51 protein-coding genes and 1 pseudogene (1 of these 52 cut by a window edge) are annotated in these 57671 nt (G+C 42.3%); 13 read left to right on the forward strand and 39 right to left on the reverse strand.

The genetic code is table 11. The annotated features are described in order from the left end of the window. From M5U24_RS09955 to M5U24_RS09975, 5 genes are all read right to left on the reverse strand, one after another. A partial coding sequence (locus M5U24_RS09955) for a DNA methyltransferase (RefSeq protein ID WP_298202309.1) occupies positions 1–1109 on the reverse strand: 1109 nt, incomplete at its 3' end. Between the two features lie 104 nt (positions 1110–1213). Continuing rightward, complete coding sequence (gene hisA, locus M5U24_RS09960) at positions 1214–1945, reverse strand: 1-(5-phosphoribosyl)-5-[(5-phosphoribosylamino)methylideneamino]imidazole-4-carboxamide isomerase (protein ID WP_099325737.1); 732 nt, start codon at positions 1943–1945, stop codon at positions 1214–1216. 131 nt (positions 1946–2076) lie between these two features. Then, positions 2077–2700, reverse strand: a complete 624-nt coding sequence (gene hisH, locus M5U24_RS09965) for an imidazole glycerol phosphate synthase subunit HisH (RefSeq protein WP_099325736.1) — start codon at positions 2698–2700, stop codon at positions 2077–2079. A 10-nt stretch (positions 2701–2710) separates the two neighbouring features. Next, the gene (locus tag M5U24_RS09970; protein WP_099325735.1) at positions 2711–3358 is read right to left on the reverse strand and encodes an OmpA family protein; all 648 of its coding nucleotides are present in this window, start codon (positions 3356–3358) and stop codon (positions 2711–2713) included. Between the two features lie 279 nt (positions 3359–3637). Further along, on the reverse strand, positions 3638–4462 hold the full coding sequence (locus M5U24_RS09975; protein ID WP_099325734.1) for an A24 family peptidase: 825 nt from the start codon (positions 4460–4462) through the stop codon (positions 3638–3640). Positions 4463–4948: 486 nt separating this feature from the next. Here M5U24_RS09975 and M5U24_RS09980 point away from each other — a divergent pair, with 486 nt between their 5' ends. Then, entirely contained in the window at positions 4949–5485 is a 537-nt protein-coding gene (locus tag M5U24_RS09980; protein ID WP_261341104.1) for an IS4 family transposase, read from the forward strand. Between the two features lie 1009 nt (positions 5486–6494). On the opposite strand, the gene M5U24_RS09985 is transcribed toward M5U24_RS09980, so the two are convergent. The 6 genes from M5U24_RS09985 to M5U24_RS10010 all read right to left on the reverse strand — a co-directional run bounded on the left by M5U24_RS09985 (position 6495) and on the right by M5U24_RS10010 (position 13825). Beyond that, on the reverse strand, positions 6495–8699 hold the full coding sequence (locus M5U24_RS09985) for a thioredoxin domain-containing protein (protein ID WP_205713327.1): 2205 nt from the start codon (positions 8697–8699) through the stop codon (positions 6495–6497). A gap of 158 nt (positions 8700–8857) precedes the next feature. Beyond that, the gene (locus M5U24_RS09990) at positions 8858–9127 is read right to left on the reverse strand and encodes a type II toxin-antitoxin system RelE/ParE family toxin (protein WP_099325731.1); all 270 of its coding nucleotides are present in this window, start codon (positions 9125–9127) and stop codon (positions 8858–8860) included. After that, positions 9100–9321, reverse strand: a complete 222-nt coding sequence (locus M5U24_RS09995) for a hypothetical protein (protein ID WP_099325730.1) — start codon at positions 9319–9321, stop codon at positions 9100–9102. Before M5U24_RS09995 ends, M5U24_RS09990 begins: the two co-directional genes overlap by 28 nt. 588 nt (positions 9322–9909) lie before the next feature. Continuing rightward, the gene (locus tag M5U24_RS10000; RefSeq protein ID WP_157820598.1) at positions 9910–10266 is read right to left on the reverse strand and encodes a TolC family protein; all 357 of its coding nucleotides are present in this window, start codon (positions 10264–10266) and stop codon (positions 9910–9912) included. 332 nt (positions 10267–10598) lie between these two features. Next, positions 10599–12377, reverse strand: coding sequence for a methyltransferase domain-containing protein (locus tag M5U24_RS10005; RefSeq protein WP_197705200.1), 1779 nt, complete (start codon positions 12375–12377; stop codon positions 10599–10601). 146 nt (positions 12378–12523) lie between these two features. Next, complete coding sequence (locus M5U24_RS10010; protein WP_197705199.1) at positions 12524–13825, reverse strand: integron integrase; 1302 nt, start codon at positions 13823–13825, stop codon at positions 12524–12526. A gap of 410 nt (positions 13826–14235) precedes the next feature. Here M5U24_RS10010 and M5U24_RS10015 point away from each other — a divergent pair, with 410 nt between their 5' ends. Then, positions 14236–14838 (forward strand): cation transporter, encoded by a 603-nt coding sequence (locus tag M5U24_RS10015; protein WP_099325727.1) that lies wholly within the window; start codon positions 14236–14238, stop codon positions 14836–14838. A 126-nt stretch (positions 14839–14964) separates the two neighbouring features. Here the strand turns inward: M5U24_RS10015 and M5U24_RS10020 are convergent, their stop codons facing one another. The 21 genes and pseudogenes from M5U24_RS10020 to M5U24_RS10120 all read right to left on the reverse strand — a co-directional run bounded on the left by M5U24_RS10020 (position 14965) and on the right by M5U24_RS10120 (position 33363). Continuing rightward, on the reverse strand, positions 14965–15453 hold the full coding sequence (locus tag M5U24_RS10020) for a TlpA disulfide reductase family protein (RefSeq protein WP_099325723.1): 489 nt from the start codon (positions 15451–15453) through the stop codon (positions 14965–14967). Between the two features lie 72 nt (positions 15454–15525). Next, positions 15526–16656 (reverse strand): inorganic phosphate transporter, encoded by a 1131-nt coding sequence (locus tag M5U24_RS10025; protein ID WP_099325722.1) that lies wholly within the window; start codon positions 16654–16656, stop codon positions 15526–15528. Further along, positions 16656–17186 (reverse strand): peroxidase-related enzyme, encoded by a 531-nt coding sequence (locus tag M5U24_RS10030; RefSeq protein ID WP_099325721.1) that lies wholly within the window; start codon positions 17184–17186, stop codon positions 16656–16658. Before M5U24_RS10030 ends, M5U24_RS10025 begins: the two co-directional genes overlap by 1 nt. Before the next feature lie 115 nt (positions 17187–17301). Then, positions 17302–17751: a transposase gene (locus tag M5U24_RS10035; RefSeq protein ID WP_099325720.1), complete on the reverse strand. Its 450-nt coding sequence runs from the start codon at positions 17749–17751 to the stop codon at positions 17302–17304. Next, positions 17748–17927, reverse strand: coding sequence for a hypothetical protein (locus tag M5U24_RS10040; protein WP_169702960.1), 180 nt, complete (start codon positions 17925–17927; stop codon positions 17748–17750). Before M5U24_RS10040 ends, M5U24_RS10035 begins: the two co-directional genes overlap by 4 nt. Then, positions 17911–18054 (reverse strand): hypothetical protein, encoded by a 144-nt coding sequence (locus M5U24_RS10045; RefSeq protein WP_298202465.1) that lies wholly within the window; start codon positions 18052–18054, stop codon positions 17911–17913. Before M5U24_RS10045 ends, M5U24_RS10040 begins: the two co-directional genes overlap by 17 nt. After that, positions 17990–18217 (reverse strand): GDCCVxC domain-containing (seleno)protein, encoded by a 228-nt coding sequence (locus M5U24_RS10050; RefSeq protein ID WP_320414769.1) that lies wholly within the window; start codon positions 18215–18217, stop codon positions 17990–17992. The genes M5U24_RS10045 and M5U24_RS10050 overlap by 65 nt, the downstream gene beginning before the upstream one ends. 1 nt (position 18218) lies before the next feature. Next, positions 18219–18890 carry a flavodoxin family protein gene (locus M5U24_RS10055; protein WP_099325718.1) on the reverse strand — a complete coding sequence of 224 codons (672 nt, stop codon included), beginning with the start codon at positions 18888–18890 and terminating at the stop codon, positions 18219–18221. A 56-nt stretch (positions 18891–18946) separates the two neighbouring features. Then, the gene (locus tag M5U24_RS10060; RefSeq protein WP_099325717.1) at positions 18947–19399 is read right to left on the reverse strand and encodes a DsrE family protein; all 453 of its coding nucleotides are present in this window, start codon (positions 19397–19399) and stop codon (positions 18947–18949) included. A gap of 262 nt (positions 19400–19661) precedes the next feature. Continuing rightward, positions 19662–20996 (reverse strand): hypothetical protein, encoded by a 1335-nt coding sequence (locus M5U24_RS10065; protein ID WP_157820596.1) that lies wholly within the window; start codon positions 20994–20996, stop codon positions 19662–19664. 32 nt (positions 20997–21028) lie between these two features. Then, positions 21029–21190 (reverse strand): hypothetical protein, encoded by a 162-nt coding sequence (locus tag M5U24_RS10070; protein ID WP_157820595.1) that lies wholly within the window; start codon positions 21188–21190, stop codon positions 21029–21031. 439 nt (positions 21191–21629) lie between these two features. After that, complete coding sequence (locus tag M5U24_RS10075; RefSeq protein ID WP_295102382.1) at positions 21630–22736, reverse strand: glucose 1-dehydrogenase; 1107 nt, start codon at positions 22734–22736, stop codon at positions 21630–21632. A 35-nt stretch (positions 22737–22771) separates the two neighbouring features. Then, positions 22772–25423 (reverse strand): hypothetical protein, encoded by a 2652-nt coding sequence (locus M5U24_RS10080; protein WP_298202316.1) that lies wholly within the window; start codon positions 25421–25423, stop codon positions 22772–22774. A gap of 225 nt (positions 25424–25648) precedes the next feature. Beyond that, positions 25649–26203 (reverse strand): carboxymuconolactone decarboxylase family protein, encoded by a 555-nt coding sequence (locus tag M5U24_RS10085; protein ID WP_298202318.1) that lies wholly within the window; start codon positions 26201–26203, stop codon positions 25649–25651. Positions 26204–26263: 60 nt separating this feature from the next. Further along, positions 26264–26545 (reverse strand): annotated as a pseudogene (locus M5U24_RS10090) (class 1 fructose-bisphosphatase); the annotation flags it as partial. 317 nt (positions 26546–26862) lie between these two features. After that, positions 26863–27990, reverse strand: a complete 1128-nt coding sequence (gene tal / locus M5U24_RS10095) for a transaldolase (protein ID WP_099325709.1) — start codon at positions 27988–27990, stop codon at positions 26863–26865. 398 nt (positions 27991–28388) lie between these two features. Continuing rightward, positions 28389–30215 (reverse strand): protein-disulfide reductase DsbD, encoded by a 1827-nt coding sequence (gene dsbD / locus M5U24_RS10100; RefSeq protein ID WP_099325708.1) that lies wholly within the window; start codon positions 30213–30215, stop codon positions 28389–28391. Positions 30216–30247: 32 nt separating this feature from the next. Then, positions 30248–30490: a hypothetical protein gene (locus tag M5U24_RS10105; protein ID WP_157820593.1), complete on the reverse strand. Its 243-nt coding sequence runs from the start codon at positions 30488–30490 to the stop codon at positions 30248–30250. A 123-nt stretch (positions 30491–30613) separates the two neighbouring features. Then, positions 30614–31033 carry a carboxypeptidase-like regulatory domain-containing protein gene (locus M5U24_RS10110; RefSeq protein WP_164995499.1) on the reverse strand — a complete coding sequence of 140 codons (420 nt, stop codon included), beginning with the start codon at positions 31031–31033 and terminating at the stop codon, positions 30614–30616. 237 nt (positions 31034–31270) lie between these two features. Then, positions 31271–32689 carry an FAD-dependent oxidoreductase gene (locus M5U24_RS10115; RefSeq protein ID WP_298202321.1) on the reverse strand — a complete coding sequence of 473 codons (1419 nt, stop codon included), beginning with the start codon at positions 32687–32689 and terminating at the stop codon, positions 31271–31273. After that, positions 32686–33363, reverse strand: coding sequence for a TVP38/TMEM64 family protein (locus M5U24_RS10120; RefSeq protein WP_298202323.1), 678 nt, complete (start codon positions 33361–33363; stop codon positions 32686–32688). Before M5U24_RS10120 ends, M5U24_RS10115 begins: the two co-directional genes overlap by 4 nt. 301 nt (positions 33364–33664) lie before the next feature. On the opposite strand from M5U24_RS10120, the gene M5U24_RS10125 reads away from it, so the two are divergent. Beyond that, positions 33665–34768, forward strand: coding sequence for an IS4-like element ISCku3 family transposase (locus M5U24_RS10125; protein WP_099323887.1), 1104 nt, complete (start codon positions 33665–33667; stop codon positions 34766–34768). A gap of 546 nt (positions 34769–35314) precedes the next feature. Here the strand turns inward: M5U24_RS10125 and M5U24_RS10130 are convergent. The 5 genes from M5U24_RS10130 to M5U24_RS10150 form a co-directional block, all read right to left on the reverse strand. Beyond that, positions 35315–37279 (reverse strand): glycoside hydrolase family 15 protein, encoded by a 1965-nt coding sequence (locus tag M5U24_RS10130; protein ID WP_298202325.1) that lies wholly within the window; start codon positions 37277–37279, stop codon positions 35315–35317. 29 nt (positions 37280–37308) lie between these two features. Continuing rightward, a complete protein-coding gene (locus M5U24_RS10135) occupies positions 37309–38994 on the reverse strand; it encodes a GMC family oxidoreductase (protein ID WP_099325703.1) in 1686 nt (561 codons plus the stop codon). Then, complete coding sequence (locus M5U24_RS10140) at positions 38991–39614, reverse strand: gluconate 2-dehydrogenase subunit 3 family protein (RefSeq protein WP_298202328.1); 624 nt, start codon at positions 39612–39614, stop codon at positions 38991–38993. Before M5U24_RS10140 ends, M5U24_RS10135 begins: the two co-directional genes overlap by 4 nt. A 159-nt stretch (positions 39615–39773) precedes the next feature. After that, the gene (locus tag M5U24_RS10145; protein ID WP_099325701.1) at positions 39774–40133 is read right to left on the reverse strand and encodes a hypothetical protein; all 360 of its coding nucleotides are present in this window, start codon (positions 40131–40133) and stop codon (positions 39774–39776) included. 151 nt (positions 40134–40284) lie between these two features. Beyond that, a complete protein-coding gene (locus M5U24_RS10150) occupies positions 40285–40431 on the reverse strand; it encodes a hypothetical protein (RefSeq protein ID WP_298202330.1) in 147 nt (48 codons plus the stop codon). A 60-nt stretch (positions 40432–40491) separates the two neighbouring features. On the opposite strand from M5U24_RS10150, the gene M5U24_RS10155 reads away from it, so the two are divergent. Continuing rightward, positions 40492–42375: an IS1634 family transposase gene (locus tag M5U24_RS10155; protein ID WP_099324133.1), complete on the forward strand. Its 1884-nt coding sequence runs from the start codon at positions 40492–40494 to the stop codon at positions 42373–42375. Positions 42376–42409: 34 nt separating this feature from the next. Here M5U24_RS10155 and M5U24_RS10160 read toward each other — a convergent pair whose 3' ends face one another. Together M5U24_RS10160 and M5U24_RS10165 are read right to left on the reverse strand one after the other, a co-directional pair. Then, positions 42410–43219 (reverse strand): zf-HC2 domain-containing protein, encoded by an 810-nt coding sequence (locus tag M5U24_RS10160; protein WP_298202332.1) that lies wholly within the window; start codon positions 43217–43219, stop codon positions 42410–42412. A gap of 3 nt (positions 43220–43222) precedes the next feature. Then, complete coding sequence (locus M5U24_RS10165) at positions 43223–43765, reverse strand: sigma-70 family RNA polymerase sigma factor (protein ID WP_298202333.1); 543 nt, start codon at positions 43763–43765, stop codon at positions 43223–43225. Positions 43766–44615: 850 nt separating this feature from the next. Here M5U24_RS10165 and M5U24_RS10170 point away from each other — a divergent pair. The 9 genes from M5U24_RS10170 to M5U24_RS10210 all read left to right on the forward strand — a co-directional run. Next, positions 44616–44753, forward strand: coding sequence for a hypothetical protein (locus tag M5U24_RS10170; RefSeq protein WP_298202335.1), 138 nt, complete (start codon positions 44616–44618; stop codon positions 44751–44753). Positions 44754–44964: 211 nt separating this feature from the next. Beyond that, the gene (locus tag M5U24_RS10175) at positions 44965–46692 is read left to right on the forward strand and encodes a HAMP domain-containing protein (RefSeq protein WP_298202337.1); all 1728 of its coding nucleotides are present in this window, start codon (positions 44965–44967) and stop codon (positions 46690–46692) included. Further along, entirely contained in the window at positions 46689–47558 is an 870-nt protein-coding gene (locus M5U24_RS10180; protein WP_298202339.1) for an ATP-binding protein, read from the forward strand. Before M5U24_RS10175 ends, M5U24_RS10180 begins: the two co-directional genes overlap by 4 nt. Positions 47559–47966: 408 nt before the next feature. Beyond that, positions 47967–48131, forward strand: a complete 165-nt coding sequence (locus tag M5U24_RS10185) for a hypothetical protein (RefSeq protein WP_157820591.1) — start codon at positions 47967–47969, stop codon at positions 48129–48131. Positions 48132–49037: 906 nt separating this feature from the next. After that, positions 49038–49595: a cyclic nucleotide-binding domain-containing protein gene (locus M5U24_RS10190; RefSeq protein WP_295101339.1), complete on the forward strand. Its 558-nt coding sequence runs from the start codon at positions 49038–49040 to the stop codon at positions 49593–49595. Between the two features lie 914 nt (positions 49596–50509). Then, the gene (locus M5U24_RS10195; RefSeq protein ID WP_338140597.1) at positions 50510–52423 is read left to right on the forward strand and encodes a hypothetical protein; all 1914 of its coding nucleotides are present in this window, start codon (positions 50510–50512) and stop codon (positions 52421–52423) included. A gap of 241 nt (positions 52424–52664) precedes the next feature. Further along, positions 52665–53909 carry a hypothetical protein gene (locus tag M5U24_RS10200; RefSeq protein ID WP_298202341.1) on the forward strand — a complete coding sequence of 415 codons (1245 nt, stop codon included), beginning with the start codon at positions 52665–52667 and terminating at the stop codon, positions 53907–53909. A gap of 475 nt (positions 53910–54384) precedes the next feature. Further along, positions 54385–57435, forward strand: coding sequence for a TonB-dependent receptor (locus M5U24_RS10205; protein ID WP_295101329.1), 3051 nt, complete (start codon positions 54385–54387; stop codon positions 57433–57435). A gap of 122 nt (positions 57436–57557) precedes the next feature. After that, a protein-coding gene (locus M5U24_RS10210) for a DUF3450 family protein (protein WP_298202344.1) crosses the window boundary here: on the forward strand, positions 57558–57671 show its beginning. Its footprint extends 729 nt past the window's final position; the window shows 114 of its 843 coding nt (coding positions 1–114); it begins with the start codon at positions 57558–57560; its stop codon lies beyond the right edge, outside the window.

The raw sequence follows: 57671 nt of genomic DNA on the forward strand, positions 1-57671 counted from the left end.
TGGAAAGTTTGTGTTCTCAGCTTGTCAAACTGGGCGATCCGTTTAACGGTATCCCGGGTATATGTTTCCCACCATTTTAAGATGGAGAAAAGCGGTTTACATATTTTGCCGTGTTTCGCACAATAATAAGTAGCTGACACTGGTTCGATAAGAGTCGCAAGGTCCGCATGGGTAGTTGCTCTGCAACTTCGAATTGTCCGGCTTAGAATTACACTGATAATTTTCTTGGTGTCAATGTTTTTGATTTTCTTAATTTCATTGAATACGAATTCAATTTCTTCCCGGATATGCTGAGAATACCATTTGCCAAGAAACGTGTCGGATTTTTCCTGGCGGAGTTTCAGCTCGTATTGTTTAAGAAGTTTGTTGTAAACAGGCAAAAACTCTTTTTCTTTTTCTGCTCCATATTGTACTTCGTCAATCTCGCCTTGTCTTAAACGGTATTTATATTCAGGAATAGGGAAATATTTGTTGTTGTATTCATAAAGTGCTTGTAACAGTTTTTCTTCAAACTCCAAAGTCTGTGAATTAAAAAGGAATTCTTTTAATGCTTTTGTGATGCGGTTAATTTCTGTTTGGACATTAATCAAGTTATATTTGGTCACTTTACAATTTGCAATAAGGGCATTGAATGCTGAAACATCAATGCCGATTGCATGCATTCCAAGTTCGCAACATTGAACCATTGTAGTGCCGCTACCGGAAAAAGGGTCTAGAATAATGTCACCTTTTTTAAAATATATCTCTGTTTTGAAATTGTCGGTGTGGTCGTCAAGAAAATACTCTACAAGTTGAGGAATGAATTTGCCCTTGTAAGGATGAAGCCGGTGAACATGCTTGGTTGTTTCTGCTTCTTTGTATTGGTCAAATGATAAAGCCCAATTTAAGTCGTTACCGAGTTGGTCTTTCCAGGAGACTTCTCGTTTGCCATTGAAAGATTTGTAGTAATTTATTAAGTCCTGTCTGGAAACCTGTACCGTTCCATTGTCTCCAATCTTTTTAATCCTTCCGTATTGTATTAAGTAAGAAATATTTGAAGTCGTTACATTTTTTTTCAGGTAGTTTGTCGCCCATTCACTGGCTTCTTTAATTGTCAAAATGTCTTGCATTTTTGTTTTATCTTATTTTAGCAAACGGTTTGCGGTATTTACCGAACGGTTGGGTTTCGTACTTTAACCCCGGCTTACAGGATGAATTGAAGTTCAGTGGCGTATTATTTATTCAGGCAAATCGAATCGCACAATTGCTTCGCCTCTGAGAATTTAATGTGTCCCGTGTAGAGCGCCTTTCCCACAATCATACCCTCTACTGGCAATTGACAGATGTATTCAATATCTTTGAGCGAGGATATTCCTCCGGAAGCAATTACCGGGGTTTTTATAGAGGATAAAAGTTCCTTCAGGCTTTCAATGTTTGGTCCCTGAAGCATTCCATCTTTTGAAATGTCAGTAAAAATAATCGCGCATGGCGAGAATTTCTCCATCTCTCGTGCGAAATCTATGGCAGTTTTTTCACTGAGAGACGTCCATCCATGCACGGCAACTTTGCCGTTTTTCGCGTCAATGCCAACCGCGACACGCCCGGGAAATAGGGAACAAAGTTCTTCAACCCATGATGGGGAATCGATGGCCTTTGTTCCTATTATTACCCTTTCCACACCGAGGCCTAGCACGGATTTTACTGATTCAGTGGTCCTTAAACCGCCGCCGAATTCGATGGGAATGTTTATGTTGTTGACAATCTGTTCTACGATAGAAAGATTTTTAGGCAGCCCGTCAAATGCCCCGTCAAGGTCAACCACATGCAGATACTGTGCACCCTGATCTTCCCATGATTTCGCCATATCCACGGGGTCATCGGAAAAGACGGTTTCTTCGTCTTTTTTCCCCTGGGTTAATCGCACACATTTCCCGCCTTTTAAGTCGATTGCCGGAAAAATAATCATAGGATAAGGTCAGATGTTTAAAGGTTAAAAAACACAAACAAACCCATACAGGGTTGTGTAGGGGCGAAGCATTTGCCAGCTTGGGTATGAACGCATTTATGACAGTTTATGGTAAATGCTTCACCCCTACACTATAAATTCCCAAAGTTTTCAAGTATGGCAAGGCCGTATTTTTGACTTTTTTCAGGATGAAATTGCGTGGCAAAAATGTTTTTGTGCCATATCATTGAAGTAAATCGCACACCATATTCCGTTTCCGTAGCAACAACATTTTTATCTTCAGGGCATACATAGTACGAGTGCACAAAATACATATACGAGTTACAAGGAACGTTTTTCAGGAGGGGATTATCCTGCCTGACAATATCAATCTGATTCCAGCCCATGTGGGGAATTTTTAATTTTTCATTTGTTTGCCTGCCGGAAAAATCAAATCGAATTACCTTGCCCGGGATAATGTCCAGCCCCATGTGCTCACCATCTTCACAACTTCGTGAAAACAACAACTGAAGACCGAGGCATATGCCCAGAAATGGTTTCCCGCGCCGGACAAAGTCAATGATGGGTTCTATTAATCCTCTCTTCTGTAATCCGATCATGGCATCCTTGAAGGCGCCTACCCCTGGCAGCACCAGCTTGTCAGTATGTTTGATATCGTTTGGATTGTCGCTTACCTTGACTTCAAAACCAAACCGTTCGAACCCTTTCTCTACGCTGCGAAGGTTCCCCATCCCATAATCGACAACGGTAATCATGCAGTGCGTTTCAGCCACCCCCGCTAATAATAACAAACTCTACACGGCGGTTTTGCGCCTTGCCTGCCTTTGTTTTATTGTCCGAAATGGGCTGAAATTGCCCAAACCCGGCAACATATACCCTTGTGGGAGAAATGCCGCATTCATCTACCAAATAATGCAAAACAGAGTTTGCCCTTGCGGTTGAAAGTTCCCAGTTTGAAGGGTATTTATCTTTTTGCTTTTGAATAGGATCACTATCCGTATGCCCTTCTATCCTTACCATTTCATTTGAAATATCGGTTTTCAATATTCCGGCTATTTTTTTCAAAGTCGCCTTTGACTGTTCACGTAATTTCGTTTGTCCAGGATCAAAGAGTATTGAGTCTGGCAATACAATAGAAACAGAGCCGTCCTTTATTTTTGTGATTGCTCCTGTGCCTGCCAGCTTTGACTCAAGATCCCGTCTCGAATTTTCAAGCCTGTTGAGTTCGCTTTCGTACCTGCTTGCCGTCGCCGAAAGGTTCGCGTTTTCCTGCTGCAGACTGGCAAGGCTCTGGCTCAACTGCTGATTTTCAACGCGTAATTGCTTAAGCTCGCCACACCCTGTTCCCACCGCAAACATTCCGAACATTCCCAAAAGACAAATACCCCGCATCAATCCAACCTTTTTTAACATATTCTTTTTTTCCTTTCACGAGCAATGCCACTAGAAATTAAGGGATACAGAAAACCGCAAAGCAGTTTCTCATTATAAAAATACATTCTTTTTGGTAACACTGTAGTTTTTTGAAAAATTCCAATAATAGTGATGTTTGCCGTATAGTGTAGGGGCGAAGCATTTGCTATAAATTGTCATAAATAAGTTCATACCCAAACTGGCAAATGCTTAACCCCTACTTTTCAAAAATCAGATTTGTTTGACTATAGGTGCTTTGACAGGATAAATACCGCATTTTTAGGCAGGAAAACCATTTAAAAAAACACGGAATACCAGTATATATAAATTGATTTGCCCTATAAAATAATCCTGAAAACAGATGCATACCAAAGCAGCTATCGATAAAAACGGCCCGTAAGGGATCAAATGGCTTTTTTTAAACACAAATACGGGGATTGCCATCAGAAGTCCGAAAAATGGCGCAACAAAAAATACCGCCACCGCCAGCTTCCAGCCGACAACAGCGCCAATCATACCCATAAGTTTTACATCGCCAAAACCCATGGCATCTTTTTTAAAAAGAAGTTTTCCCATCACACCGCATAGGAAAATGAGTCCGCCTCCGGTAAAAATACCGATGAGCGAGGCAATAAACGAGTCTAGCCGGTGTATGTCAATAAAGGTAAATCTTCTCAATGTATTCTGTGCATGATGCAGATCCGGACATACAATACTTAAAACAACAAAGACCGGAATACCGATAAAGGTGATTTCGTTGGGAATTATGCGTAATTCAAGATCAACAAAGGCAGATATTATCAGCGCACAACAAAGAGCCAGATATCCAAAAAGCACACAGAAAGATTCACTTCGGCATACAATAAAAATATAATACAGTTGTAAAAAAGCACAACCTGTCAGCAATTCTACGAGCGGATAACGTATTGATAACCTGTTTCCGCATGCCCGGCAACGCCCAAGCAGAAACATATAACTAATAACAGGAATATTATCAAACCAATTGATAGACACCTTGCAGTGCGGGCAAAATGAGCGGGGATGTATCAAGGATTTATTCTTCGGGATTCGATAGATACAGACATTGAGAAAACTCCCTACCACTAATCCCGCAACAAAAAATACAAGGTAGAACCACGGATGAGAAACATCCGGTATATTTTTCTGGATAGTAATACTTCCTTTTTATTAAACGGTAGCCCTTCAAAATACGTAAAGAAAATGTTCACAACTGTATATCATAACATGTTGGTGAATGCAAGTTAAAAGCATTCTACGCCACGGCAACGCCAAAGTCATAATAAACGAATATAAATTAGGTTGGGTTATAAAAGACAAAAACCCAACAACATTCACTTTTACCCACCCCTTACCCCTTATGTTTATACACATCTTTTTCGTTTCCTTAGAGTCATTGTGGCGAGGGAGAAGATATATTAAGAAATTTAGCTGGGTACAGAAACACTGAATAATTATAATTATCTTTTTGAGTAAATACAAACTGCATTACAAGGAGATGATGGATGAATAAAGGAATACCAGAGCGATTATGCGGAAGGTCGTTTACCCACGACGCCCTTCAGTGAAGAGATCAATCCTCCCGGAGGAGAAGAGCCGATCGCCTGGTTGCTGCTCACCAGCCTCCCCGCAGACACCTTCAGGCAAGCGTGTCTCGTGGTGGAATGTTACCTTTGCCGATGGCAGATAGAGATATATTTTAAAGTATTAAAGAGCGGTTGCAAGATAGAAGAGCGCCAATTGGAGACAGCGGAGCGTATCAAGCCGTGTATTGCTCTTTATATGATAGTAGCATGGCGGGTATTGTTTGTTACCATGTTTGGAAGGGAATGCCCGGATTTGCCGTGTACAGCACTTTTAGAGGATGATGAATGGAAACCCGTGTATATGATTGCCAAAAATGAAGCTCCACCCGAAACCCCGCCATCGCCCGGAGACTTTACCGTAATGGTATCAAGTCTGGGAGGATACTTAAATCGCAAATGCGATGGCTCACCAGGCCAAAAAACCATGTGGGTTGGCCTGCAACGAATGGTAGACTTCACATTGGCCTGGAAAGCCTTTGGGCCTGTGCAACCGAAAACACGGAATGGAAAAAGATGTGTATAAACATAAGCCCTTACCCCTTCCATGAGGGGAATTTGATAAGTACTAAACAGAATACGTAGCGCGGGAGGTTTATCCCCCGCACAAGCCTACCACAAGGGATCAGCGCTACATTTTCAAAAAACTAAGATATGCCGGAGCATCCTTGCTCCTGATGCATTAATACGGTATATCGTTATTGTAGGAATTTTTCAAAAAGCTAAAGTGTTACACAAATTCGCATTTCGAAATGCCCAAAGGCTGCGCGATGCATTACAGGAATTGGAGGGACACTTCCCATATTTTTGACATGCACTTTAAGGTGTGATATTTTCCTCTGTATGCCAAAAAAATAGCGAGAGTATGCGCTGTGAATTATCCGCACCATATCACTCAACGTGGAAACAATCAGGGAGACGTCTTTTTTGACGATGAAGACAAGGCGTTTTATCTAAAAACTCTCAGTGTCTATAGCAAAAAACGGGGGTTGGATATTTGGGCATACTGTTGGGAGCATTCCTGATTTTTTGTAACAGTTTAGATTTTTGAAAAACAAAAATGCTCGTTCTCAAGCTCCGGCTTGGGAACGTAATTGTGTTGGAAGCTCTAGCTTCCATTTAGCCGGCAAGCGAAGCTTCATGTATTATTCGATTCAAAAGAGGTTCCCAAATATCTTGGGTAACATACTGAAAAGCCTCCAAGCTGACATAATGGGTTCATTCCCTTTTCCATTCGAAGCTGGAGCTTCCAACACAATTACGTTCCCAAGCCGGAGCTTGGGAACGAGCGGTTTTTTTCATAGGACTAAAGTATTACAATTCTTTGTAAAAAAACAAAATGTGTGAAGATATACAAAAAATCGGGAATGCACCCCATACTGTCTTATGACAGACCACGTCCATATACTTGTGACGCCTGAACAAGAAGAATCCCTTGCCAGAAGGATAGGCGGGACAAATCCGGTATACACATAATACATAAACCGCAAATATAAAAGAAGCGGCGGGCTATAATGAAATACGGGAAGTGTTCCCTATTCTTTGAGCAGTTTAAGCATTTCTTTCGTATCTGTCACAGGCATCTTACATGTGTAATCACGGCAGATATAAGCGGTAGCTTTGCCGTCTATGCCTGATTGATGCTCTGTGAATTTGGCGATTCTGGTGATCTCCGGGGTTTCTTCATCTGTCGGTCTTAAGAGTACGATCTTATTGGGTATAAAATGTCTTCTGAGAGTATTAAGCATGTCCCTGGTGTCCACTGCGCGCGGGTTGCCTGCTATGATAATCTCATAAGCAGGGCCTATTCCGAAACTAAGCCCTATCATCATCTGTGTGTAACCGGCAGGCATTTTTTTCACCTCCGTGGAAAAGGCGAGCATTGTTTTATTTGCCTTCTCTTCAAGCTCAGGGTCTGCGGTGATTCTCGCAAGCCTGAATAAGTTCAGGGCCGCTACTGAATTCCCGGATGGTATGGCGCCGTCGTAGACTTCTTTCTGCCGAACGATAAGGTCCTCTGCATCATCCGCAGTAAAATAAAAACCACCGTTTTGATTATCCCAGAAATGTTTTATCATGTCACTGTTCAGGTCCAGCGCTGTCCGGAGATAATTTACATTGAAGTTTGTTTCATAGAGTTCAAGTAGTCCCCATATAAAGAAGGCGTAATCATCTGCAAAGGCCGGTATGCCTGCCTGGCCGCCACGGTAACGGTGCAGCAATCTTCCATCCTGCCTGCGCATGTCCGAAAGAATAAAGTCTGCCGCACGTTTTGCCGCAGCCAAATATTCCGGCGCATCAAATGCCTGCGCCCCTTTTGCCAGGGCAGCTATCATTAGCCCGTTCCAGTCTGTCAATATTTTATCATCCTTGTGCGGACGAATTCTTTTACTGCGCACAGCAAACAATTTCCTTCTGGCAGTTTCGACACGTTCTTTGAGTTCATCCAATGATGTCTTATTCTCTAAGGCTATTTCTGCAAGGCTTTTTTTCAGATGCAGGATGTTGTCTCCCGTATTCCTGCCGGCTATTTCATCTTTGAAATTACCTGCCTTTTCGATGTTAAATACATTGATAATCAGGTTTGCATCATCTTCTTTGAGGGCATGGCGAATCTCCTCTTCTGTCCAGACATAAAACTTCCCCTCCTTACCCTCGCTGTCAGCATCCTCGGCAGAGCAGAATCCTCCTTTCGGGTCTGTCATGTCACGCATAACGTATGCAAATATCTCTTTTGCGGTCTCACCGAATTCTTTCCTCCCCGTTGCCAGATATGCCTCTGTATATGCCATTGCCAGCATTGCCTGATCATAAAGCATTTTTTCAAAATGGGGGACGAGCCATTCGGGGTCAGTAGAATATCGATGAAAACCATATCCGATGTGGTCGTATATGCCGCCTTTCCGCATGGAATGGAGGGTTTTGACCACCATCCTAAGGGCATTCCCTTCGCCCGTACTCTTCCAGTAGCGCAGTAAGAAGAGAAGGTTTTGGGGGCTAGGGAATTTTGGCGAAGTGCTGAAACCGCCATGCTGCTCACTAAAGCGCCTGGCGAGCAGCTCATATGCAGCCTTTAAGGTAGAGGCGTCAAGCCTTGCCTCTGAAGGGTCATGAGAAAACTGGCCAAGACTGGCCGTAATCAGATTGGCTGATTTTTGAATATCAGCGTGTTGTATGTTCCATAATTCTTTGATACGGGGTACCAGGTCCAGCATGCCTATCCGTCCATAGCTTTTCTTCGGGATATATGTGCCGGCATAAAAGGGTTTTTTGTCAGGCGTCATGACAATAGTAAGCGGCCAGCCGCCACTGCCCGTCATCATCTGGCAGACACGCATATAAATATTGTCTATGTCAGGCCGCTCTTCTCTATCTACCTTAATACAGATAAATACCTCATTCATTAACCTGGCAACCTCCGGATCTTCGAATGATTCGTGCGCCATTACGTGGCACCAGTGACAGGTTGAATAACCAATGGAAAGGAAGATGGGTTTGTTTTCCTTCCTGGCTTTTTCAAAGGCCTCAGGCCCCCAGGCATACCAGTCTACGGGGTTGTCTGCATGCTGCAGTAAATACGGACTCTTTTCATGGATAAGCCTGTTGTGTTTCTTTCCGGCATCGTTGAGCGCGGAGCTATGTTTCATTTCCTTTGTCTCAGCATCGGAAGATACATTTCTTAAATTCACCGCAGATATGGTTGTGAATATGGCGAGAAATATAAATAAAGTTTTTTTCATATGCGCGGCCTTTACTCTCATATGTTTCAGAATTGCTGCCAATACAAGTGTCTGGATTGCAAAGACTTTCAGGTGCGTGTTTTAAGTGAGGTATGCCGGCGCCAGGGTCTGTTTCCCACACTTACAAAAAGTGTGTATTGCGCCTTGTTATAATCAATTTATTTATACGTATCCTTGCCTTTTACTTTTATGCGGTAAATAACGATTATCTTTGCTTTATCATCTATCGTATAAAGAATCCTATAGTTTCCGGCACGAATGCGATAACCTTCTTTTTGTGTAATTTTTTTACATGAGACAGGTCTTGGATTAACCGAAAGAGAACTAATGGCTTTGTCAATTCTGTGTCTCTGTGGCGGAGGAATGTTCTCAGCTTCCTTCTTAGCCCTCTTTTCAAGAATTATCTGATAACCTTGTGGTTTAGCCATTTTTTCCGGAATTCCTCGTACGGTGTAAAGTCGGTGGCGTTCAATTCCGCTTTTAATAGGTCTCTGGAGTCTTCGACATCTTCAATAAACTCTATAATAGATTGATATTCATGAAGATCAAAAACAACAGCAATTTTTTTACCTTTCTTATCGAGAACATACCGGGGTTTAAATTTGGCTAATTTTTTTATCATTTTGTTATATCTCCTTAAACATGGAAAAATTAGTAACTATTCAGAGTAAACGATACACGGCTCGTTCCCAAACTCCAGTTTGGGAATGCATTTGTTCGAGAAACTCCGGTTTCTCGCCTGTTTGCTGATAGATAGGGAATAAAATCACAGGGTTAAGACAGTTTGTAATTCGTCAAGTCTGACACGCACTGGAAACAAAGTTTCCAGTGCAATTGTGTTCCCAAACTGTGGTTTGGTAACGAGTTGCGCTCTGATCTCCGGTAGTTTAATAAATTACGCTGAATAGTTACAAAAATTATCTTTAATGCAGAGTCGGCTTTGCTTCGTTCATCCTTGCACAAGGGTAATTTTTTTAAAAAGCTTTGTCAATAAAAACCTGAATGTCAATTTTTGTGATCATATTCAGGGGACGCCATACTTAATTATTGATGAGATATTTATTGTAGGGACATGGTATTGAATGGTGGATTCGCTATCGCTTAATGCACCCTACCTTTGAATTTTTTTACAAAAAATCGGGAAAGCATCCGTTCGGATTGCAAAGACTTTCAAGTGAGGTATGCCGGCGCCAGGGTCTGTTTCCCACACTTACAAAAAGTGTGTATTGCGCCTTGTTATAATCGATAATTGCCGGGATACGATCCCTTCTTGCTTGTATAAAGGCGTCTTCGGCCTGTAGTATACCTCAAGGGGCAATCCCATACCATGTTTCAGCCGGTTTTCATTCAGCCTGAGAGATTTCTCCGCATCCATAACACCTTGTTTTGCAATCGTTATTTGTTCCTGCCTGATATGTACCTGTGTATGGACAACGATTATATCTTGTATGATATCCTGCTGTACCTTTGCCAATGGTATTTCAGATGACCGGTATCTGACGTCAGCCTTTTCCCTGCGTCCCTTGAAAAAAAGCCCGCCGGAACCTATTGTCCATAAATATATCAAGAGTCTTGTAGGCGTTCATAATCGTTGTTTGCAATGCATCTTCAGCATCATTCACGTTCCGTATTATGTGTTTGCCGTATTTGTACAGTAAATCCTTATGGGGATTTAACAGTTCAAGAAAGCACTGCTTAGTTTTGTTTGCATTAGTCATTTGGTCTTAGTCATTGGTCAACTGCCGACTGTAGATTGCCGATTGCAAAGCTATATTTTCCCAAGCCCTGATTTTATTGCAAAAAAATAAAAAGAACTTGTTAGGTTAAATGGCAGTTGACGATTCGGCAGAATACGAGAAAGGATATGTTACATGCTACACCATTCTTTTTAATTTTATCTTAACAGCATTTTGGCCCGCATGCTGTCTTTACATCTTTGCTTTGCATACCACCGGACAGTATAAACATCCCTTCATATGGAGGGTTTGAGAGTTTCCATGCCGTATCAATGCAAATTTCTATTGGCGTTCCTACCGGATATGTATGGCCGTCATCATCTGAGACATTACTGAATGGCCCTTTATAGATTGCATATTGGCCGGTGTACACGCACTCCTTTGATTTCTTAAATTTGTGTCCCCGCGCAGTTATAGAATAAAACGTAAAGCCGTCCACTTCTTTATAGAGATAACGATTTACTATTTCCAGTCCGTAGAAACCAATCTTCCTTGTTATATTAAAAAACTCTGCTTCTGTAATTGCCCCGGAAATGCACTCGCCCCACAATTTTTTATCCTGTTTCATAGACACAGGAACTTCCCTGTCGGAAACTATATCAGATATCACAAATCTGCCGCCCGCCTTTAGTACCCTGAATATCTCCTGAAAGACCTTCTCCTTTTGTGCTGACAAATTAATGACACAATTGGATGTTACCAAATCGACACATTCATCCGTAACCGGTATTTCTTCCAGAAACCCCTTCATAAAACGGACGTTATTATAACCAAGGTTCCGCGCAACAATCTCTCTTGTGGCATTGGCGTTTCTCAGCATTTCGTCTGTCATGTCTACCCCGATAATTTGTCCCTGTTCTCCGGCCATTTTTGCCGCAATAAAACAGTCTATTCCACCGCCGGATCCCAAATCCAACACGTTCTCCCCAGATTTGATGTTGGCTTGTGTCACTGGACTACCACATCCATATGAGATATTCAGCGCCTCCAGGGGAATGTGTGATATATCCGCCGCATTATAACTGGTGGGACAGCATAGTTCCTTTTGGGGCTGAATGGCGGCCGCCGCATAAAATTCATTAACCGATTTCCTGACCGCATCCTTAGCATCATCCGCTTCATTTTTACAGGTTAATCCCGTTGTTCTGCAGGTATAACAAGCGGGCGATTCCATCGTATATGGATTGAGGGATTCCTGCAAAGTCCGTCCCATCCATGCTTTGGGATCGTCAATAAGTATTGGACAGACAAAGACCCCTTTACTGGTCACGATACGGCTGGTAGTACATTGGAGATTGTCCATCGGGTAATTATCAAAGCACTGATCGGTAACCCGTTCGCCCTCATCGTAAGGTCTGACAAATTCGGCGCATCGTCCCAGGAGAACCAAAGGTAGTTTTTTGAGTCTTAACTGTGGGATATTCAAAGAACGTTCAAGCAACTGAAGTTCTTCTGCCGTTTCTTTCGTAAACTTTCCATATTTCGACCAATCGGCTACCGTAATAATCGGATTAAAACCAGCATGTGTCAGGGATTGAATACCCCTGATTGCCATCTTAAATGCTCCCTCTCCACGAATCTGGTCATTTTCTTCCTCTATAAAACTTTCCAGGCTTACCCTGAATGCTAATTTATGTTTGGATGTGCGAGATACCTGGGCTAGCGTTTGTGAAATATCCTCTGTTATTAAGGTGCCATTTGAAAGGACTGTGGTCTGACCGTATTTTAGTGACTCTTGTAAAATATCTACTATATGAGGATGTAAAAAAGGCTCGCCTCCGGTAAAGTAAAATTCTTTTACACCCAGCATTGCAGCCTCTTTCAAGTACCACTGTATTGTATCAATGGTTATCATCTCATGCGTTGTATTTTTGGGGCCGCAGGAGATAAAGCAATGGGCGCACTGTAGGTTACAATGAGTGCCTGTTACCTGAAACCACAACGTTTCGAGCTGTTTTAAATAAACCTTTGGCGTATTAATGGTTCTAACCTCCTAAAATTAAGTATGGTGTCCCCGGAATCTCCGATTTCCTATTGCAGCATAGTCGATTTACATAATACAGAGGTTGCACCCGTTTATCAATTTTGTTATAGCTTTTTTTTCCCATAGAGATTATCCAGCGGGCTTTTCGGCGCATTCGACATATCCCGCATTACATGCGTATAAATCATCGTAGTCTCGAGATTCTTATGCCCAAGTAAGTCCTGAACCTCCCGGATATTAACCCCGTTCATTAAAAGATGGGTCGCAAAACTGTGCCGTAAGGTATGAACAGACGCATTTTTGACAATCCCTGCTTTTTTAACTGCCCCTTTTACCATATTCTGAATCGCCTTATCACTTAAATGATGCCGCCTGATTTTCCCGCTTCTCAGATCAACGGAAAGCCTTTCGGAAGGAAAAACATACTGCCATCCCCAGTCTTTCGGCGCGTTGGGATATTTCCTATCTAACGCGTTCGGCAAATATACCTCACCGTATCCTTTTTCCACATCCTCATTATGCAGTACTTTGACCTTATCCAGATGCAATTTCAGCTCCGGTTTAACAAATTCAGGAAGCATGGTTGACCTGTCCTTATCGCCCTTGCCGCTGCGTACAAAAATCATATTCGAATCAAAATCAATATCCTTAACCCTCAATCTGGCCAGTTCCATAAGCCTGAGCCCGGAACCGTATATCAACTGAATAATAAGAAGATTCCTTCCTTTTACCTGTTTAAATAATTCCTGCACATCTTCCACCGCCAAAACCACCGGCAATTTTGTCCCACGTTTCGCCCTGACAGTATCTCCTAAATCACCCAATTCAACATTCAACACATTTTTAAATAAGAACAACAACGCGCTGAATGCCTGATTCTGAGTTGAAGACGACACTCTTTGCTTCAATGCCAGATAACTTAAATAATTACGGACATCATTTGAATCCAATGTATCTATTTCAAATTTGATTCCCTTCGAATCTAAAATAAAGGTATGAAATTTTTTTGCCCATTCAATATAAGTTTGCTCCGTGCTGTATGAATAATGTTTTAAACGTATTAATTCTCGTAATTTATCAATAACAGCATTAAAGTCGGGAAATTTACTATGGTTATTCTTCTGGTAGTTTGGATCCATTAACGATTTGTCGCCTTCAAGAAAATTATTAACATATAAATGTAATGCTGTCTTGGCCTGCTCTATTTGCCAGTCTCTTATTTCTTCATCATTGGATAGAGATTCCAAAAACTTCTCAATCTTGATATCAACGGTAAAAGCCTCATTTTTGTTTGAAAACGACAGAAACTTACTCACCCACAAGGCGTAAAACTGGACATTTTTTTCAGGAACAAGTTTATTGAAAATTAAATATTTTTGATATTCAGGTAGTATATTATTCAACATAAAATCCTTAAATGGACAAATATTCCATAAAATACAAAGTTCTTATTTTGTGGAATTATACAGACTATACGAAGTCGTATCAACGTTTTTCCTAATATAGTCGAATAAATCTGTTTTTCGAAAAACATTCTGGGTAGGGGCGAAGCATTTGCCTGCATATAAGAGAGAGACGTAAAATGCTGTACATACGCCAACCCCGCTATGTTGAAGGAGTTATACTGTACGCAGGCAAATGCTTCGCCCCCATTTTTCAAAAAGCCAAATTACCGCTAAGTTTATAAAACCAGATTTGTTTGACTATATTCCCTTGACCGACATCAAATATCCGGCTATAATCCCGCAAAGTTACTGTAAGCTTTTGGTAATCTGGAATTTCGTATATTAATAGTTAGGCCTCAAGAAAACATTATATGAACGCTAAAAATTCTCTCCTCCGTCGAGCAGTATTTGTCGTAGCCCTCCTTAATTTCGGCTACTTTTTTGTTGAGTTTTCTGTCGCACATTCAATAGGCTCGGTTTCACTTTTTGCAGACTCCATCGATTTTCTTGAAGATACAGCAGTTAATATTCTAATCTTTATGGCGCTAGGCTGGAGCTTGCATCGGCGATCAATGGTCGGCATGGCGCTTGCGGCAATTCTTCTAATTCCAGGGCTTTTCACGCTTTGGACAGCTTGGGGGAAATTTCTCATTCCATTGCCACCAGACGCAACCCTCCTGTCGCTTACTGGAAGTGGTGCTTTGGTTGTTAATATTATTTGTGCATTTGTCCTTGTTCGTTACCGCAAACATAGCGGTAGCCTTACACGCGCTGCTTTTCTCTCTGCGCGTAATGACGCTTTCGCTAATGTTGCCATTATTGGAGCAGGCTTCATAACCTTACTTACCCTAAGTGCATGGCCCGACTTGATCGTAGGGCTAGCAATATTCCTCATTAATCTGGATGCTGCACGCCAAGTTTACACTGCAGCCAGTAAAGAACGAGCAGATGCACTGGAATCAACTAAGGCCTAACAATCACATGCACTCGGACAGCAAAAAGCGCCGCTCGTTCCTCACTCTGCTTTTCGCTGCCGGTGATGTGAGGCGTTCGGTGACGTTTTGCTTGACAAGAGACTTCTAACGGGTGCCCCGTTCTCTTTACTTTTTCAACAACTCCCCCAGTTCGTCTTCGAATTCTTCTTCTGATACGTAACCAACATGTTTGCTGGCTGCTTTGCCGTCTTTTCCGTAGACAATAGTTGTTGGGTAGGCATGTAGATCATACTTCCGGGCAATATCGCCCTCACCAAGATAAATGGGATAATTGATGCCCATCGCTTTCATGAATGGGGGAACAACTTCCGGCCCATTTTCATCAAATGCAACACCAATGATCTCTAAGCCTTTGTCCTTGTATTTCTTGTAAAGACTGATAAAACCGGGTATCTCCTTCCGGCAGGGCGGACACCATGTTGCCCACAGGTCAAGAATCACCACCTTGCCTTTGTTGCTCTCAAGCAAGGTGTTTAATTCAGTAAGTTTTATCGTCTTGACTGCATCTTCTGCATAAGAAATTGCCGGGGCTATAGTCAGGCTCACTGCAAACAAAAAAGCAAAACATCTATATTTAAACATTTTTTTATTCACGCTTCTCTCCATTCTGTTAAAAATTATTACAATGATTCAAGGTTTCAGCCTTGAAAGTTCGCTTCCGAAGAATTAATTGAATAACCAGTTTCCTAATATCCAATACGTGCCGCCGCTAAATACTGCGGCAACAGGCAAGGTTATGAACCATGATAAAAGTATTTCCAGCGCTTTGCGAATGTTGGCACGCCTTGTAATTAACCCTATGCCAAAAAGAGAGCCTACGGATACGTGTGTTGTAGATACCGGCATCCCAAGCTTAGTGGCAAATATTACAAGAATACTGGTGGCAAGGTTTGCTGTAAAGCCCTGACCGTGGTTTAATTTTGTGATTTTATTACTCATGGTTTCAGCCACTTTTCTTGCATTCAAAAGCCCGCCGGCAGCCATTCCAACAGCAACAGCCAGCATGCCCCAGTGTATCGACAAACCTTTAACCAATAATAAGAGCGCCACAATCTTTGGCGTATCATTAAGACCCCGCGCAAAGCTGACAACCCCGGCAGAGAAAAAATGCAAAGCATCCAGCAATTTCTGGCTATTTATACCCAGAAAACGTCCATGGTAAATTTCCTGACAGTTTTCTTCGGTGTCAATTGCAGCACTGATAGTGTTACCGTATTTTACACTCAGAGCGGGAGTGGGCGTACATGATGGAATTGCTTTTCTCTGTTCACCAACACAAAGGCACCATTCCTTAGTTATGCCGGAACGGATACGCATATTCCGAAAAATAATATAAAGACCGCTGCCAAGAGCGGTGGCAATAACAGGACTGAGTAAAAGCGGCATGAAAAAGGCGCTGCCCAGAACGGCAAAATTAACCTGTGAACCCACGGCTACAAAACCAGCGCCGACCAGGGCGCCTGTCAGGCTATGAGTGGTTGAGATTGGAAACCCTGTAATCGTTGCAACCATAACGGTAATGGCAGCGCCAATCGCCACTGCTGTGAGGAATTCAGGAGCAGAGGATATGCTTTGGGGAACCAAGCCTTTACCAGAAAAGGTCTTCACAAGACCGTATGCAAAAAATAGGGAAGCCAGCGAACCTGCAAATGTTGTAATAGTTGCCCACCAGATTGCGTATTTATAATTCGTGGTCTTACTTCCAAAGAGCGTAGCTACCCCTTTAAAGTTGTCATTAGCGCCATTTGAATATGAGAGAAAACAAGTAGCAAGAAAAAGGATTATTAAGATTGCCATCAGAAATCTATCTCCACGTTAAGAGAATCGAGGAATTTATTAAATGCTGTAAAGAGTTCCATTACACCAAGTGCCTCAACAATTTCCGAATCACTAGCGCCCCTCTTCCTTAGCTCTTCAAATTCTTCATCAGTTATCTTATTTGGGTCTTTGTTCGCCTTCCTGACAAAGGTTATGATTTCTCGTTCCTTCTCTGTAAATTTTGATTTCTCAATCTCACTCTCAATTATGTTAATTTCTTTTTCCGTCACACCGATGGATTTGAGGGCAGCCGTGTGAGCAGCCACACAATATGCGCAGCTATTGTCCTTTGAAACCAGAAGGGCAATAGCTTCCTTTGTTTTTCTACTCAAACCCCCTTGCATCATTACCGCCTTTACCTTGTTCCAGTTGGCTTTCAATAAAGGTGGAAAATGCGAGTAGGTCTTAAACAAATTTGGAACCATGCCAAAAGCACCTTCAATTTCTGCAAAAACCTCCTGTACGTCCATCGACGTTTCTTCTTTTTCTCTAGCCAAAATCCGTGCCATTATCCAGCCTCTCTATAAAAAATTTCATAGCAATTTAGTTTTCTGAAAAAACAACTATGTATGAAGGGGATTAGGCAGAGATAAACTATGGTGGATGCGCTTCGCTTCATCCATCCTACTCTAAATCCATTTCCTTTATGGAATCAGGTTCTTGCGAACCCCAATCTATGGTATAGAATCCCCTCTTTACAGCATCATGAAATGACCCATAGCGCCAATCTTTTTCATTCCTCAACAAATGTTCCCAAAATCTCCTTTGCCATACCTTCTTCTCACCTCTTTCGGTCAAGAGGGTATCCATGCCCAAAGAAAAATGCCATTTAACCAATCTCCATCGTGTTGAGAAATCATCATCGTCATGAGGCAACCTCCAGATACAGTGAATATGATCAGGAAGAACAACAATAGCATCGATAAAAAAGGTGTGTTTATTCATCGCATATTGGAACGAACGTCGTAATCTGGTAACGTTATCAGGATGGGTAAGAATTTTTTGTCGATTGTATGTCACAATCGTAAAGAAATACCAGCCTTGTTCACGATAGAGCCGGCGATATTCGCTCATGGATATTCCCTTATTTTTGTTTTGGGTAGGGTGGATAAAGGCGTGCGCCTTTTCACGCCGTATCCACCAGATTTAATATCAGGAACACAGAAAAGCGGGAATTTTCCTGTCATTTCCTGCCTTCCTGAGAAATGGTGGATGCGCTTCGCTTCATCCACCCTACATTTGCCTCTCATTCCTTTCTCCAGGCCCCCACGCGGCATCAAAGGCATCCCTTTGCTCCTCAAAGTCGTTGACATCAACGTAGAGGACTGTGGCCTCTTTTTTGTTGTATTTGTATTGATGGACATTGAACTGTTCCATAAGAACAGAACACGCAACAATGCCCTTTTTTGGGTTTTAATCTTGATTTGCAATTTTCACATTCGTAGAAATATTGACAGGCATCTGTAGGCATTGTTTCCTCTTTTTGATGTCCACAATTTGGACAGGTAATTACCGATTGTAAAATTACATTATGTTCCATTTTATTTTTTCAATCTTTCTCCCAATGCCTTTCCAAGTGCCCTTGCCTTCTCTATGACTTCGGGCTGCTTTTCTAAACATGGTATAATGTCCGGGGTGATTTTGGTATCCTTACCAAAGAATTTCTTTATGCCGCTTACGTTGCAAGTTTCTCCGTATCCACAGGTAAAACATGCCACAGGCCCCTGTGCCTTTACAGCGCCAACAAGTTCAATCTCATTGTATGCAAAAAAGCCTTTAATATCATCTCCTGCAACCTCGCTCATTTTAATATCCTTCCCCGGCATCTTCCAGTTTCCACCACCGCCCACAGAGGCAATTGCACCCAATTTACCGGAGAGTTTCATGCCGCCGTGTCCGTTACTATCGTGTCTAAAGCAGTAAAATCGTTCAAGAAGGGCGTGCGTAAGGGCATTCAGTCTGCCAAAATAATTTGCAGCACCGATAATAATCGCATCTGCCTCCATAACTTTGTGCATGATTGGGAGATAATCATCCTGTACTTTACAGAGGTTGTCTTCCACGCAACCTAAACAGCATATACAACCGTTAATTTTCTTGCCGTGTAAGGATATGAATTCCGTTTCTAAGCCAGTTGCATCCAAAATGGCCATCACCAGGCTCTCTGTTGTTTTACCAGCTCTCGGACTGCCACTGATCCCAAGTACTTTCATTAAAATCTCTCCTTTCTGAATCAGGTTATTGGGACTCTTTTTAATTATTTATTACTTCACAACACAATAAGTTGATAGCCTTTTCCCGCCAATTTTTCAATACTCGGATGGCCATTATATTCCGATAGGAGGGGGCATTGTCGGGTCTGGAGCTCTTCCTTTACCCCAAAAGCATGAGCGCAAAAATCACATACAATCTCATGAATTCCCGCCTTTTTTATAGCATTATACATTGGTAAGAGTTTGCTTTGTGAATCAGGATTTGACACCTCTTCTGCCCACACCGTTCCTGCACCGTCGAAAATCAAAACTACCTCATAGCCCTTCCCTTTTAATTCTGTGGCATATAGTAAAGCATGCGTAGCACGAACCATTCCTTCGTGAGTCTCTTTACCTGCTTGAAGAATGATAGCAAATTTCTTGTTTTGTATATTTGCCTTTAATGCATAATATCCGACAAATATAATAGCTATAGTGAATAATAAGATAATGAAAAGTGTCCTCTTCATGCTAACGCTCCCTTATTTTCAACAAATTGCAACGGACAGGCATCCATAAGTATTATTTCTTCCTTTGTAACACTTTAGATATTTGGAAATTGATGCAGATATTATCGCTCAACATGGGTGGCCGGATAAACTCTGTTTGTCCATGTGGGGTGTAGAGACGCAAGATTTTGCGTCTCTACACTAAACCTATTTGCGCGCGATCACGGACAAGCACAGCTTGTCCGTGCCACCCAAAACTAAACTGCAACATATTTTCAAAAAGTTAAATCTTCAGAAGGTAATGACCGACCAGACTATGGCGTTCGTAAGAAAGCAAATAAACATGGATTACATTCGGATTATTAATATCTCTGTGAAGAACCGGCCCGTCGATAGCCACCTCGTGGTGATTAATCCATGTGTCATTTGAATCCAGAAGTACACTGAAATAAGGGCTCTTATCGGGTGGATTCCGTTCCAGGTCTTGATAGCTTAAGAAGAAAGGCGGAACCCCGATTCCCATGGGCATGTATAACCCCTGTGGGTAATGTTCAACAGGAAGCTGAGGAAGTTGGTTCAGCTTGAATCCGCTGACAAAAAATCTATTCTCTTCGCCAGTTTTGGAATCTTTAAAAACCAGCTCTATTTCCTGTAAGACTTCTTCCGATGCTGGTGATTGAATGTCCCTTAGTATCGCTTTTTTGAACTCTGCAATCCTCCAATACTCATTCTTCCAGGGTTTTTCAACATAGTACCTGCCTGGCGGGGCAAAGGTCGCAAATTCAACCGAACTACCACAAAAATCCTTCCAGGTGATAACGTTCTGCACATTTGTAGTTCTGAGCTTTCTTACCTGTTCACCCGATGCAAAAATACGCTCTTGTGCCAGGAATTCAGCCTGTACCTCTCTCTCATTTAAAACTTTTCTGAGGGCTTTTAAATTGATAGAGGCGCCAGCAGGGTCTACCCAATGTTCCAATCTTCGCCAGTGCTCCCAATACGACAGGCCGGTGATTTCCTCAAATACAGCTTTATAGTGTCCAAGGGGGAACGTAAACCATCCTTGATAATATAAGGCCTTTTCCTCTTTTTCTTTCGTAAACAATAAAATTTCCCAAAGACCGGCATTTAAACAATTCTTAGCAATTGCGGCTGAATGCAAATTGCTTTTTTCAAATCCATCACCACCGGTAATTTCAATGTGTTTTGAATCTGGCTCAAAACTTACCTGCTGCCTGTTCCATTCCCTATCGGTCAGGGCAATAATCTCTAAATCTTTATCCTTTTTTGTCCATTCCGGCAGGCCTGTTACAAAAAGACCTGCGTCAATATCATTAAATACAACTTTTGCCGTATGATCATTTGTTGGTTCCAAAATCAGATCGAAATGGGTTTTATCTTTTTTCACAATTTTCAAATTCCTGTTTGAATACTGCGCATAATGAACACTGCGATTTGCAGGATCTTCGGGATATTCAAATTGAGAATATTCTTTGAGATGAATATCCATATTAACCGAGGTGGCATATTTCCTTTTAAACCAGATACCTCCTCCCGCCAGCACAATAAGGATTAAGACTATGGGCATAAAAATTATTATTGTTTTCTTTATCTTCATTTTTGCTTCCATAACACTCTTGATATAGCGCGTTATTCAGTACCTGGCGCTATAAAATAATTTGCATGGCGCTTTATTTTACGCCACTCCAGGCTTTTTATGATACTCAGAAATTCCTTAGAATTGACAAAACCGGCAATAGTTTTATCTTTGACCACAGTTCCGTCCTTATTAACAAACACGATAGTAGGCAAACCAACAACTCCATACAGGCTGCGCACCACGACGCATAAAAATCAATCATCGCTATCTTACTACTTGCTTTGGCCTGCCTGAGTCCTTCCTCCTCACTCATCACCCAATCGACTTATGAGTGGCTTTGGGCCATATCCACTCCCTGCTTTTTAATAAAGTATCTGTAAAATAATTTTGTTCTTACGCTTTTAATGACAAGCAATAATCATGATTTATTCCAACAAAATAAAAATTTTAGTAACACTTTAGATTTTTGGAAATTGATGCATCTATTATCGCTCAACATGGGTGGCACAGACAAGCTGTGTTTGTCCGTGCCACCCAAAACTAAACCGAAACATAATTTTCAAAAAGCTAAAGTCTTAGAAACAAACGCATATCAAAATTGCGGCCCTATTACTGAAGAGGCATATTATGGGCGATAGCCAGAAAATTAAACTATTGCGTGTCTGCAACTTGAACAAAAACCTTAATCACATTTTTCGCCTTCGTTAGAATGGGGCTAATATCCTGATAGTTTTCAAGACCTCCGATCTGATGGGTTAACAATTTCGACAGCCATCCAGGCCATTGCATTTCAGCCAGAGAAAAGTCTTTAACACCTAATTCAAAATACTCCCGATTTGCATTCACTGTACCAACAACAACCTTATTGCCCAGAACAAATCCCATGTTAATTTTATCAGATGGTATCTCAACTGATCTCCCGCCGCCTGTCACACTGGAAAGAACAAGAACACCATTCTTCCCCAGGATGTTCATCGCTTCAAATACAAGCGGTGAATAGCCCGTCGCTTCGAGAATGAGATCAAAAGGGCCATGATCTCCGAAAGATTCCGTTAAAGTAACATCCTGAAGACTATGATAGCATGCACCTATTTGATTCAAAAGCTGAGAGTTTAAGTAAGGTGGTTTGGTCCGTCCGAAAGCACAAACCTGCAATCCGCGAAGACGCAGCGCCAGAGTTGCCTGCAATCCGATAGTACCGGCACCGAGCACAGCGGCCCGCTTGGGACGCCACACCCTTAACCGTCGCTGGATTTCATACGCCTGAGCTATCCCCTTTTCGATCACACTGGTAGGTTCCAGAAGTACGCCTACCTCTTTTAACCCCGGTGGAACTTTAACGATATATTCCGGTTCATCCACATAATACTCAGTCATATACCCATGTCTCAGATTGATTCCCCGTTCATAATAGACATCGTCTGTAGTCATGTCGTACGTCCCGATTTTATCATATAGGGAAGTTCCAGGACGTCTGACCGTTGCCACAACATAATCACCGGCCTTCAGACCACTCACATGAGAGCCCACATCTTCGACAATGCCAAAAGACTCATGACCAATAATGAGAAAATCATCTCCGGGTGGCGCAGTACCATACTCTGCGGCATTAATTTCTTTATCTGTCCCGTCAACGCCCACTCTCAGCACCTTTACCAGAACACCTCTTCCATCAGGGACATCAGTCACCATTGGTTTGGGTATCTCCCGTATATGCAATGAATCTGGCCGACCCGGTACAACTGCAATGGCTTTCATTGAATCCCTCTGCCTTTCTTTTGATTCCTATAGAATCAAGGTTGTCCGACGTCCCTGGGTTGCAGCAGTTTTGCCACCAAACCGGTCCAGCCGGTTTGATGAGAAGCGCCAGCACCCCTTCCGGTATCGCCGTGAAAATACTCATGAAACAATAGGTAATTTCGAAAATGCGGGTCTTTTTGAATTTTTTCACTGTAGCCGAATACAGGGCGATTCCCATCCTTATTCTGCAAAAATATTCGGGTCAGGCGCCGCGACAGCTCATTGGCAACATCATTGATGGTCATAAAATTTCCTGACCCTGTCGGGCATTCAATCTTGAAATCGTCTCCATAATAGTGATGGAATTTTTGCAGTGACTCGATAATCAAATAATTCATGGGAAACCAAATGGGTCCCCGCCAGTTGGAATTGCCGCCAAACAAACCTGAGTCCGACTCAGCAGGCTGATAAGACACTGAAAATGTATTGTCATTAAAATGTAAGACAAAGGGGTGCTCCAGGTGATAACGGGATAATGCCCGAACCCCGTAATCAGACAAAAACTCACTTTCATCCAACATGCGCTTAAGCAGATGTTTCATCCGGTGTCCCCGCAGCAGCGAAAGCAGCCGCCGCTCGCCAACACCGGGTTCTGTCCAGCGGGAAATCAGACTTGCCAGGTCAGGCCGGTTTTCCAGAAACCAATCGAGCTGTTTTTTAAACTCCGGGACATGTTCAAGAAGGTGTGGCTCAAGGGTCTCAACAGCGAAAAGAGGAATTAATCCCACCATAGCGCGCACTTTCAACGGCATGACCTCACACTTGCTATGATTTGCTTTGGAGCAATGAAGAACATCATAAAAGAATTCATCCTCCTCATTCCACAAATCGATGCCCTTGTTACCAAGGTTTTTCATTGCGCCGGCGATATAGAGGAAGTGTTCGAAGAACTTGATTGCCAGATCCTGATAGATGGGATTATACGTTGACAATTCCAGGGCAATGCGCATGAGATTCAGGCAATACATAGCCATCCAACTCGTTCCATCAGCTTGCTCGATATGTCCACCGGTTGGCAATGCCGCACTTCGGTCAAAGACGCCAATATTGTCCAATCCCAGAAAACCCCCCTGGAACAGGTTATGACCATGCTCATCCTTTCTGTTGACCCACCAGGTAAAGTTGAGCAAAAGTTTATGGAAGACCCGTGACAGGAAATCAATGTCCCCTTTCCCCTTATTTCTTTTTTTATCAATTTTATAGACACGCCACGCTGCCCAGGCATGGACAGGGGGATTCACATCGCTAAAGGCCCATTCGTAGGCCGGCAATTGTCCGTTGGGATGCATGTACCATTCGCGGGTTAGTAGTAAAAGCTGCCCTTTGGCAAATTCCGGATCAACCATCACCAGTGACAGACAATGAAATGCCAGATCCCATGCGGCATACCAGGGGTATTCCCATGTATCAGGCATGGAAATAATGTCTGCGTTGTTAAGATAAACCCATTCATGATTGCGTCCATCCAACCGTTCTCGAGGCGGTGGGGGTTGTCCACTGTCTCCCGTTAACCATCTGCTCACATCAAAATAATAAAATTGTTTTGACCAGAGCATGCCGGCAAATGCCTGACGCTGCACATTCCTTACATCTTCCTCTTTGATTTCTGACTGCAGGTCAGCGTAGAATTCATCCGCTTCCCCAATGCTTTGCTGAAACATCTTGTTAAACTTTTTAAAGGGGCTGGATAAGGCATGTCCCGAGAATCTTAAACAAATACTTATTGCCTTACCTGATGAAATGGTGCGCTGGTAATGTGCCGCTCCTTTGGTGCCTTTTTTTGCAGGATTTATGGCCATCTCATGCCCGTTTACGATATAATCATTAATGCCGTCCTTGAAAAAACCCTCCATAGCTGACGATCCATACAACCGCCGGTAATTCGTCTCATTTTCACAGAACAACAGCTCCGGTGCGCCATCACAATAAAGCCACCTGCTGCCAAGATCTCTGTGTTCTACACGGATGATTTCTTTATTTACAGCAAACAGTTCAGGCTTAAAGTCTGTTAGTCCCCATGACCAGGTGTTTCGAAACCATAGCTGTGGTATAATGGATACGGTCGCATCTTCCGGTCCCCGATTGTGAATAGTAAAACGAACCAGGATATCTTCCGGCGAAACTTTGGCGTACTCGATAAACACGTCAAAGTACCTATTTTCATCAAATATTCCGGTATCAATAAGTTCAAATTCCGGATCATGCCTTCCACGACGTCGATTTTCATTCACCAGCCCTGTATAGGGGAATTCTTTTTGCGGATACTTATACAGCATTTTCATATAAGAATGCACCGGGGTATTATCGAGGTAATAATAATATTCCTTCACATCTTCACCGTGATTCCCTTCGTTCCCTGTCAGACCAAAGAAACGTTCTTTCAGGATTGGATCACGACCGTTCCAGAGGGCAAGGGAAAAGCATAGCGTTTGTTTGTCATCACAAAAACCGGCGATTCCCTCTTCTCCCCATCGAAATGCCTTACTCCGTGCAGCATCGTGGGAAACATATTCCCATGCGGTACCCTGGGGACTATAATCTTCCCTGACGGTTCCCCACTGGCGTTCCGTTACATAGGGACCCCATTTCTTCCACGATTTTTCCCCGCTTTTATCTTCTTCAAGGCGCATTTTTTCTGCATTCATAATTTTCCCCTTTTTATTCGCTAATCATCGGGCGACCGTTTTTGGTGTCAGGTATTCCAGATATTCTATACCCGGTGCTGAATCAACATTGAGCCGTGTACACAACAACCGTGCGTTGAATACATTATTGAGATGTTACTCTGAGCAAGAATATAAAAGAATGCATCTCAGATTTTGTTTTTGCCGGGAATTCTTCATAAAGTTACACTTCTTTGGTACTGCCGATTACCAGCGGCGCCCCGTTGGTGAACAAAAACCTTGTGGTGGTATATCAAGGGCGCTGTTGAATTTACTGGACATATTCTGAAACGCGATTAGCCCGGTAATCTCCACAACAGCTTCGTCATCAAAATGTTTTTTCAATGCTTCAAATTGCTCATCAGTAACCTGACGATCAGTATAAGTTATTGCCTCTGCGTAATCTAAAACCGCCCTTTCAAGGTCATCAAAAAGCGTGCTTTCTCTCCACGTTGCCAGCTCTCTGACTTTTTCCATCGATCCACATCGCTTTGCTAAAGTGAACGAATTTATATCGACACAAAAATGACACCAATTAATTTGTGAAACCCGAACGGTCACTAAAGACCGCAACACCGGGGTTAAGGGAGAACGCCTTGTATCAAAAGCCCCATACAACAGAGCTACCGTTGCAAATAAACGGGGCACCCTTGCCCATATCAACCCTGGATTGAGTACCTGCCCGTATTTCCTTTTTTGATTCCAAAAAAAAGGTTTCAAGTACCATGGATACTTTTTTATTGCTTTTACCGCTATTCTCACGTTACATACCTCTCTAAGCCTAAGATCAATTTTTGCTTTGTTATTTTTTGATGCGTAATATTATGGACTACCGTTCATAAAGAACTTCTCATAAAGTGACACTTCTTCGGTACTGCCGATTACCAGTAGTGCCCGTTGGTGAATAGATTCAGCCTTAATATCAGGAATCCGTCGCGTGCCGGTGCTGGAGAGGCCTACGGCCTGTTCTACAAGAAATGCAAGTGGTGCACATTCATACAACAGGCGCAGCTTCCAGCCTTCGTGCCCTGCATCTTCAGGGTAGAAATAAACTCCACCTTCCAGCAAAACACTATGTAGGTCAACGACCAGCGCACCGGCATACCGGAGTGAGCAGCACTATTCCCTGCAGTGTTCCCGGTCGGTCAGGTACTCAACAAACTTTTGAACGTTCGGAGTCCATTGAGAAAAACGGGCCAAATTGGCACTACACGTCACTCCCCCGCGAAGGGGGTTGTTTTTAATCAAGTAACCTTAACTTAATGACATTTTTACGCAACCCCCGGCATGCAAACATACAACAACCTCCCATAGCAGGTAAACACGGTTTTCCCCATTGATTTTTCAGTCTTCGATAGCAGTTTTGGCCTTGACGGGAAGATCATCCGGGAGGGTATAGGGCCTGGAGGTTGACCCTTGCGCTATGCGCCTTTTATACCTCTCGTATCCAATGCATTTAACAATTTCCCGAAGGCATCGGCAAAGAGGCGTAGCCCCTCCCGGAGTAAATTGTCGGTGCATTCTTTCATTGAAATGTCTAACTGCTCAAGTGTCTTCATCGTGTCGTATGCGGCTACAATATTTTCTTCAAGACTCGCACGGGGACGTCCATGATCCCGGAAGGCTTCAATTGTAGATAATGGCATGGTGTTTACCGTATCTGGCCCGATGAGTTCCTCGACATACGTCACGTCCCGGTACTTCGGATTCTTGGTACTTGTGCTAGCCCACAGAACACGCTGCGTTTGTGCCCCTTTTTCGGCAAGTTTCTGCCAGCGATCACCACGGAAAATCTCTTTATATCGCTGATAGGTAAGCCTGGCGTTGGCAATGGCTACTTTCCCCATGATTCCTTGCAACAATGCCTGTTCGTTTGCATGCGCAGACGTTTTAACTCTGGCCTCAATGATGGAGTCTAAAAGTGTATCTATGCGGCTAACAAAGAAGCTGGCCACACTGGCGATTGTTCTCACATCACCGCCGCGGGATGCTAACTTTTCCAATCCATTGATATAAGCCTGCGTTACGTGTTCATAAGTTTCCCGGGAAAAGAGCAGCGTCACATTGACATTGATCCCTTCGCTGATAAGCTGTTCGATAGCCGGAATACCTTCTGATGTGGCAGGTACCTTGACCATTACATTCTGCCGGCCAACGGCCTTCCAGAGCCGCCTGGCCTCAACAATAGTACCCTGCGTCTCATTGGCCAGAAATGGTGAGACCTCCAGGCAGACATAGCCGTCTCGTTTGCCAGTCTTCTCATAGACAGGCATCAGTACATCAGCAGCATCCTGAATGTCGCGTATCGCCAGATACTCGTAGATTGCCATAGCGTCCATATCTTTTTTTTGTTGCAGGGTATCCAGCATATCCGCATAATCAGCGCTCCCAGTGATTGCCTTCTCGAAGATTGCCGGATTGGAGGTAACTCCCCCCAACCCGTATTCTTCCACAAAACGGCGTAACTCTCCGGTCGTGATGAGACCACGCTGAATGTAGTCCAACCAGACACTTTGACCATATTCTTTCAACATTAACAGGGGATTCATTTCTTTTTTTCCTCCGGATTTGTTTGTTGTTGACTGTAAAGTTTCTCCTTGGACTGTATCTTTTCCAGTCTTTGACGATATATTCCTTCAATTCAAAACCTGATATTTTATCCCGCCTTATTCCTGTTCATTCAAACCCCAATCGTAGTCGAGGTATTTTATCGTTACTTTATTATTTCGAATAAATGCTGCATCTTCCGGATTTAAATATCCTGCAATGTACTCTTCCAATTTTTCATCCTTTTGAATAAAATCCCCTTCATACCATTTGAAGATATTAGTCTTGATTTACAATTTTCAATTGACACGCATCAGTAGGCATTGTTTCTTCTTTCTGACATCAACAATCCGGACAAGTAATTACAGATTGTAAAATTATTTTTTTCCTAAGCTTCATTTTATTGTTCCAAATTTTTTATGACTTTAAGAAATTCCCTGGGATTGACAAAACCGGTAATAGTTTTATCCCTGAGTACATTTCCATCCCTGCCTACAAATACGATGGTGGGCAAGCCAACAATCCCATACTTATACCAAAGTTGTTTAATCTTTGGATCGTTACTATTGGTACAATCAATCTTAATATTCACAAATCTCTTTGATACCCTGATAACTTCCGGATCAGTATAAGTGAGTTTTTCAAACTCCATACAGGCTGCACACCACGACGCCCAGAAATCAATCATTGCCGCCTTACCCTCGTCCTTTGCCTGTTTAAGTCCTTCTTCCTCACTTAAAACCCAATCAATTTTTTCCTGTGCGATTGCTTGAGTGGAAACGGTAGTCGGGAAGGGAGGCAAAATAAATCCACTAATCATGAGATGTCCCACAAGAAAGTACGCTCCAAAGATAAAGGCTATAAGTCCGAAGGATCTCTTGGCCCGTTGAAAATTAGTACTTTCATGAGTCAGCCGGTCAAAACCGCCGGAAAATACCGCAGTAACAATCAAGAATACGCTCAGGATGATGATGAAGGCGCTTCCCGGGATGATAAAACTCAGGTAATAGAGTGCGGCTCCGATTAAAAGGAGACCGAAGATTCTCTCCACCGTTTCCATCCAGCCTCCCGATTTCGGGAGGGCCCTTATAGCGCCTGAAAAGGTGCCCAACACAATCAAAAGCACGCCCAATCCCCAGGCAAATACAAACAACATCCAGAACCCCATGAATTTATTACCCGTGCTGGCAATGTAAACAAGCAAACTTGCCAGGGCCGGGCCGATACATGGCGAAGCAACAATCCCGGAAACTAACCCCATAATAAAAACGCCAATAATACCCTTTCCGGTTTTTGTTCCAAGCCGATCTGAGATAAAAGATGGCACCCGCAGGTAATATACCCCAAACATGCTCATGGCAAGCGCGACAAAAACTGCCACCACAAACCCTATGACCCAGGGACTTTGCAGAGCAGTACCAAACAATGCCCCGGTAGAAGCCGCTGCCACCCCCATTGCTGAGTATACAATGGATATGCCCAGGACATAAATCAGTGAGAGGAAAAATGCCCTTAAAGGGCTTCTGGCCGTAGCCTGGCCTCCGGCAGCTTGTCCGCCAATTACGGCAACGGTAATGGGTATCATAGGGTACACGCACGGAGTAAAACTCAGACCCACACCTGCCAGGAAAATAATAATTAGTGAAACAAAAATTCCACGGCTCTCGATAGTCTTTTGGATACCAGTGGCCTCCGCTTTTTCCACAGGTTTTGAAACGGCCGGGATTTTTTCTTCCTGTATTTTAGAAACGCCCGATTTTGCTAACTCCACCTGTACCGGAAGTGTAAATTCATCCATCGTTGGGGCAAAGCAGACTTTATCGGAACATCCCTGATAATGTACCTTGAGTTGCACATTATACGAACCGGCCGGTAAATCCTTTGATACCTGAAGGAATGACTTTACCAGTACTTCTCCTACGTAGTCTTCTACTTCTTTCTCAAAAAATTGATCGTATCGGATTTCCCCTGGAGGAAGTTCTGTGGAAACCACCGCGAATCTAGTGTTATCTCCGCTTTCTATCTTAACCTGATCCTTGTAAATATGGTGGTTTGGGGCAATTGTGAAGTTAACTGCAACAGGGATAAGCTCACCCGCTGGAACATGTTCTTTTAAAAGTGTCGCGCCTGATTTAAACGGAGAGGTTTCTCCGAAGGCTATAAGGGGAAATATGATTAAAACAAAGACAATAGCAGAGCATCTTTTTATGAGGGGAACTGTTTTCATGGTATATTCATCCTTGTTATAGTCTATAAACGTTAATAAATAGCTGCGGTATTATCGTAAATAGTGTTCGTAAATGTACCGCAACTCCGCCGGTAATGATGATGCCTATAATAATAGGGAGAATAATAATGGTAGTAAGGACTGTGGTAGTAGGGAGAGTAATGGTGCTCCGGATAATAGGGTCCTTGATCGGAAGGCCTATCATATTTTTGAGCATTACCACACCCAACCAGAAATAGCGCAATAACGAAAAATAACGCAGGATTTATTTTCATTCGAATTCCCCCGGCGGGTTTGCAACCAATGTCATTTCTGCCAAAGTGCGGAATCCTAAGATACCTTATTTCGTTCGGATGACAGATTGTAGTTAAACGGTATAATAGAAAATTCCAAGTCCCTTAGTATCCACCATCGCCATCGCCACCATTGCCGTCATCGCTCGTTTCTTTTTTCAATTGAATGTCGGCCACCTCGTTTTCACCTTCTGCAAGTTCAAATTTCTTTTTTGCATTCTTAAAGCCTTGCTTCTTAGCCTTCAGGGTATAATTGCCAGCGCTTAAATCTGAAAATACATATTTACCGTCGTTATCAGTGGTGGTTTTGTCTTTAAAATTCAGTTCCTTGCTTTTCAAAGAAACTTTTGCACGTTTAATTGGTTTGCCGGATTTTTTAGCTGTTATGGTACCGGAAGCACTACCTTTCAGTGTCGGTGTAGGCACTAACGTAGGGGTAGGTGTTTGGGCTTTTACCGTGTTGTACGAAAATCCATATCCACTGGCCATTATAAAGCATAAAGATAACGCAATGTTTTTAAACATGTTGCTCTCCTATAAAAAATCCCTTCGGATAAGATACAATCAAAATGATCTAACACCCCCGGATTGCAGCAGTTTGCCACCAAACCGGTCTATCCGGTTTTATGAAAAATGGGCAGAAACAACTTCATTGTGCCTAAAGACAGGTATTACTGTCTTTCTATAGACATTAATGACAAATAAAAACCATAATTTATTCCCATAAAGTAAAAAATCCACCCGCCATGATTTTTAAAATTGTTAGCGTAACAACACCGCCCGAATCACCTTCTTCATCCAGGGTTTCAATGACTGTTTCGCTGCCTCAAGGGAGGCTGATTTGAGGATTTCCGACTCGGTAGGATATGAGAATATCATATTCATGAAAATGCCGGCGGTCAGTTTCTGCTTGATGGCGATTGTTATAGCAGGGATCATTTCCCCTGCCTTTTCACCAACAAGCGTAGCGCCAATGATGCGCCCTTTTTTGCCCAGGTTCAGCTTTAAAAAGCCTACACGGTCATCTTCTGCCTTTGCCCGGTCTATCGCACTCAGGTCTACCTTCAGCGAACTTTTATATGTACCGGCCTTCCTTGCCATGGGTTCCGTATATCCCACATGGGCCACCTCCGGTTTTGTATAGGTAGTCCATGGAACTGCTGAATAATCTACTTTAGCGCACAGTTTGAATATTATATTGCGAATGATAATCCCAGCCTGATAACCGGCCATGTGAGTGAACTGATAATGACCTGTTACATCTCCGCAGGCATAGATATTTTTTACGGAGGTCTTCTGTTTTTTGTCAGTGACGATATATCCTTTTTCGTCTACTCTGACCCCAACCTTATCAAGTCCCAGATTCTTCGTTGCCGGTAATCGTCCGGTAGCTACCAGTAGCTGATCCCCGGTAATAATACGCCCCTTGCCTTCATGTTCTATTTCGACAGATATTACATCGCTATCCTGCCTGACCTCCCGGTATGCAATCCCCAAAAGAAGCTCTATGCCGTCATCTTTCAGTTGTTTCTCCATAAGAGGCCCTACTTCGGGGTCATCTTTTTTGAATAAGCCCGGACTGCGGTTAATGATCGTTACCTGAGAACCCAGATGGCGAAATCCCTGACCTAGTTCAATACCGATAGGCCCGCTGCCTAATACGATTAAATGTCCCGGAAGTTCTTTTATATGAAAAATGGTACGATTTGTTTGATAATTGACTTCATTTAAACCGTGGATTGGCGGGACGGCTGGTTCGGAACCCGTGGCAATGACAATATATTTGCCCGTTATTGTTTCATTCCCGATTTTTACCGTGTGTCTATCCTGAAGCTCACCGAAGCCTAAGATAACATCTACTCCAAGCCCTTCATAACGCTCTCTGGAATCGTGTGGTTCTATCTCACGGATTACCTTGTTAACCCTGTCCATGACTGTGGTAATATCCACCTTCTTCAAATCTGCAGTTAAGCCGTACATTGATGCATCCCGAATTGCCTTGGCTATATGGGCGCTCTTTAAAAATGTCTTACTGGGTACACAACCGGCATTCAGGCAATCGCCTCCCATTTTTTCCGCTTCGATTAATGCTACTCTGGCGCCCAGGCTTGCCGCTCCGGAGGCAACGACCAATCCACCGCTCCCTGCGCCGATAACAATAATGTGATAATCATATCTCATTTTTTTGCTCCCTTTAACTTTTTGTAAATACCTGGTATTAAAGCAAAGCACCCCAGGAGGGTGAAAGCGCCTATCAACCGGGGAGAGGCGATATCCTTTACAGAATGGATGGTTGCAAGCTGACCGCCTGCCAGGGTATAAACAAAAGTGCCGGGATACATGCCGATGAAACTTACCAAGGCAAATGTCCGTAATGGTACGCGGGTGAGTCCCATGACGATATTAATCAGGAAAAAGGGGAAAAGCGGAACCAGCCTTAAAAACAGGAGATAGCTCCAGGCATTTTTTGCAATACCTTCGTTAAATTTTTTCAGATTACGTTCATATTTTTTTTCCAGGGTATTTCTTAAGATAAACCGGGCAACGAGAAACGCCAAAGAAGCGCCAATTGTTGCGGATACAATTACAATACCAGAACCAGGAAGGGGGCCGAAAATGAACCCCCCTGTTAATGTAAGAATGGTCGCTCCTGGCAAGGAAATGGCGGCTGAAATGATATAAATCAACATAAATGCGCCCGTAAAGGCTACCCGATGCTCGTGGTAAAGGGTATTCAACGCCTCTCTGTTTGTCTGCAAGGCTTCCAATGAAAGATACTTATTGTAGCCCAGCATATAGAACACGACGAACAAGCCAACAATCGCGGCGATAATGAAAAATTTTGTATATTTCATGCCTGGTCTCCTGTTGAAGAGTTGTTTTGGGAAGTATTACCACCTCACATAAAAAATGAAGATTTCCATGCAATCTGTTTAAAAACGCTCGTTCCCAAGCTCTGGCTTGGGAACGCAAGTGCATTGGAAGCTCCCGCTTCCCTTTCGTAATAATTATTTGGTCCAAACTTTGTAAGTGGTTAAAGGGATTAGCATCCCCCCCTTGCCCCATAAGCGCTAACTTGTTTTATTGACAAATTTTATTCATCATGGTATTTTTATGTTAATTATCCCGCTAATCACTCTATAGGAGGATAAAGCCATGATGAGAGAAGATTGGGATCTTCTAAGAACTTTCTTCCCAAACGATTGGAAAAGTTTAGCCGTTGATACAAATGCTTTAAAAGGTTTGCGCAAGGATAAATCTGAAGAAAAGCTTCTTCGAACATTATTAATTCATTTAGGATGTGGCTATTCATTGCGTGAAACAGTAGTTCGAGCCAAGCGTGCTAACTTAGCAGATTTATCCGATGTTGCCTTATTAAAGCGATTAAAAAAGAGCAAAGAATGGCTATATAAATTATGTTTATCTTTATTCCGTGAGCGTGGCCTCCAAATTAATAAACGGAATAATTTTCATCTTCGCTTATTTGATGCAACAACAGTAAAGGAACCTGGGAAAACAGGAAGTCTTTGGCGCATTCATTATAGTATTGAGGTTCCTTCATTATCTTGCGATTTCTTTAAACTTACGGGAACTGAAGGAGAAGGCACAGGAGAATCTTTTCGGCAGTTTCCGATGAAAAAAGATGATTATATTATAGCTGACAGAGGTTACTGTACTGGCCAAGGAATTCATCATGCAACAAGGAAAGGCGCTTATCTTAGCGTTAGAGTTAATTCGCAATCTCTACGGATATTCGGCGAAGAAAAGAAACCCTTTCCTTTATTGAAAGAAATCCAATATTTAAAAAGACCCCTTGCTATAAAATCATGGAACGTTTTTATTCCAAACGTTGATAATACTGAATATGTCAAAGGTCGTCTTTGTATAATACGCAAAACAGAAGAAGCCATTAAAATAGCTCATAAAAAACTTAAAAGACATGCAAGCAAAAAGGGCATTGAACTAAAACCGGAGACCCTTATTTATGCCAAGTACGTAATAGTATTCACAACGTTTCCTGAAAATCAATTTACCGCTTTTGATATCTTAGAATGGTATCGAGTTCGATGGCAAATTGAACTGGTCTTTAAAAGATTTAAACAAATAGCACAATTTGGACACTTACCTAAATACGATGATGATAGCTCAAAAGCTTGGCTTTATGGCAAACTATTCGTTGCTCTTTTGACAGAAAAACTAATAGATTTTGCTACGTCTTTTTCCCCCTGGGGATACTTCATTGTCAAGCAAGAAGACTAAAAGCAAATGGCGTGAATTTGCTTTTATGCTTAATCAAGTAAAACGGGCTATAGAACCAGCGTTATCATTACAGGAAGTTCTTAAGTGCTGGAATGACATTGCTTGTTCTTTAGCAGAAAATACAAGAATCCGAAAAACACAGATATCAAAATACTTCGAGCATACCTAAAACAAGTTAGCGCTTATGCCCCCTTGCCCCCCACTGGGAAGGGATTTAAAGATTTAACGAAGCATGAAAGTATATTTTCAAATATCCTGGGTAGCATGGTTTCATTCTTTTTTCCATGCGAAGCCGGAGCTTCTCAAACAATTGCGTTCCCAAGCCGGAGCTTGGGAACGAGAGGAAAATCGCGGCGATAATGAAAAATTTTGTATATTTCATGCTTTCATCCTCTCACAGAATTGTATATTAACCATGACAGGGTTTCAAATCCTGTCAGGGGTGTTTCTTTCATTTTTCAGGTGAAAATTTCCGTACAATCTGTTTATACATTACAGGGTTTTTGTACCTGACGGTGCATATAATACTGAGAATGGCCGCATGACTTACAGGTTAACAGCCGTTCTTTCTTCTCCATGTATTTTAGTAAGGTCGTAACAAACGTCGCCATGACTCCAAGTTAAGGGGGATACAGAGAGAGGTTCGTCGGTAAACGGATTTACCTGTTCTGCCAGGACTCCGGATTTCAACGCCTTGCCAACAACCCATTCCAGACCTGACAGTGCCTCATTCAATTCATCAAGATTTCCGGCCTGCATGATATCGTATTCCGTCATCCATAGAGTACAGATAAACCACGGATTCCCAGGAATGTCTTCTCTGCCGGTATTTACTCGCTGATAATAATCATTGGAATATCTCGCTATGCCGCCGACAGAAGTGTTTACCCTGAGACTCTTCTTAACAGCCTCCATTGTTGATACGGCCATCGGTTGGCCAGGGGCAAGTGTCTCAAATGCAATAAGCCCGTAAAGACTTGCATCTACAGTCATATCCAAATCATACCCTTTTGCGTTCCTTGTTCCCATCCTCGCAAAACGCCCTTCCGTTTTATTATAAAAATTCGCAATAAGGGCGTCTTTGATTTTATCCGCTATTTCATAATATTTTGTGCCGAATTCCTCTTCCCCGAAGGCGCAGGCAAAATTTCCAGCCGCCCTTAGTCCCGCGATCACTGCCGATACGGTAAAGGTATGCACCCCATATCGCTCTTCCCATAAATCGTATGAGGCAAGAGGCAATCCCGTCTCTTCATCTCTGAATTTCACCATAAATTCTGCAGCATTCATGATTAAATGCCGGTACAGGGGCTTCACAAACTCAATATCTCTGAATTTATCGTAATGATGCCATAATGCCCAAATTACCTGCGCAATGCCATCTTCCTGTATCGGAAGGCTCTTTCTCCGGTCTTTGAACCACGGATGCCATGAACTGGCAAGAGATTGATCAGGATTATATTTGTGGAGTAAATAGCCTTCCGGAGAAATAACATCCGCGCAAAATTGAAAAAAACGTTTTGATACATCACTGTATCCAGATTGTATAAGCGCGTATGCAACGAGGGCACCATCGCGAGGCCACATGTAGGAATAGGTGTCTTTCCCGAACTTGGTAATATCAGAATCATTTGCCGCAATAATCGCGCCATTGTTATCAATCTGTGTCCTCATTATCAACAAGCTCCGCTTAAAAAAAGACACCAGACTTTCGGGAAGATCGTAAAATTGCAGTGATTCCTTATTTACCCATAATTTCCAATAGTTCTCCGTGCGCCGAATGAGTTCTTCCGGTGTTTTTTCCCAGATACTCTTGTTGAGCGCTACCACCTCGCTATGTTTCCTGCCTGCAGCAATCCAGTAATGGGTTAAATTTTCCCCGTGTGCCTTTATATGGAGGTTAATGCCGATTGTAGAGTCCACTGACCCCTGAGCAATGGGATTGCCGCTCAAAAAACCGTCCTCCGCATCTCTCCACGTACCTTCCGCACCATGCATCTCCTTCTCGCCGGTGGCAAAATGGTCTACTCCGCACTTGGATGGGTCGCAACAATTAACTAAAAAATAACGCTGGGATTTATAATGAATAATTGACATGGTATCCGGGTCATAATACGCCGTGTCACCGATCTCATTGCCATAAATATGAAAATCATGATAAAAAAACAGCCTGATCTCACGATCTTTCCCATCAAGATTCCTGATGATGATTTCCTTTACAAATATGTTCAGATGGAAGTCGACCGTGTCGTACATCTGAAGTTCTATTTTCAGCCGGTCATTTTTTGCCTTTACGTCAGTAACTAGTGTATCCGTTTTATACGTCAGCGTTTTTTGCCACTCGCTGTCCACCCAGCTATAATGTCCATCCACCCAAATACCCATTCTGCACGGATGGCCAATCGTATGATTCTCACTGCCAACATACGGATAATAAATATCACGTATCTGATACTCGGAATCAAATGTAACCAACATTGAACCGTTCCCTACCGGTATATCTCTGGGCATACCACCTCCTTCATCATAAAAACGTTCAATCATCCACCAAGTTGTTTCACAATCTTATCTGCAACACGGAAGGCGTTTGCATAAATTGTCCATGTATAAGGAATGCTTCCCCCCGTTGGCATAAAACTCCCATCGGTAACGAAAAGATTTTCAACATCATGGGCACGGCAATCAGGGTCAAGCACGGAATTTTTCGGGTCATTTCCAAACCGGCAGCCGCCTGCCGCCAGGTTAGGCGGCGGCGAACCGCTTATGTTAGAATAGACGTTTCTTACGCCCATTGTCCTCATAATATATGTTGCCTTTTTCGCGAGATAGTTACCTATCTTGATGTCGTGCGGGTGATAACCAACCCTTACCCTGGCTACCGGTGTTCCCCACTTGTCTTTCACTTTCGTATCAAGGGAGACAAAGCAGTTATCCGTAGGCAGCCAATCGCAAAAGATTTCATATTTAAACTCGCGCATTTCGGTAAAGTGTTTTTTTAATGCCTGTTTTAACGGTTTCCCCCATATCAGGTTGCCATGATCGTCCCATTTCAGGTCTATCGCCTTTGCGATTGGGCCAGGGTGTTCCAGCAGAAAATCAATGGTTCCACCCTTTTGCATCCTTCCCCATACTGGATTATCGATAAAATACCAGTCCTGCAAATTGCGGTTGAGGAACAGTCCCTGGAATTTCAATGACTCTGTAATTGTCCTGCCAAGTTTTTTATAGATAAGGTCTCCCCCTCCCGTGCCACCCGCTGAAAAAATAAGATTTTTGCCTACCTGCCCGGTATTGTTTGCCAGACCGTTTTTATGACGCGTTCCTGTAGAACACAGCAATAAACGCGCGGTTTCGATTGACTGGCATGCGACAACAAATATTTTTGCATCGACTCGTTGTTGCTTGCCATCCCTGTCATAGTACTCCGCCGCAATCACTTTGCCCTGAGCATTGGTCGTAAGTTTATATACCTTGGCATGCGGCCTGATTTCACAACGGCCGGTTTCAAGGGCAGGATTTAGTAATGCTGCCCGGGAGCTGCCTTTAGCGCCGGTTGAACAGCCATAACTGCCACACCACCCCGAATAGCCGCAGCTTTGCCGTTTCATGGCGCTGTTGGATAGAATTGCACGCGGAGTCGGTAATGGGTGTAATCCGAGTTTGCGGCAGGCAGTATCAAACAATCCGGAAATGGGGTGTTCCAGCGTAGGCGGGTAAGGGAAATTGCCGGTAGAACGCGGTTCAAGAAGTGGATGCGGCACAACACTGCCCGATACGCCGACAATCGATTCTACCTTCGTATAATACGGTTCAAGGTCTTCGTAGGAGATGGGCCAATCTATAAGATTAGCGCCATCTATCGGGCCGAAGGTTGAAAGCAAGCGAAAGTCTTCGGGTTTCATCCGGAAAAAAAATCCGCTCATAAAATTTGAGGAACCGCCAACACAACAGCCCCTCCAGAAATTCCATCCGGAAACAGAGGTTGGCTCGCAGTCCCATCCACCCAGTCCATCCGGTTCTTCAATTACATGCTGTTCATCCTGCAGATTCGGCGTGTAAACATCGCGTCTGCGACTGGCAAGCTCATCCTTATAAAAATCCTCTTCCTTAAACCAGGGGCCTTTTTCAAGGACAACCACCGAATAACCCGATTCTGCAAGGGTGAGCGCTACGGGGCCGGCGCCGGCGCCGCTTCCTACTATACACACGTCAAAATCTGTATTCATATTTTTAGCAGGTCATAATAACGTTTATTCATCGGCGGCCGTGGATAACCTGGCCGATGTTCAAGCCACTTCCATCCTATGCCGTCCGGGTTTCCTCCGTACACAGGATCGCTTAACAAGGCTTCCAGCAGATAAGAAATTAGCTTAGAAATCCAATTTCTGCCGGCGGTGGTTTTTGAAATTTGTTGCAGCAAATCTGATTGCTGCAACTGCGGCAAATCTGCAAAAACGGCTTCGTGCCTTTCAATCGCCAGTTCATTCAACCACCCGACGCCATTCAGTATAAATTCCTTCTCATCAGTATCCGTCACCAGATCTGCGAGCATATTGCGCAAATACGAAATCGCATTGATTTCCTTTGCCCCCGGAGAATCTGCTTCCGAAGGAAAGAGATGGTCTTGCACTACGGACAGGGTTTGCCACGGGTCTTCTGTCAAAGCAGATGCGTGGCTTTTAACAGTCCTTGCTATCACCGGGGACAAAAGCAGTGTGGCAATAAAACCGGCAGCGCCCGAAAGAAATGTGCGCCTGCCGATGCTCTCAGACCCATGCTTACTGCGAGGAAATACATTATGTTTTCCTCGCAGTAAGCATTTTACATTGTGTTTTTTAATGCGCATAGATTAACCTTCGCAAGTATACCTTTTTCCATGTAAATCAAAATGTAATAAACATTCGAGACATCAGCTTACAGCGAAGGAACGCCTAAAAAGGGCTTACGCAAAGGAATTGTGGTTCCTCCACGTAAGCCCACTTTATTCGGCATCGGTTTATTTTAATTAACTGCACTTTCCTTCTTTCTTTTTCTCATCACCGCCACATTTGCCTTCACCGCATTTACCTTCTGTTTTCCCCTCGTCACCGCCACATTTCCCTTCTTTCTTTTTCTCATTGCCGCCGCATTTATCCTCACCGCACTTTCCTTCCTTCTTTTTCTCATCACTGCCGCATTTTCCTTCACCGCACTTACCCTCACCACATTTCCCTTCTGTTTTTTTCTCCATATCGGTTTTGAAGGTGGTTGCATCGCCGGGTGCGAATGGATTGGCCCCAGCAGATACAACGGTGACTAACGCAGATGCAATAAAAAATGCCACACCGAGTGTCACAGAAAGCAGAGACTTCTTTTTTATAATCATGATACATCCTTTCTTTCCAAACTAATTAAAATATAAATAAACAGTAATTTTAAAATCCCGATACCTCCGATATCGAATAAAAAAAGTTAAAGATATAGAATTAGAGCCGCATTTTAAATATTAAAAATTTCTTGTCATTCATGGTCCGTTTTTATACCTTTGTAAGCGCTTTTATCATTTTTTCACTATTTAACATCGATACCATAACGTACTGAGCGCCAGTCTCTTTCCATCCAACAATCTGGCAGGAGCCGCAAAAACCGGTACCTGTATATCCCCCTTTCCGGAAAGATTTCAACAAAATCCTTATTTTAAGCGGGTTTCCACAAATTCAAAATAATATGTAGTCGCAGAATAAATGGCCTATTTATTAATACAAATCCTTTATAACCCTATAAATACTGACTTGACAAAATATTTTATTAATGATAGTGTAGTCAAAGAATATTGGGACTACATTATGCACCTTACTTATAGCGATTCTAAATACAAAGGGAAAACCTATAAATCTTACTCTATTGCCGAATCCTACAGGGATGGCAAAAAGGTCAGAAAAAGAATACTTTGGCCCATCGGGAAACTTTCCGATATTCAAGCCGAGCAAATCAAACTGATATGTAAAACAGTTGAAAACACAGATCAATTGCAGACTCAGCTCAAAGACGTTGCAGTCCTGGAAAGCAGGGCATATCTCGATATAGCCGTTGTTAATGAGTTGTGGAACCAGTGGCAGCTTGATCAGGCTTTTGACTACGATGTCACTGCAGGCGCCCTTCCTACCAATATGATTGCAAAGATACTGACTATTAACAGGTGCACCGATCCGTGTTCTCATTATTCCATTCCTCATTGGGCGAAAAAGAGCGCGCTGGAGGACATTCTTAAAATTGATCTTTCAGGCCTAAATGACGATAAAATCTATTATGAATTAGATAAAATACACAAAAACAAAATATCTATAGAGAACCACCTTTTTAACCAAACCTTCTGGAAACGTCCGGAATCCTATAAATTTATCAACTACGACCTAACTACTTCCTACTTTGTGGGATATAACTGTGATCTATCGGCATTTGGCAAGGGCAAAATAGAGTGTCATGGCAGGCGGCAGGTCTTACTGGGTGTTCTTATCAACTCTGAGGGATATCCTTTCAAATGGGATGTATTCCCCGGGAACACCGCTGAGGTAAAAACCCTCAAACAGAATATCAATGCCTGTAAAACCAGATTCAAATTGACTGATAAAAACGTCACCCTTGTATTTGACAGAGGCATAATCTCTGAGGACAATGCCAATTTGATAGAAGAAGCCAAACTCAAATACATCTCGGCATTGGATAGAAATCAGATACCCTCTTGCGGTGTCAGTTTAAAGTCTCTTAATGGGTTATCCATAGAAGATAAGGACGCCTCCGATATACCTATCCCGCAAGGGTTTTTAAACTATGATGATGAATTATACTACCATGACAATGGCGTCATAGGAAACAAGCGTTTTATTACCGGTTTTAATCCCACTTTATTTATAGAAGACCGCAATAATAGAGACGAGAAAATAACCTTTTTTAAGGATTATCTCAAAGAAGAGAATAAAAACCTTAAAAATGCCCAAAGAGACCGGCAATATGACGCAACAAAGAGCCGCATTGTAGATGAGCTGAAAAGGTTAAAGATTCATAAATATTTCGAAGACCCTGTTCTGACGTCCATCACCGTTACCCATAGACTGAAAAACGGGCAGGTCAAATCCGTCAAAAGTTTCAAAATAGAAATCAAGCTGTTAACTGATGTTATAGCCGCAGATAGATTGTTGGATGGCGTATGTGTTTTTATCACTAACCATACAGAACGGGAAGATGGAGGTGCGTTTAAAGCAAAACCCCAATCTATAGTTAGAGCCTATCGGGACAAGACAAAAATAGAAGATGTCTTTAAAAATGTAAAATCGTTCTTAAAAATCAGGCCCTTCTTTGTCAATACCGAGGCACATGTTAAAGCCGTCTATACTATCTGCATCCTGGCATATTTTATAAACCGTTATCTATCAAACCAACGAAAGGCAATAGGAGAAAAAGATTTTTTAAACTCAAAGGAACTCTATGCGCCGTTCAAAGATATAGATATCGCCACTCTTGAGGCTAAAAATACCGGTGAAACCTTAAAGAAAGCCGTGAAACTTCCCGCCGTCACACAAATGCTATTGGAAAAACTTGGAATGTCCAATGTTGTTTTCGGCCAGTAATTAAAAGACTTCCAAAAGACATGTAGTCGCAGAATCAATGTTTATAAGTGTTTGCCAAATTTGACTTTAGTAATTTCTTTCCGGAACATGGGGTATATACCACCATCTTATCAGCTACTATCTCTTTCATTTTTCTAAAAGTGATGTCGGAATTACAAACCACAGCCAACGTAATTGGGGTATCATCAAGCATGTAAAAAACCAGGGGTACATTTTTGCCGTTAATATTAGTCAAAGACGCACCCACCAACTGTACATTTCCCTTCATAAAAGGGAGCGTTACCGTTAAGCCAGTTTGTTTTTGAAAGTAATCCACAATAGCTTTTGCATTCTGTATCTGCATATTTTCTTCAATGCCAGGCAGGATTACACTTAGGCCGGTTCGATTTTGAAGGCGTCCTATAATTTCTCCGGCATTCTGTAAACGTATGTCTGGAACAAGTTGCTTCATTATATAGTCGTGATATTTTGACTCCGTGAGGTAAAAAATATTATCTTTCTTCAGCTTATTTTGTATTACGAAAAAACAAGCAATAAGAACTATTGCGGTTGCTATGCCAGAGACTAATACGAATCTGTCTCTTAACGAGAAATTCTTTATAAATTGAGCAAAAAAGTTAGGACGACTTTCTGCACTCCTAAAAATTTTTTGCTCAAGGTATGCAGGGACTTTTATCTTACAAACAGTTTCTTTCACTCTTTCCTGAAGCAGTCTTTCCCTTTCTATTTTCACGCCGCATGCATGGCACATATTAATATGCGACAAAACCTCGATATTCCTTTCCACATCGAGTTCGTTGTCGAGAAAGGCATAAAAATATTTTCTTACATCGGTACAATTCATTTCTTATTCTCTTTCGTAGCCATGTTTTTTTGCATAACCTGTCAATTTTTCCTTTAACAACTTTCGTCCCCTATAGATCCTGGACATTACTGTCCCGATTGGGCAGTTAAGCATTTTGGAAATCTCCTTGTAGGAAAAGCCCTCTACTATCGAAAGTAAGACGACCAGTCTAAAATCATCGGGTAATTCTTCAAGCGCTTTTTTCACATCTGAGTCAAGTAACTCATCAAATGTTGCCTCATTCTCTGTATTTGAGGGCGTTAATACCTCTTCTTTTATTGATTTATGAAAGGACTCAATGCTGTCAAAATCAACCAAAGAAGGTTCTGTTTTACTTTTTCTATATTGATTGATGAAGGTATTCATTAATATTTTAAACAACCATGCCCTTTCATTATTAACTATTTCGCCATTTCGGAGAGATTTGAATGCCTTTAAATAGGCTTCCTGGACCAGATCATATGCGTTATGTTCATTCTTGACGAGATACAGTGCCGATCTGTATAGAGCATCTATATGAATAAGTAGGGAGTCTTTTTGGTTCACGTTTTGTTATAAGCAAAATTAAAAAAGTGATGATATTAAAAATCATTACCGATTATTTATCTTAAATACGCCGGGTTTGAAGAGAGATAAGAGAACCGCAGATTCCCAAATTATTCCATAACAGATTATAAGGATAGCACATAAGAGAAAATACGGGGAGTCTGTTATTCACAAATACCTTTTATAAATTCAGAACTCCTGAACTGGTGGAATTTTATTTGATACCAAATTAAATACAAGACGCAAATTTGTGACTGGCAGGACTTGCCCATATGCTCCTGCGTGGGAACGAAGGGCGTAAAAATGCCAAATATAATCTTATGACAAATAAGAACCGGGATATATTCCCGCAAAATAAAAAATTAGTAACAATGTAGCTTTATAGTATAGTATACGCAGCACTTCCCTTAAAACAGTTTAAATCTACCCTTTCCACGTGATAATTATTAAAACAAATGACGGCTTTATTTACCGATATTAAAAAAGTGTCTTCATGCGTGATACAACCCTGTCAGGGTTAACACTTCTTCAAATAACGTGACGTTTCTGTAAAACATAGGTGGTTGTTTATAATAATGAGAAACCGAGAGAAAGATATCAAAGTGCAAAGGAGAACGAGGGGGGGGGGGGGAGGGGAATGAAAAGGGGGAAATCACAATTATTAAAAAACTTTATCTACGATATTAAAAAAGCATCTTCTGCGTGTACACACCCGTTGCCTTCTTCAAATAACGTGTATGTTTTGCATAAAACTATCGGTGGTTTTTTTGTTTTTTCCCGTAATACATGACTTTGAAACCTGAGTAGAAAGCCTATTATCACGTAAGTGCAAAGGAGAAACTAATGAAAGGTGTGCAATTCAAAAATGTTAATTTATGGAACAGATAGCATTGAACCAGTAAAGGGAGGAGATATTCGTGATGATCAATTATATAAGCAAACGACAAGCGCCGGTATCTACTGGAATCAACCTGAAAATCCCCTTTAGTTTTTTGTGACACTTTAGTCTTTTGAAAAATTCCAATAATAGCGATGTTTGCGCAGTATGGGGGTGAAGCATTTGCTATAAATTACCATAAATACGTTCATGCCCAAACGGGCAAATGCTTCGTCCCTCACTTTTCAAAAGACTAAAGGTACGGGGAATTTTTCAAAAGACTAAAGTGTTACGTTTTTTTTGCAGAAGGGAGGAAAAAAAAGTGAAATCATTTAACATAAAATGGAAAATATTGCTATTCGGGCTTTGCGCCGCACTCATACCAATTGCCTTCATTACAACGATGTATTATCTGTATCTCAGAACGGAAATCCGTGACCGTGAAATAAACAGATTCACAGCACTTGCAAAAGCAAAAAAAAATTATTTACTCTTGTGCATTGCTTCGAAAGAGAACAGGGTAATTGATTTCTGCAGCGACGGATATATAAGAGAAAGTCTCGAAAAAATAACGCATGGGGAATACCGCAGCACTATCATACAATCATTAACTAAGTACTTAAAAACCGCCAAGTTGCCCATAGATACTCACATGTTAGGTATTCATATAGTAGATACTGAATATAACGTTATTGTATCAACAGATGAAAAAATGGCCGGAAAAAATATCTACACGGAAGAAAAACTTTTAACCAACATGGATTTTACACAGAAAAAGGTATACCTTTATCCTCTCCATTTCTGCTCTTTGTGCGGGATGAAAGGTTTTCATATAATATCCCCCATACACCATCTTGGAATCTCCAGTAAAGAACCGTTAGGATATCTTATTGCCTGCTTTGATGTATCGGCAATAAATGAAATCTTCACTGATTACAGGAATATTGGAGATACCGGGGAGGTTTATCTTGTAAACAGAGACAAGATTATGATTACGGAATCACGATTTGTTAAAGATGCGCCATTGCAGCAGAAAGTGGATACCGAACCGGTTCGCAAAATACTGGAATCATCACAGGAGATGGTAGGGATTTATACTGATTACAGGGAAAGACAGGTTGTTGGGGTTTCAATTGACATTCCTGATTGTCAGTGGATATTACTGGCTGAAACCGATAAGGCAGAGTTGTTTGCCTCTTTAAAAACGTTGGGAATCATATCTTTGGTTTTAGGCGTTTCCGTTTGTTTACTTGTATCTTGCACAGGGACGCTATTCGCCGCATCAATTTCAAGGCCTATTCAAAAATTAAAAGCCGCTACAAAGTCATTTTCTGCGGGGAATTTTAAAGGAAGGGTTTCTCTGCGCAGAAATGACGAATTAGGAGAGCTTGCAAACAGCTTCAATAGTATGGCAGATACCATTGAGAGAGAAATACAGTATAGCAGCCATACCATGTCTGAACTGGTTAAAAGCGAGCTAAAATATCGTTCAATCATCAACAACACCACTGCCCTCATATCAATAATTGACATGAATGGTCGCTACCTTCTGATTAACAAAGAATATGAAAATTTTATCCATAAAAAAACAGAGGAAGTTGCAGGAAAGACCGTACATGATATCCTTCCCCGAAAAGCAGCAGATGAAATTGTAATACACGATAAAAAGGTTTTTGAAACGAAACAACCGGTACAATATAAAATACAAGTGGACTCCGATACCGGGCAACACACCTTTATTTCCGTCAAATTTCCCATATTCAAGGCTGACGGCATTATGTATGCAATCGGAAGTATTTCTACCGATATAACCGATTTAAAGAAGATGGAAACAGAACTTCTCCATGCGCAAAAACTGCAAGGGTTGGGTGTGATGGCCTCCGGCATTGCGCATGAATTAAATAACATCCTCGCAGTCATTGACGCAAATATCCAACTATTGATAAAAGAAAGCAAGGGCAGGATAAAATTGCTGCAAGCGCTTTCTATTATTCGCGAACAATGCATAGACGGGGGAAGTGTTGAGAAAAAAAGAGTTTGGTTAATATGAACAGCTTAGTCAATAATATAATAGTTTTTACCAAGCCATTGTGGAAGAACATTGCCGAAGGTAAAGGCTTAAAATATCAATTGAATACGGATTGCCTTAAGAACGTGCCGAATATAAAGGGCAATTCCCCGGAATTAAGGGAGGTAGTATTAAATATTTTCCTGAATGCGCTGGACGCAATGCCTGAAGGAGGAACTATTTCACTTTCCACATGGGAAAAAGAAGGCTATGTTTTTCTCAGTATCGCCGACACTGGAACAGGCATGACTGATGAAGTAAAGGCAAAGATATTTGATCCTTTTTTTACTACTAAGAAAAAGGGGATGGGACTGGGAATGAGCGTCGTGTATGGTATTGTCAAACGGCACGGGGGAACAATAGAAGTACAGAGCCAGCCTGGGAAAGGCAGTACTTTTACCCTGAAATTCCCTGCAACGGCAGAAGAGTTACCACCACAGCCTTCATCGAAAGACGACGCCGGTAAAAAAAGAAAGAGTAAGTATCGTATCCTTTTAGTAGAAGATGAACTGGCTATTGGCAAAATTCTGGAAAACCTTCTTTCTGATAATGGATATATCGTTCAATATGTTAACGAGGGACGTAAGGCCATCGATTTGTTATCAAAAGAGTGCTTTGACCTTATGCTCTGTGATATCGGATTACCTGACGTCTCTGTGTGGGATATCATAAAGTTTATAGAAACAGTGGAAAAGAAACCAAAGATTGGCATCCTCGCCGGGATTCCTGATATTAAAGAAAAATACAAGAACGGGCAACTATTAGCATTTGACTTCATTATAACAAGTCCTTACGAACTGGAAGAGGTATTATCTTCTGTACGGCGTGTATTTGATAATACGGTGTAGGGTGAACTGCGAATACTATAGGTAGATTTTTTGTAACTATTCCGCGTAATTTATAACACACCCCTTATCCCTTCTTGATAGAGAAGACTTTTATTCGCGGGTTCAGGTTTGTAATCTGAACTCGCCGGAAATTTACGATTTTTTTAATCTGTACTACTATCCATCAACTTCTTGTTTTTATGCTCGTTTTCAAAATGCATAACCGTAAGGCATTGATTAGATGAGGATTACGTAAAGTTTGGAGCATTGGGTTTTGTCATTTGAATTTGTTTCGTATTTCGATATTCGTATTTTGAATTTGGTTGCAAAGCCCAAGAAATCTGTGGTTACATTCATTTACACGTGTGCCTGAATAGTTGCGATTTTTTTTCAAAAAACTAAATTGAAGACCCGGATGTTCTCCTGAAAATGGCTCGTTTAAAAAAATGGTGCGAAGATATCAACGCTTCACAAAAGAAAGCACGCTTTGATTATGTATTTGTTGATGAGGAGGATTTCAAGAAATATAAACCGGATTCATTTTCAAGTCTTATAAATAATTTCAGGAAATATAAAGGTGACAAGGCTGGCTAATATCTACAATGTCCCCTTTTGCTTTTGTCAGGTTAATTTGCAGGTTAATTTGTAGCTACACCTTGATTAGTTATTTAATCTTTGTTACGCGCATAGCAATTTTATCTCTATAATCATAAATCAAGGTGTGGCCCTATATTCCCTTTCTATATTTCTTTATACTACATCTCTACGGGTTCAGATTTGTAACCTGAACCAAACGTTTTATACTTTCAATCACACCTTCTATTGACAGAGGAAATGACAAATAAATTCAAAATTCCAAACAGGGATTTTGGCAACACTTTAGTCTTTTGAAACTGGAAATAATCATTTGTAGTACGACTAACCTCGTCGCACTACAAATGATTGTTGTTGGAGTTTTCTAAAAGACTAAAGTGTTACGGATTTTGTTATTTAGGCATTGGAGTTTTACCTCAGTACATGGCCCCATTATCCGCATAAACGCATCGATTCAGGTTACAAACCTGAACCCGCCTGGAACCATTTATAGCAAATGCCTCGCCCCTACACTATGCTGCAAACACCGCTATTATTGGAATTTCTCAAAAAACTAAAGCGTTACAAAATCTGCTTATTATCCCCTTGCGGTTTAACACAATATTAACATTTCCTTAATACTCCCTTAATATTTACCGTGTACTATGCTTTTTAGAAATTACATAGTACGTTGCTTATATTGTTGATTGATAAATTGCGAAATCCCACACGCTAGCTCAGACCGGCAAACGAAAGTTTGCAATACGGAAAGCATTTTGGGGAAATATATGCCAGGCACACTTGAATAATCCCGCATTAAAAAAATATTGAGAAAACTAAATCGTTATATACACCTACGCTTTATATATTTTTATACCGTGATGGTCAAAAAACATTAAAACAGAAAGGAGGCAAATTGTGGAAAAAATGTATTCGAGAATTGAGAAAGTAAAAGACGGTGAATTTATTATGGAGGAAGACACATGGGCATACTTTGCTTTTGTGCTTAGGGAGGGGAAGGCAAGGATGATGAAAAAAGTTGATGGAAGGCAAGTGGTTATCGGCACATTAAACAAAGGGGATATTTTTGGGGAAACGGGTTTTCTCGGAGAACCAAGGAGAACTACTTCCGTTGTTGCAGAAGGTGAAGTTATGGTGGAAATGATCGGAAGAGATTCCTTTATGAGGTTTTTTCATGAATTACCAAAGGACGTACAGGCTAATCTGTATGCAATGGATAAAAATCTCACAATTATTGCTGAAATCTACAGCCGGCTGGTTGTTTTATTCCAGATACTGCAAGACCATGAAACAAAAATGACTGAGGCAAAAACACTGGAAATGGAACTCGAAAAACTTCCGGAATTTGTGAAAGACATGGTGAGTGCCATTGCAAAGCGGCACAATAGGGCGGTTGAATGCCTTAACAAGCTTACCTGTCAGATAGAAGAGAAGCAGACAAAATTAATGTCCCATTATAGCTAAATAAAATAAGGCACGTGTTATAACGTATAGCAAGGTAAAGGTGAAATAAAATAACAACTAAAGTAACAATTTAGTTTTCGAAAAACGTATTATCTATAAGCTCCATAGGAGCGAACTGTTTGTAGCAAGATAAGATATTGTAACAGATCGTAGAGACAGGTTTGAAACCTGTCTCTACAATCAGGAGCGGCCTGTTTATCTATGAATCATAAACAGGCCGCTCCTATGGAGCTATTTACCCTATTGAATTTTATTGAGCTACAAACAGACCACCCCTAACGGGGTTATATTGTTTTTTATATATTGGATTTTCAAAAAGCTAAATTGTTACCAACTAATGAAGTGTGCCCGTTCATAAGGGTGCATTCCTGATTTTTTGAGACTTCCGCCATGTTTTAATGAAATATTGCCGTAGTGTTAACGCTGACAGGGTTCTGAACCCTGTCAGCGTTATGTCGTCCTGGCCCAATAAACGGTTACAAAAAATCGGGAATGCCCCCCGTTCGTAAAAACTCCGTACGACAAAGATTCAAATGTACGGATTGTTTAAATGGCTACATTATTATGAAATATGTAAACAACAAATCACAGATGGGTAAATCACGGCTACCCCTTTTGTAATTGTATCCCATCCATCCCGTTTTCAATCTTAACACAAAATTAACAAATCCTTCATATTCTCTTAATAAATAAAAGTTACATTTTCACGCATGTGATGCTCACAATCCGCTTCATGCAGATTGGCGCTCAATAAATCAGGCCATCGGTGGACTTAAATATTAAATGAACAAAAACGAATAATAAAATAATGAAAGGAGGCACGAATGAAACAGAAAATCGTATGAAAATAATGGAGCTATACTGATGCGCTAAACAGTAATTAATAAAACTATGATTTAAAGGAGAAATATATCGTGAAGAATATGAGAAAGATCGTATTGACAGCGTTGACAACACTTTTCTTTACAAGTGCTGCCAGCGCCGCCACAGTAAAAGTGTCAAAAAATATTGATACTTCTACTACATGGACTGCTGACAACGTATACCGGTTAGAAGGCCAAATCTTTGTTTTGCCTGGCGCTAGTCTTACGATAGAGGCAGGGACAGTCATTGCCAGCACTACCGACGTTGGAGGCAGTCTGGCAATAGCACGCGGCGCAAAAATCTTCGTAAACGGCACAGAAGACAACCCTGTAATAATGACCTCTACCGACGATGTGGCTACATGGGAAAAAGATTCCAGCCACCCCAGCGGCGGCGACCCCAAAACCGGCACATGGCGTGAAGGCGCAAATGAGTGGGGGAATCTGACTATTATGGGTGAAGGAGTAATATCCGCTTCCCACTCTAAAGGCCTTCAGGTGGGCAGCAACACTAAAGATCCTTCAGGGCTGAATGAGGCGCAAATGGAAGGCCTTACGGATGCTGATTACTCATTGTATGGCGGCGCAGATGACAATGATGACAGCGGTTCCATCAGCTATTTGTCCTTACGATACGCAGGAAAAGTTGTTGGCCTTGGTAATGAGCTCAATGGTTTATCGCTGGGCGGTATCGGGCGTGAAACCGATATCGATCATGTTGAGATTATGAACAATGTGGACGATGGCATTGAAATCTGGGGCGGTACGGTTAATCTGAAATACGCCAGCATCTGGAACGTTGGTGACGACAGTTTTGACGTTGACCAGGGCTGGCGCGGTAAAGCACAGTTTCTTTTTGTTGTTCAGGGCTACAGCGTCGATGCAAAACAAGGTTCCGGTGTTGGCGACAACTGTTTTGAGATGGATGGCGCAGAAGATTCTGACGCTCAGCCAGTTACTACATCCGTAATTTATAATGCCACAGTTATTGGCAATCCACTTGATGGTGACCATGGAACTGCATGGCGAGATAATGCCCGGGTGCAGTTTCGCAATTGCATATTTATGGATCTGGGCGAAAAACTTGTAAGAGCCGACAATGATGATGGTGACGGCGCTAATGGTTATGGTTACAACGGCACGTTGTCATGGGAAAAGACGTGGGAAACAGATTATACAGTTACTTCCACGGTGAACGATTGTGGCGGATGTCCTTCCGCTGCTTTCAATAACGCCAGTAATCTTTATACAACCCAGACGTCAGGTAAACTTGCGGAAATCACAGACAGTGTGTTCTTCAGGAACCTTCATGCGGATGCATATACGGACGCAGATACAGTCGGCGTAACAACTAACGGCGGCAGTAATTCCGGAAAGAACAACGTGGTGGTTACCGGTACCGATAATAAGGATATGCCTATTGTTAGCTTAACCCGTGGTACAAGTTTTACTTCCTCAGAAGGCAAAGGCGTCCTTCCTGTAAAATCTGTAGACCCACGTGCCGCTAATGACGCCCTTGTTAGTGCGGGTACTGCACCTAATGACGGGTTTTTCACACCTGTTCAATATCGGGGCGCTTTCAGTGCGGATGATAATTGGATGCAGGGCTGGACTGCTGCGTACGCATACGGAATGATCGTTTCCGATGACGACGAAAATCCTGACGTAAACCCGGTAAAATCGATAACGGTATCGCCGTCTAGCCTAACCCTGAATAAGGGTGATAGCGCTGATGTGGCCATAACGTTGGCAGACGAAGACGGAAATGCCGTAGAAGGCAATACGGTTAAAACGAAGCTAAATCGTGCAGGCAAAAAACGTGTAAGTATATCGTCAAACAGTGAAGAGACAGATGAAAACGGTGAGGCTGTATTTACCGTTACTGCTAAGAAAAAAGGTAAAGCGGTGATTACCTTTCAATCAGACAGCCTGAAAGAAAAACTGAAGGTCAAGGTGAAGAAATAAACAAGTACGGTTGTGGATTAAATACTGTGGTGGGTTCAGGTTTGTAACCTGAACCCGCACAGAGTTGTTCGTGTTGCATAAGGAATGGGAGGCGCTGACAGATTATTTTTGTCCGTTTTCCCCTGTTTTACATAAGGCGAGTAACTAATGACGCAAATGACAAAGGTATTTACCGCACTTTTCTGGATATACGTCCGGCTAACGGACATCGAACCCTTTTTCTTAAAACCATTAATATAAAATGACAATACGATCAAGATATATCCTCTTAAGGATTGTTTTCCTGCTATTCTCATTTACGTTGGGCTGCGGCAGGTACGATACCGACAACGCTGCAGAACAGCATACAACACTTTTGGTAGAGACGCTAAAGGACCAACCCCTGGCTGCTTACCAAAGAGAATTGCTTGTCCTTGCGTTTGAAACGGCGTCAGCAATTCCTGTTAAGCCACATATTAAAGATAGGTCGCGCATGCAGGAAAAAGCGGCGGCGGCTTGTCTTGAGCTGAATCAGCCTTTCCTCGCTATTGGTTTTATTGAACATATTGACAACTGGCGCCGCGGTTCCGGTTACGGTGATGTTGCATTTTATTGCGCTAAAAATGGTTACACTGACGAAGCGATGCAGTACATTGACCTTGCAGATCAGGTCTCTTCCTCTGCCGAAGAATGGCGCAAAGTACATATAAAAGTGAAAATTGCTAATGCTTACCTGCTGCTTGGTGAAACAGAGAAGTCTGCACAATATGCATCGGGAGTAGAAAATGCTGCGTCCGGAAAAGTTGCTGGCGTTCGGGCGATGATTGCCAGTGAAGATCATTTTGAGAAACAAATGGATGCGCTGGATGCATGGATTGAATCTGGAAATTATGACGCAATCGTAAATGCATTGGAGGCTTGCGCTAAATTATTTAACAGATTTTATGAAAACAAGGGGTGGCGTATGCTGGCGGAAGAGAAGCTTAAAGCATCATGGGAAGTACTTCCGGTATTTAAGCGCATTGATCTACTTATGGGACTGGCAGGATTTGCGCTGGACCATGCCGACCAGCCGAAGACGCTTGAATTGGTAAATGAAACGCAATCGATTATTGATTCAGCACAATGGCGGCCTGAACATTATGTTTCACTTATGTCCAGGGTATCCAGGCTGCGTTATTTGGCAGGTGACAGGCAAAAAGCAATGGCAGATGCCGGCGATATCCTTAATTTTTATAATTTGCAGAAAGAAAAAATAATTACTATCTACCGGGCAGGAGCGTTGCTGCCATTAGCCGAAGCGTATCAGGCAATGGGTAACACAGAGGAAGCGCTTCAAATATATGCGATGGCGATTCAGGAAGGCGTTGAAAATCCCAATTCCAGACCACGGGCAGAAGATTTATCTGCCGCCTGTTTATCTATGGCGCTGCATGGTGTAGAGCCTGATGTTGAATTGTGGGGCAGAATACGCGGTATTAAAGAGGGACTTGGCGATCCCTGGTGAATAAAATAATAAATTATTTCTTAACCCTATAAATATAAAACGTACTTATGCAAATAAAATGGGGTGCATTCCCGATTTTTTGTATATCTTCACACATTTTGTTTTTTTACAAAAGATTGTAACACTTTAGTCCTATGAAAAAAACCGCTCGTTCCCAAGCTCCGATTTGGGAACGGGATTGTTTGAGAAGCTCCAGCTTCGAATGGAAAAGGGAATGAACCCATGATGTCAGCTTGGAGGCTTTTCAGTATGTTACCCAAGATATTTGGAGACCTCTTTTGAACCGAATAATACGCAAAGCTTCGCTTACTTGCTAAATGGAAGCTAGAGCTTCCAACGCAATTACGTTCCCAAGCCGGAGCTTGGGAACGAGCATTTTTGTTTTTCCAAAAATCTAAACTGTTACAAAAAATCAGGAATGCTCCTATAAAATGATTAGTTTGAATTCTGGCAGAAAAGGTAGATTTGTTTAAAAATGACGAATAAACGGAGTGGCTGTTTAAGCATCATCTTGTCATTATTATTTGCAGGTGTTGCTTTCGCTCAACAGAAAGGCTCAATTCGTGGGATTGTGTATGACAAGGAGTTTGATGCGCCATTGGCTACTGTACAGGTTACTATTGCAGAAACGGGAGATAAGATAATTGCTACAGACGAAGGAATATATTTGTTTGACCATGTAGCTCCAGGCAGCTATACGCTTATCTTTTCGAAAAGCGGTTATACCCGTCAGGTGCAGGCAAATGTGGTGGTTTCTCCAGGGAAGATGACGGAAGTTGAAGTTTCATTGTCGGGAGAGTTTACGGATATGGAAGAGTTTATTGTTGAGGATATTCGTACAGGAGATACAGAGGCGGGCCTTATGGAGCTTCGTGCTGAAAGCCCGGCACTTCTGGATTCCATTAGTTCAGAATGGCTACGTCAGGCAGGAGTGACTGATGCGGCAAGTGCATTGAGTCTTGTATCGGGCGCTACGGTGCAAGACGGCAAATTTGCTGTCGTGCGAGGGCTGCCGGACAGATATGTCAGTTCACAAATGAACGGCGTGCGGCTGCCTACCGCGGACCCGGATAAACGTGCCGTACAGTTGGACCAATTTCCTACGGAAGTAATAGAAAGCATTCAGGTAAGCAAAACATTTACACCGGATCAACAGGGCGATGCATCCGGTGGCGCTGTGAATGTGGTGCTGAAAGGTATTCCTGATAAAAATGTAATCAGATTTAAAACTGGATATGAATATAACACGCAGGCGGCAGGTAACGATAATTTCCTCACCTACAAGGGTGGAGGAGTGAATTTCTGGGGGATAGACAAGAAAAGCAGGGATATCCCTTCGGACGGTGTATTTACCGGTTCAATGGGAGTTACCGGAGACGAAGCGCCAATTGATTATTCAATGTCGATGGCCGCCGGGGGAAGAATTGAATTGGGGAAGGGCATCAGTGTAGGGGGGCTTGTCAGTTCCTATTATAAGAAGGACAGTTCGCATTTCGACAATGGTATCGATGATGCTTTGTGGGTTGACAGCAAATACAGGGGCGATGGGCTGACTCCGCAGTACGGAAACCCCGACTCCCCACCCGATCCACCCATACCCGCTGTTGGAGAAGATTTTAAAACCTCTCTATTTGATGTCACGGAGTCATCTGAAGAAGTGCAATGGGGTGTTTTAAGCGCAATTGGGATGGAAATAAAAAACCATTCGCTGCAAGCGCTTCATATGCATACCCAGGTTACGGAGGACAAGTCGATTCTTGCTGAAGATACCAGGGGCAAGGCATACTATTTCCCCGGATATGACCCAAACGACCCGAAAGGGCTGGGGAATGACCCGGACAATAGGTTTGCAGCCCCCTACCTCAGAACTGAAACGTTAAAATATACGGAAAGGGAGACCGATACACTACAATTTACAGGAGATCATACCGTGCCGTTCTCTGAAGCGGGCATTAATGATTTCTTTACAATACTCTCTCCTAAAATCGACTGGACAGTTGCCATGAGTTTTTCAGGTCTTAATGAACCTGACAAACGGCAATTTGGTTCTGCATGGTATGCAGAATCGTATGATGAAGGGTCTCCGGTTTATGGAATCGATCCGGAATACAAACCCGCTTATTATGGCCCATACACGCCTGCTGCAAACTTCCTGCTGGGAAATGCATCACGGACATGGACCGATATTTCAGAAAAAAGTAACCAGTATTTTTTAAATCTGAAATTCCCTTTTGAGCAATGGAGCGGAGATAAAGGATATGTGAAATTAGGGCTTTTCACGGATAAGGTAGATCGTAAGTATGATCAGGATTCATATGGCAATTACCGGCAAACTGGGGATAGCGCTATTCCAACGTATGAAGGATCATGGGATGACTATTCTTATAGCGACGAATTCCTTGATCTGGGCGGCCCTACAATGAAAGACGGCCCTCCCTTTGTTGATGTCGACTACGAGGGAGAACAGAAGATTTCGGCATGGTACTACATGGCGGACTTACCCCTCTGCTCATTCCTCAATGTGATTGGCGGAGCACGCTATGAAACAACGAAACTGAACGTAATAAATGACCCTGAAAAAGACGCTAAATGGGTTACTACCGATGAAAACGGGAATCGTCTATACGTTGACCTGCTTCCAGGAGATGCGGACGTCGCGTATCGTCAGTATGATGTGTTGCCTTCACTCGGATTTGTATTGAGACCCTTTAGCAAGATCACATTGCGCAGTTCATTTAGTGAAACCGTGGCGCGTCCGACTTTTAAGGAACTCACTCCGATTCAACAGCAGGAATTTCTGGGCGACGATGTTTTTATCGGAAATAACGCACTGCAAATGAGTGCACTAAAAAATTACGACCTACGGCTCGACTACACTCCTTATCATGGCGGCTTGGTATCAGTTTCCTGGTTCCACAAAGACATCGAAGACCCCATTGAATACGTGCAGGACCTGGTGAACGCTTTTTCATTTACGACCCCGCTGAATTTTCCTGAAGGGAAATTGACCGGTTTTGAAGTAGAGACACGACAGCATCTGGGCTATTTCTGGGATGTGCTGAAGGGTATTTCGATAGGAGGCAACGCAACGTTTATTGACTCGGAAGTGACGCTTCCTGAGAGCGAACGAACACGGCTTGCCGATGCCGGGGTGGAAACGACCAGCCGCAATATGATGAATGCACCTGAATATCTGTACAATATTTACACAATGTATGATATTGAACGCATTGGTACGCAAATAGGGCTTTTTTATACGGTGAAAGGAGATACGCTGGTGGCCGGTGCGGGAAATGTAAACGGAAACTATGTGCCGGACGTCTATGCAACGGAATACGGCACGCTTAATTTCAGCGCTTCAAAAAATATCGGGAAACACTTTAACATAACGTTTAAGGCGAAAAACCTGCTTAACCCTGAAATTGAAGAGGTATATAGGCCGCCGGGTTATTTAGGAAATGACGAGGTCAGAACCTCCTATACGAAGGGGATAGATTTTTCAATTTATATAAGCGGTACATGGTAAGACATTATTTTAGCAGAGACGCACTGCATGCGTCTCTACATTAAATGCATGGAAATGGCAATGTTTGTTTGCTTAAAAATTACAAAAATATCAGTATTTTATTAAAAGAGGATGAATAAATTATGAAAAACAAAAAAATATATAAATGCCGGAGAGTAAAAACCATTGGCGGTGTATTAGTGAAAATGCGTTGCCGGCTACCCACAGTCGCATTGCTGCTCATTGCTTTTTTCATG

The organism is Candidatus Kuenenia sp., assembly GCF_027493735.1.
GTDB classification, from domain to species: Bacteria; Planctomycetota; Brocadiia; order Brocadiales; family Brocadiaceae; genus Kuenenia; species Kuenenia stuttgartiensis_A.

Excerpts from the sequence above, each read along its gene's own strand:
- M5U24_RS09970 (WP_099325735.1), bottom strand. The coding sequence starts at position 3,358 with ATGTTAAAAAAGGTTGGATTGATGCGGGGTATTTGTCTTTTGGGAATG.
- M5U24_RS10035 (WP_099325720.1), bottom strand. The coding sequence starts at position 17,751 with ATGAGCGAATATCGCCGGCTCTATCGTGAACAAGGCTGGTATTTCTTT.
- M5U24_RS10205 (WP_295101329.1), top strand. The coding sequence starts at position 54,385 with ATGACGAATAAACGGAGTGGCTGTTTAAGCATCATCTTGTCATTATTA.
- M5U24_RS10110 (WP_164995499.1), bottom strand. The coding sequence starts at position 31,033 with ATGTTTAAAAACATTGCGTTATCTTTATGCTTTATAATGGCCAGTGGA.
- M5U24_RS10060 (WP_099325717.1), bottom strand. The coding sequence starts at position 19,399 with ATGAAGAGGACACTTTTCATTATCTTATTATTCACTATAGCTATTATA.
- tal (WP_099325709.1), bottom strand. The coding sequence starts at position 27,990 with ATGAATCCCCTGTTAATGTTGAAAGAATATGGTCAAAGTGTCTGGTTG.
- M5U24_RS10160 (WP_298202332.1), bottom strand. The coding sequence starts at position 43,219 with ATGAATTGTACCGATGTAAGAAAATATTTTTATGCCTTTCTCGACAAC.
- M5U24_RS10115 (WP_298202321.1), bottom strand. The coding sequence starts at position 32,689 with ATGAGATATGATTATCACATTATTGTTATCGGCGCAGGGAGCGGTGGA.
- M5U24_RS10145 (WP_099325701.1), bottom strand. The coding sequence starts at position 40,133 with ATGATTATAAAAAAGAAGTCTCTGCTTTCTGTGACACTCGGTGTGGCA.
- M5U24_RS10155 (WP_099324133.1), top strand. The coding sequence starts at position 40,492 with ATGGCCTATTTATTAATACAAATCCTTTATAACCCTATAAATACTGAC.
- M5U24_RS10010 (WP_197705199.1), bottom strand. The coding sequence starts at position 13,825 with ATGTTGAATAATATACTACCTGAATATCAAAAATATTTAATTTTCAAT.
- M5U24_RS10080 (WP_298202316.1), bottom strand. The coding sequence starts at position 25,423 with ATGAATGCAGAAAAAATGCGCCTTGAAGAAGATAAAAGCGGGGAAAAA.
- M5U24_RS10040 (WP_169702960.1), bottom strand. The coding sequence starts at position 17,927 with ATGAGAGGCAAATGTAGGGTGGATGAAGCGAAGCGCATCCACCATTTC.
- M5U24_RS09985 (WP_205713327.1), bottom strand. The coding sequence starts at position 8,699 with ATGAAAAAAACTTTATTTATATTTCTCGCCATATTCACAACCATATCT.
- M5U24_RS10180 (WP_298202339.1), top strand. The coding sequence starts at position 46,689 with ATGAACAGCTTAGTCAATAATATAATAGTTTTTACCAAGCCATTGTGG.
- M5U24_RS10185 (WP_157820591.1), top strand. The coding sequence starts at position 47,967 with ATGGCTCGTTTAAAAAAATGGTGCGAAGATATCAACGCTTCACAAAAG.
- M5U24_RS10015 (WP_099325727.1), top strand. The coding sequence starts at position 14,236 with ATGAACGCTAAAAATTCTCTCCTCCGTCGAGCAGTATTTGTCGTAGCC.
- M5U24_RS10105 (WP_157820593.1), bottom strand. The coding sequence starts at position 30,490 with ATGAAAATAAATCCTGCGTTATTTTTCGTTATTGCGCTATTTCTGGTT.
- hisH (WP_099325736.1), bottom strand. The coding sequence starts at position 2,700 with ATGATTACCGTTGTCGATTATGGGATGGGGAACCTTCGCAGCGTAGAG.
- dsbD (WP_099325708.1), bottom strand. The coding sequence starts at position 30,215 with ATGAAAACAGTTCCCCTCATAAAAAGATGCTCTGCTATTGTCTTTGTT.
- M5U24_RS10140 (WP_298202328.1), bottom strand. The coding sequence starts at position 39,614 with ATGCGCATTAAAAAACACAATGTAAAATGCTTACTGCGAGGAAAACAT.
- M5U24_RS10030 (WP_099325721.1), bottom strand. The coding sequence starts at position 17,186 with ATGGCACGGATTTTGGCTAGAGAAAAAGAAGAAACGTCGATGGACGTA.
- M5U24_RS10045 (WP_298202465.1), bottom strand. The coding sequence starts at position 18,054 with ATGGAACAGTTCAATGTCCATCAATACAAATACAACAAAAAAGAGGCC.
- hisA (WP_099325737.1), bottom strand. The coding sequence starts at position 1,945 with ATGATTATTTTTCCGGCAATCGACTTAAAAGGCGGGAAATGTGTGCGA.
- M5U24_RS10130 (WP_298202325.1), bottom strand. The coding sequence starts at position 37,279 with ATGCCCAGAGATATACCGGTAGGGAACGGTTCAATGTTGGTTACATTT.
- M5U24_RS09990 (WP_099325731.1), bottom strand. The coding sequence starts at position 9,127 with ATGGCTAAACCACAAGGTTATCAGATAATTCTTGAAAAGAGGGCTAAG.
- M5U24_RS10190 (WP_295101339.1), top strand. The coding sequence starts at position 49,038 with ATGTATTCGAGAATTGAGAAAGTAAAAGACGGTGAATTTATTATGGAG.
- M5U24_RS10050 (WP_320414769.1), bottom strand. The coding sequence starts at position 18,217 with ATGGAACATAATGTAATTTTACAATCGGTAATTACCTGTCCAAATTGT.
- M5U24_RS10125 (WP_099323887.1), top strand. The coding sequence starts at position 33,665 with ATGATGAGAGAAGATTGGGATCTTCTAAGAACTTTCTTCCCAAACGAT.
- M5U24_RS09995 (WP_099325730.1), bottom strand. The coding sequence starts at position 9,321 with ATGATAAAAAAATTAGCCAAATTTAAACCCCGGTATGTTCTCGATAAG.
- M5U24_RS10135 (WP_099325703.1), bottom strand. The coding sequence starts at position 38,994 with ATGAATACAGATTTTGACGTGTGTATAGTAGGAAGCGGCGCCGGCGCC.
- M5U24_RS10120 (WP_298202323.1), bottom strand. The coding sequence starts at position 33,363 with ATGAAATATACAAAATTTTTCATTATCGCCGCGATTGTTGGCTTGTTC.
- M5U24_RS10075 (WP_295102382.1), bottom strand. The coding sequence starts at position 22,736 with ATGAAAGCCATTGCAGTTGTACCGGGTCGGCCAGATTCATTGCATATA.
- M5U24_RS10025 (WP_099325722.1), bottom strand. The coding sequence starts at position 16,656 with ATGGCAATCTTAATAATCCTTTTTCTTGCTACTTGTTTTCTCTCATAT.
- M5U24_RS10065 (WP_157820596.1), bottom strand. The coding sequence starts at position 20,996 with ATGAAGATAAAGAAAACAATAATAATTTTTATGCCCATAGTCTTAATC.
- M5U24_RS10055 (WP_099325718.1), bottom strand. The coding sequence starts at position 18,890 with ATGAAAGTACTTGGGATCAGTGGCAGTCCGAGAGCTGGTAAAACAACA.
- M5U24_RS10200 (WP_298202341.1), top strand. The coding sequence starts at position 52,665 with ATGACAATACGATCAAGATATATCCTCTTAAGGATTGTTTTCCTGCTA.